The sequence below is a fragment of the Solirhodobacter sp. genome, assembly GCF_964715405.1.
Genome location: NZ_CBAICG010000019.1, coordinates 1 through 51,730 on the forward strand (window position 1 = coordinate 1; position 51,730 = coordinate 51,730).

Annotated in this window: 77 protein-coding genes; 17 read left to right on the forward strand and 60 right to left on the reverse strand. The window is 67.4% G+C overall.

The features are described from left to right. Positions 1-23: 23 nt before the first annotated feature. The 35 genes from AC11WY_RS10080 to AC11WY_RS10250 all read right to left on the reverse strand — a co-directional run bounded on the left by AC11WY_RS10080 (position 24) and on the right by AC11WY_RS10250 (position 17,027). Entirely contained in the window at positions 24-332 is a 309-nt protein-coding gene (locus tag AC11WY_RS10080) for a hypothetical protein (RefSeq protein WP_482924989.1), read from the reverse strand. Continuing rightward, complete coding sequence (locus tag AC11WY_RS10085) at positions 322-552, reverse strand: hypothetical protein (RefSeq protein ID WP_482924991.1); 231 nt, start codon at positions 550-552, stop codon at positions 322-324. The genes AC11WY_RS10080 and AC11WY_RS10085 overlap by 11 nt, the downstream gene beginning before the upstream one ends. Further along, a complete protein-coding gene (locus AC11WY_RS10090; RefSeq protein WP_482924993.1) occupies positions 549-1,805 on the reverse strand; it encodes a DNA-methyltransferase in 1,257 nt (418 codons plus the stop codon). Before AC11WY_RS10090 ends, AC11WY_RS10085 begins: the two co-directional genes overlap by 4 nt. After that, positions 1,802-2,005 carry a hypothetical protein gene (locus AC11WY_RS10095; RefSeq protein WP_482924995.1) on the reverse strand — a complete coding sequence of 68 codons (204 nt, stop codon included), beginning with the start codon at positions 2,003-2,005 and terminating at the stop codon, positions 1,802-1,804. The genes AC11WY_RS10090 and AC11WY_RS10095 overlap by 4 nt, the downstream gene beginning before the upstream one ends. Then, positions 2,002-2,301, reverse strand: coding sequence for a hypothetical protein (locus AC11WY_RS10100; RefSeq protein ID WP_482924997.1), 300 nt, complete (start codon positions 2,299-2,301; stop codon positions 2,002-2,004). Before AC11WY_RS10100 ends, AC11WY_RS10095 begins: the two co-directional genes overlap by 4 nt. Then, positions 2,298-2,573, reverse strand: coding sequence for a hypothetical protein (locus tag AC11WY_RS10105; RefSeq protein ID WP_482924999.1), 276 nt, complete (start codon positions 2,571-2,573; stop codon positions 2,298-2,300). The genes AC11WY_RS10100 and AC11WY_RS10105 overlap by 4 nt, the downstream gene beginning before the upstream one ends. Then, a complete protein-coding gene (gene dnaN / locus AC11WY_RS10110) occupies positions 2,573-3,946 on the reverse strand; it encodes a DNA polymerase III subunit beta (RefSeq protein ID WP_482925001.1) in 1,374 nt (457 codons plus the stop codon). Before dnaN ends, AC11WY_RS10105 begins: the two co-directional genes overlap by 1 nt. Then, a complete protein-coding gene (locus AC11WY_RS10115; protein ID WP_482925003.1) occupies positions 3,943-4,329 on the reverse strand; it encodes a hypothetical protein in 387 nt (128 codons plus the stop codon). The genes dnaN and AC11WY_RS10115 overlap by 4 nt, the downstream gene beginning before the upstream one ends. Next, on the reverse strand, positions 4,326-4,532 hold the full coding sequence (locus AC11WY_RS10120) for a hypothetical protein (protein WP_482925005.1): 207 nt from the start codon (positions 4,530-4,532) through the stop codon (positions 4,326-4,328). The genes AC11WY_RS10115 and AC11WY_RS10120 overlap by 4 nt, the downstream gene beginning before the upstream one ends. A 59-nt stretch (positions 4,533-4,591) precedes the next feature. Beyond that, positions 4,592-5,341, reverse strand: coding sequence for a hypothetical protein (locus AC11WY_RS10125; protein WP_482925007.1), 750 nt, complete (start codon positions 5,339-5,341; stop codon positions 4,592-4,594). Then, positions 5,341-5,970 (reverse strand): hypothetical protein, encoded by a 630-nt coding sequence (locus AC11WY_RS10130; protein WP_482925009.1) that lies wholly within the window; start codon positions 5,968-5,970, stop codon positions 5,341-5,343. The genes AC11WY_RS10125 and AC11WY_RS10130 overlap by 1 nt, the downstream gene beginning before the upstream one ends. 64 nt (positions 5,971-6,034) lie before the next feature. Next, positions 6,035-6,220 (reverse strand): hypothetical protein, encoded by a 186-nt coding sequence (locus tag AC11WY_RS10135; protein WP_482925011.1) that lies wholly within the window; start codon positions 6,218-6,220, stop codon positions 6,035-6,037. Positions 6,221-6,247: 27 nt separating this feature from the next. After that, positions 6,248-6,451 carry a hypothetical protein gene (locus AC11WY_RS10140; protein ID WP_482925013.1) on the reverse strand — a complete coding sequence of 68 codons (204 nt, stop codon included), beginning with the start codon at positions 6,449-6,451 and terminating at the stop codon, positions 6,248-6,250. Further along, positions 6,448-7,035, reverse strand: a complete 588-nt coding sequence (locus AC11WY_RS10145; protein ID WP_482925015.1) for a hypothetical protein — start codon at positions 7,033-7,035, stop codon at positions 6,448-6,450. Before AC11WY_RS10145 ends, AC11WY_RS10140 begins: the two co-directional genes overlap by 4 nt. Further along, positions 7,032-7,388 (reverse strand): hypothetical protein, encoded by a 357-nt coding sequence (locus AC11WY_RS10150; RefSeq protein ID WP_482925017.1) that lies wholly within the window; start codon positions 7,386-7,388, stop codon positions 7,032-7,034. Before AC11WY_RS10150 ends, AC11WY_RS10145 begins: the two co-directional genes overlap by 4 nt. Further along, complete coding sequence (locus tag AC11WY_RS10155) at positions 7,385-7,561, reverse strand: hypothetical protein (RefSeq protein WP_482925019.1); 177 nt, start codon at positions 7,559-7,561, stop codon at positions 7,385-7,387. Before AC11WY_RS10155 ends, AC11WY_RS10150 begins: the two co-directional genes overlap by 4 nt. Before the next feature lie 117 nt (positions 7,562-7,678). Continuing rightward, a complete protein-coding gene (locus AC11WY_RS10160; protein WP_482925021.1) occupies positions 7,679-7,945 on the reverse strand; it encodes a hypothetical protein in 267 nt (88 codons plus the stop codon). After that, positions 7,942-8,403: a hypothetical protein gene (locus AC11WY_RS10165; RefSeq protein ID WP_482925023.1), complete on the reverse strand. Its 462-nt coding sequence runs from the start codon at positions 8,401-8,403 to the stop codon at positions 7,942-7,944. The genes AC11WY_RS10160 and AC11WY_RS10165 overlap by 4 nt, the downstream gene beginning before the upstream one ends. 105 nt (positions 8,404-8,508) lie before the next feature. Beyond that, positions 8,509-9,606, reverse strand: coding sequence for a hypothetical protein (locus tag AC11WY_RS10170; protein ID WP_482925025.1), 1,098 nt, complete (start codon positions 9,604-9,606; stop codon positions 8,509-8,511). A 124-nt stretch (positions 9,607-9,730) separates the two neighbouring features. Then, on the reverse strand, positions 9,731-9,922 hold the full coding sequence (locus AC11WY_RS10175; RefSeq protein WP_482925027.1) for a hypothetical protein: 192 nt from the start codon (positions 9,920-9,922) through the stop codon (positions 9,731-9,733). Continuing rightward, on the reverse strand, positions 9,922-10,095 hold the full coding sequence (locus AC11WY_RS10180) for a hypothetical protein (RefSeq protein ID WP_482925029.1): 174 nt from the start codon (positions 10,093-10,095) through the stop codon (positions 9,922-9,924). The genes AC11WY_RS10175 and AC11WY_RS10180 overlap by 1 nt, the downstream gene beginning before the upstream one ends. Beyond that, positions 10,095-10,271 (reverse strand): hypothetical protein, encoded by a 177-nt coding sequence (locus AC11WY_RS10185; RefSeq protein WP_482925031.1) that lies wholly within the window; start codon positions 10,269-10,271, stop codon positions 10,095-10,097. The genes AC11WY_RS10180 and AC11WY_RS10185 overlap by 1 nt, the downstream gene beginning before the upstream one ends. A 101-nt stretch (positions 10,272-10,372) precedes the next feature. Then, on the reverse strand, positions 10,373-10,573 hold the full coding sequence (locus tag AC11WY_RS10190; RefSeq protein ID WP_482925033.1) for a hypothetical protein: 201 nt from the start codon (positions 10,571-10,573) through the stop codon (positions 10,373-10,375). 288 nt (positions 10,574-10,861) lie between these two features. Continuing rightward, positions 10,862-11,014, reverse strand: coding sequence for a hypothetical protein (locus AC11WY_RS10195; RefSeq protein WP_482925035.1), 153 nt, complete (start codon positions 11,012-11,014; stop codon positions 10,862-10,864). After that, positions 11,011-11,232, reverse strand: a complete 222-nt coding sequence (locus tag AC11WY_RS10200; protein WP_482925037.1) for a hypothetical protein — start codon at positions 11,230-11,232, stop codon at positions 11,011-11,013. The genes AC11WY_RS10195 and AC11WY_RS10200 overlap by 4 nt, the downstream gene beginning before the upstream one ends. 319 nt (positions 11,233-11,551) lie before the next feature. After that, positions 11,552-11,743, reverse strand: coding sequence for a hypothetical protein (locus AC11WY_RS10205; RefSeq protein ID WP_482925039.1), 192 nt, complete (start codon positions 11,741-11,743; stop codon positions 11,552-11,554). Then, the gene (locus tag AC11WY_RS10210) at positions 11,740-11,871 is read right to left on the reverse strand and encodes a hypothetical protein (RefSeq protein ID WP_482925041.1); all 132 of its coding nucleotides are present in this window, start codon (positions 11,869-11,871) and stop codon (positions 11,740-11,742) included. The genes AC11WY_RS10205 and AC11WY_RS10210 overlap by 4 nt, the downstream gene beginning before the upstream one ends. Before the next feature lie 4 nt (positions 11,872-11,875). Further along, on the reverse strand, positions 11,876-12,109 hold the full coding sequence (locus tag AC11WY_RS10215) for a hypothetical protein (protein ID WP_482925043.1): 234 nt from the start codon (positions 12,107-12,109) through the stop codon (positions 11,876-11,878). 3 nt (positions 12,110-12,112) lie between these two features. Continuing rightward, entirely contained in the window at positions 12,113-12,307 is a 195-nt protein-coding gene (locus tag AC11WY_RS10220; protein ID WP_482925045.1) for an Acb2/Tad1 domain-containing protein, read from the reverse strand. Then, positions 12,307-13,380 carry a DUF1376 domain-containing protein gene (locus tag AC11WY_RS10225; protein WP_482925047.1) on the reverse strand — a complete coding sequence of 358 codons (1,074 nt, stop codon included), beginning with the start codon at positions 13,378-13,380 and terminating at the stop codon, positions 12,307-12,309. The genes AC11WY_RS10220 and AC11WY_RS10225 overlap by 1 nt, the downstream gene beginning before the upstream one ends. Next, complete coding sequence (locus AC11WY_RS10230; RefSeq protein ID WP_482925049.1) at positions 13,377-13,589, reverse strand: hypothetical protein; 213 nt, start codon at positions 13,587-13,589, stop codon at positions 13,377-13,379. Before AC11WY_RS10230 ends, AC11WY_RS10225 begins: the two co-directional genes overlap by 4 nt. Then, positions 13,589-15,109: a DnaB-like helicase C-terminal domain-containing protein gene (locus AC11WY_RS10235; RefSeq protein ID WP_482925051.1), complete on the reverse strand. Its 1,521-nt coding sequence runs from the start codon at positions 15,107-15,109 to the stop codon at positions 13,589-13,591. The genes AC11WY_RS10230 and AC11WY_RS10235 overlap by 1 nt, the downstream gene beginning before the upstream one ends. A 408-nt stretch (positions 15,110-15,517) precedes the next feature. Next, on the reverse strand, positions 15,518-16,093 hold the full coding sequence (locus AC11WY_RS10240; RefSeq protein ID WP_482925053.1) for a RuvC family protein: 576 nt from the start codon (positions 16,091-16,093) through the stop codon (positions 15,518-15,520). Continuing rightward, a complete protein-coding gene (locus AC11WY_RS10245) occupies positions 16,094-16,819 on the reverse strand; it encodes a hypothetical protein (protein WP_482925055.1) in 726 nt (241 codons plus the stop codon). It abuts the gene before it with no gap. Beyond that, positions 16,809-17,027, reverse strand: coding sequence for a hypothetical protein (locus AC11WY_RS10250; protein WP_482925057.1), 219 nt, complete (start codon positions 17,025-17,027; stop codon positions 16,809-16,811). The genes AC11WY_RS10245 and AC11WY_RS10250 overlap by 11 nt, the downstream gene beginning before the upstream one ends. A 105-nt stretch (positions 17,028-17,132) precedes the next feature. Here AC11WY_RS10250 and AC11WY_RS10255 point away from each other — a divergent pair, with 105 nt between their 5' ends. From AC11WY_RS10255 to AC11WY_RS10335, 17 genes are all read left to right on the forward strand, one after another. Then, a complete protein-coding gene (locus AC11WY_RS10255) occupies positions 17,133-17,312 on the forward strand; it encodes a hypothetical protein (RefSeq protein WP_482925058.1) in 180 nt (59 codons plus the stop codon). Then, positions 17,303-18,511, forward strand: coding sequence for a hypothetical protein (locus AC11WY_RS10260; protein WP_482925059.1), 1,209 nt, complete (start codon positions 17,303-17,305; stop codon positions 18,509-18,511). The genes AC11WY_RS10255 and AC11WY_RS10260 overlap by 10 nt, the downstream gene beginning before the upstream one ends. Further along, complete coding sequence (locus AC11WY_RS10265) at positions 18,498-18,893, forward strand: hypothetical protein (RefSeq protein WP_482925060.1); 396 nt, start codon at positions 18,498-18,500, stop codon at positions 18,891-18,893. Before AC11WY_RS10260 ends, AC11WY_RS10265 begins: the two co-directional genes overlap by 14 nt. Then, on the forward strand, positions 18,890-19,276 hold the full coding sequence (locus AC11WY_RS10270; RefSeq protein WP_482925061.1) for a hypothetical protein: 387 nt from the start codon (positions 18,890-18,892) through the stop codon (positions 19,274-19,276). Before AC11WY_RS10265 ends, AC11WY_RS10270 begins: the two co-directional genes overlap by 4 nt. Further along, a complete protein-coding gene (locus AC11WY_RS10275; protein WP_482925062.1) occupies positions 19,273-20,181 on the forward strand; it encodes a hypothetical protein in 909 nt (302 codons plus the stop codon). The genes AC11WY_RS10270 and AC11WY_RS10275 overlap by 4 nt, the downstream gene beginning before the upstream one ends. A 10-nt stretch (positions 20,182-20,191) precedes the next feature. Next, positions 20,192-21,685, forward strand: coding sequence for a hypothetical protein (locus AC11WY_RS10280; RefSeq protein ID WP_482925063.1), 1,494 nt, complete (start codon positions 20,192-20,194; stop codon positions 21,683-21,685). Beyond that, the gene (locus AC11WY_RS10285) at positions 21,686-21,928 is read left to right on the forward strand and encodes a hypothetical protein (RefSeq protein WP_482925065.1); all 243 of its coding nucleotides are present in this window, start codon (positions 21,686-21,688) and stop codon (positions 21,926-21,928) included. Beyond that, positions 21,921-22,196 carry a hypothetical protein gene (locus tag AC11WY_RS10290; protein ID WP_482925067.1) on the forward strand — a complete coding sequence of 92 codons (276 nt, stop codon included), beginning with the start codon at positions 21,921-21,923 and terminating at the stop codon, positions 22,194-22,196. Before AC11WY_RS10285 ends, AC11WY_RS10290 begins: the two co-directional genes overlap by 8 nt. Next, positions 22,193-22,462 carry a hypothetical protein gene (locus AC11WY_RS10295; RefSeq protein WP_482925069.1) on the forward strand — a complete coding sequence of 90 codons (270 nt, stop codon included), beginning with the start codon at positions 22,193-22,195 and terminating at the stop codon, positions 22,460-22,462. The genes AC11WY_RS10290 and AC11WY_RS10295 overlap by 4 nt, the downstream gene beginning before the upstream one ends. Beyond that, the gene (locus AC11WY_RS10300; RefSeq protein ID WP_482925071.1) at positions 22,459-22,812 is read left to right on the forward strand and encodes a hypothetical protein; all 354 of its coding nucleotides are present in this window, start codon (positions 22,459-22,461) and stop codon (positions 22,810-22,812) included. Before AC11WY_RS10295 ends, AC11WY_RS10300 begins: the two co-directional genes overlap by 4 nt. Continuing rightward, positions 22,809-22,982 carry a hypothetical protein gene (locus tag AC11WY_RS10305; RefSeq protein ID WP_482925073.1) on the forward strand — a complete coding sequence of 58 codons (174 nt, stop codon included), beginning with the start codon at positions 22,809-22,811 and terminating at the stop codon, positions 22,980-22,982. The genes AC11WY_RS10300 and AC11WY_RS10305 overlap by 4 nt, the downstream gene beginning before the upstream one ends. Further along, positions 22,972-23,166, forward strand: a complete 195-nt coding sequence (locus tag AC11WY_RS10310; RefSeq protein WP_482925075.1) for a hypothetical protein — start codon at positions 22,972-22,974, stop codon at positions 23,164-23,166. The genes AC11WY_RS10305 and AC11WY_RS10310 overlap by 11 nt, the downstream gene beginning before the upstream one ends. Before the next feature lie 64 nt (positions 23,167-23,230). Then, positions 23,231-24,154 (forward strand): hypothetical protein, encoded by a 924-nt coding sequence (locus AC11WY_RS10315; RefSeq protein ID WP_482925077.1) that lies wholly within the window; start codon positions 23,231-23,233, stop codon positions 24,152-24,154. Positions 24,155-24,206: 52 nt separating this feature from the next. Then, positions 24,207-24,380, forward strand: a complete 174-nt coding sequence (locus tag AC11WY_RS10320; RefSeq protein WP_482925078.1) for a hypothetical protein — start codon at positions 24,207-24,209, stop codon at positions 24,378-24,380. Between the two features lies 1 nt (position 24,381). Further along, positions 24,382-24,930 (forward strand): hypothetical protein, encoded by a 549-nt coding sequence (locus tag AC11WY_RS10325; protein WP_482925080.1) that lies wholly within the window; start codon positions 24,382-24,384, stop codon positions 24,928-24,930. 10 nt (positions 24,931-24,940) lie between these two features. Beyond that, the gene (locus AC11WY_RS10330) at positions 24,941-25,099 is read left to right on the forward strand and encodes a hypothetical protein (protein ID WP_482925082.1); all 159 of its coding nucleotides are present in this window, start codon (positions 24,941-24,943) and stop codon (positions 25,097-25,099) included. A 349-nt stretch (positions 25,100-25,448) separates the two neighbouring features. After that, positions 25,449-26,138, forward strand: coding sequence for a J domain-containing protein (locus AC11WY_RS10335; protein WP_482925084.1), 690 nt, complete (start codon positions 25,449-25,451; stop codon positions 26,136-26,138). Here AC11WY_RS10335 and AC11WY_RS10340 read toward each other — a convergent pair. From AC11WY_RS10340 to AC11WY_RS10460, 25 genes are all read right to left on the reverse strand, one after another. Next, positions 26,132-27,064, reverse strand: coding sequence for a lysozyme (locus tag AC11WY_RS10340; RefSeq protein ID WP_482925086.1), 933 nt, complete (start codon positions 27,062-27,064; stop codon positions 26,132-26,134). The genes AC11WY_RS10335 and AC11WY_RS10340 overlap by 7 nt on opposite strands. A 50-nt stretch (positions 27,065-27,114) precedes the next feature. Beyond that, complete coding sequence (locus AC11WY_RS10345) at positions 27,115-27,498, reverse strand: hypothetical protein (protein ID WP_482925088.1); 384 nt, start codon at positions 27,496-27,498, stop codon at positions 27,115-27,117. Between the two features lie 54 nt (positions 27,499-27,552). Next, complete coding sequence (locus tag AC11WY_RS10350; protein WP_482925090.1) at positions 27,553-28,125, reverse strand: hypothetical protein; 573 nt, start codon at positions 28,123-28,125, stop codon at positions 27,553-27,555. Beyond that, positions 28,125-31,610, reverse strand: coding sequence for a phage tail protein (locus AC11WY_RS10355; RefSeq protein WP_482925092.1), 3,486 nt, complete (start codon positions 31,608-31,610; stop codon positions 28,125-28,127). The genes AC11WY_RS10350 and AC11WY_RS10355 overlap by 1 nt, the downstream gene beginning before the upstream one ends. Then, positions 31,597-32,061, reverse strand: coding sequence for an NlpC/P60 family protein (locus AC11WY_RS10360; RefSeq protein WP_482925094.1), 465 nt, complete (start codon positions 32,059-32,061; stop codon positions 31,597-31,599). The genes AC11WY_RS10355 and AC11WY_RS10360 overlap by 14 nt, the downstream gene beginning before the upstream one ends. Next, a complete protein-coding gene (locus tag AC11WY_RS10365; RefSeq protein WP_482925096.1) occupies positions 32,058-32,966 on the reverse strand; it encodes a DUF2163 domain-containing protein in 909 nt (302 codons plus the stop codon). The genes AC11WY_RS10360 and AC11WY_RS10365 overlap by 4 nt, the downstream gene beginning before the upstream one ends. Then, positions 32,966-34,168: a DUF2460 domain-containing protein gene (locus AC11WY_RS10370; RefSeq protein WP_482925098.1), complete on the reverse strand. Its 1,203-nt coding sequence runs from the start codon at positions 34,166-34,168 to the stop codon at positions 32,966-32,968. Before AC11WY_RS10370 ends, AC11WY_RS10365 begins: the two co-directional genes overlap by 1 nt. A 3-nt stretch (positions 34,169-34,171) precedes the next feature. Continuing rightward, positions 34,172-36,874 (reverse strand): hypothetical protein, encoded by a 2,703-nt coding sequence (locus tag AC11WY_RS10375; RefSeq protein WP_482925100.1) that lies wholly within the window; start codon positions 36,872-36,874, stop codon positions 34,172-34,174. Continuing rightward, positions 36,874-37,107 carry a hypothetical protein gene (locus AC11WY_RS10380; RefSeq protein ID WP_482925102.1) on the reverse strand — a complete coding sequence of 78 codons (234 nt, stop codon included), beginning with the start codon at positions 37,105-37,107 and terminating at the stop codon, positions 36,874-36,876. The genes AC11WY_RS10375 and AC11WY_RS10380 overlap by 1 nt, the downstream gene beginning before the upstream one ends. A gap of 50 nt (positions 37,108-37,157) precedes the next feature. Further along, entirely contained in the window at positions 37,158-37,520 is a 363-nt protein-coding gene (locus tag AC11WY_RS10385) for a hypothetical protein (protein ID WP_482925104.1), read from the reverse strand. Positions 37,521-37,525: 5 nt separating this feature from the next. Next, entirely contained in the window at positions 37,526-38,269 is a 744-nt protein-coding gene (locus AC11WY_RS10390) for a hypothetical protein (protein ID WP_482925106.1), read from the reverse strand. A 29-nt stretch (positions 38,270-38,298) separates the two neighbouring features. After that, the gene (locus tag AC11WY_RS10395) at positions 38,299-38,625 is read right to left on the reverse strand and encodes a hypothetical protein (protein WP_482925108.1); all 327 of its coding nucleotides are present in this window, start codon (positions 38,623-38,625) and stop codon (positions 38,299-38,301) included. Positions 38,626-38,634: 9 nt separating this feature from the next. After that, positions 38,635-39,087 (reverse strand): hypothetical protein, encoded by a 453-nt coding sequence (locus AC11WY_RS10400; protein ID WP_482925110.1) that lies wholly within the window; start codon positions 39,085-39,087, stop codon positions 38,635-38,637. After that, positions 39,084-39,584 (reverse strand): hypothetical protein, encoded by a 501-nt coding sequence (locus tag AC11WY_RS10405; protein ID WP_482925112.1) that lies wholly within the window; start codon positions 39,582-39,584, stop codon positions 39,084-39,086. The genes AC11WY_RS10400 and AC11WY_RS10405 overlap by 4 nt, the downstream gene beginning before the upstream one ends. Beyond that, positions 39,584-39,982, reverse strand: coding sequence for a hypothetical protein (locus tag AC11WY_RS10410; protein WP_482925114.1), 399 nt, complete (start codon positions 39,980-39,982; stop codon positions 39,584-39,586). Before AC11WY_RS10410 ends, AC11WY_RS10405 begins: the two co-directional genes overlap by 1 nt. Further along, positions 39,979-40,671, reverse strand: a complete 693-nt coding sequence (locus AC11WY_RS10415) for a hypothetical protein (protein WP_482925116.1) — start codon at positions 40,669-40,671, stop codon at positions 39,979-39,981. The genes AC11WY_RS10410 and AC11WY_RS10415 overlap by 4 nt, the downstream gene beginning before the upstream one ends. 124 nt (positions 40,672-40,795) lie before the next feature. Beyond that, complete coding sequence (locus AC11WY_RS10420; RefSeq protein ID WP_482925117.1) at positions 40,796-41,539, reverse strand: hypothetical protein; 744 nt, start codon at positions 41,537-41,539, stop codon at positions 40,796-40,798. A 121-nt stretch (positions 41,540-41,660) separates the two neighbouring features. Further along, positions 41,661-43,211, reverse strand: coding sequence for a hypothetical protein (locus tag AC11WY_RS10425; protein ID WP_482925119.1), 1,551 nt, complete (start codon positions 43,209-43,211; stop codon positions 41,661-41,663). Between the two features lie 147 nt (positions 43,212-43,358). Next, complete coding sequence (locus tag AC11WY_RS10430; protein ID WP_482925121.1) at positions 43,359-43,745, reverse strand: hypothetical protein; 387 nt, start codon at positions 43,743-43,745, stop codon at positions 43,359-43,361. Next, a complete protein-coding gene (locus tag AC11WY_RS10435; protein ID WP_482925123.1) occupies positions 43,742-44,209 on the reverse strand; it encodes a hypothetical protein in 468 nt (155 codons plus the stop codon). Before AC11WY_RS10435 ends, AC11WY_RS10430 begins: the two co-directional genes overlap by 4 nt. Continuing rightward, positions 44,191-44,457, reverse strand: coding sequence for a hypothetical protein (locus tag AC11WY_RS10440; protein WP_482925125.1), 267 nt, complete (start codon positions 44,455-44,457; stop codon positions 44,191-44,193). Before AC11WY_RS10440 ends, AC11WY_RS10435 begins: the two co-directional genes overlap by 19 nt. A gap of 154 nt (positions 44,458-44,611) precedes the next feature. Next, entirely contained in the window at positions 44,612-44,788 is a 177-nt protein-coding gene (locus AC11WY_RS10445) for a hypothetical protein (RefSeq protein WP_482925127.1), read from the reverse strand. A gap of 321 nt (positions 44,789-45,109) precedes the next feature. Next, on the reverse strand, positions 45,110-47,368 hold the full coding sequence (locus tag AC11WY_RS10450) for a DUF6582 domain-containing protein (RefSeq protein ID WP_482925129.1): 2,259 nt from the start codon (positions 47,366-47,368) through the stop codon (positions 45,110-45,112). A 45-nt stretch (positions 47,369-47,413) separates the two neighbouring features. Further along, positions 47,414-51,313 carry a beta strand repeat-containing protein gene (locus AC11WY_RS10455; protein ID WP_482925131.1) on the reverse strand — a complete coding sequence of 1,300 codons (3,900 nt, stop codon included), beginning with the start codon at positions 51,311-51,313 and terminating at the stop codon, positions 47,414-47,416. After that, positions 51,310-51,690 (reverse strand): hypothetical protein, encoded by a 381-nt coding sequence (locus AC11WY_RS10460; protein ID WP_482925133.1) that lies wholly within the window; start codon positions 51,688-51,690, stop codon positions 51,310-51,312. The genes AC11WY_RS10455 and AC11WY_RS10460 overlap by 4 nt, the downstream gene beginning before the upstream one ends. Positions 51,691-51,730: the final 40 nt, after the last annotated feature.

The window sequence follows — 51,730 nt, forward strand, 5'->3', positions numbered from 1 at the left end:
GGTCATTTCGTGCAGTTGCTTGGTCATGCGTCGACTCCTTCGCTAACCTTGCGGGTTTCGCCCTCGAAGGTCTCGTCGCCGTCCAGGGGGACGAAGCAGCTGGCGCAATGCCACCCGACGAGGCCATCCCACACCGGGTGGGCGACACGGTGCAACGAAAGGCCTACATCTGGGCATTTGCGGTTCATGCGATAGCAGGTGAAGCAGATCGCTCCCCCGCCGCTGTTCACCTCGCGCACCCAATAGACGCGCCCAACGATTGGGTCGACGCCGGGCTCGGCGCACTCTTCGATGCACCTGACCGCCATGTTCGGTCCGATCTCAGCGGCCATCGACGAACCCCTTTCCCAGCACCAGCTGCCGCTCCAGGCAGACGTCGATCCAGATGATCACCCCGAACGGCGCCTTGTAGGTCTCGCGGCGCACGACGAAATGCACGCCCGGCTCGACGCGGATCAGCATGAGCGGGTTGCGCGACCAGTCGTGATCGCCCACGTCAGCCTCATAGGCCGTCAGCAGGCTGTTGTCGGGGATGACGATCGTGCGGTTCATGGTCGGTCCTCGGCGAAAAGCGGCATGCCGCTGTGGTCGTCGGCCTCGCTCGCGCCGGCGACGGCGACCAGCGACGCCTTCAGTCGCTTCTGCGCCATCGCCGCATAGTCGGGATTGACCTCGATCAGGATCGCCGAGCGACCAAGGCCGGCCGCGGCGAGCGCGGTGGTTCCGGCGCCGCCGAAGGGATCCAGCACCACCCCGCCGGGCCGACAGCCGGCGAGGATGCACGGCTCGATCAGTTCGACCGGATAGGTGGCGAAGTGCGCCTCGGCGTAGGGACGGGTCGCGACGGTCCAGACCGAGCGCTTGTTGCGGGTCTCGCGGATCGCCTTGAATGAACCGCCGCGCAGGCCGTCCTCGGCCCGCTCCGACCATTTTCCGTCGTAGTATCCGCCAGGGCGCTCGACATGGCGAGTCTCGCCTGGGGCGTAGATGGACGGCTCCGCGATCGCATCCTGGTCGAAATAGTAGTCGAAGCCGCGCCAGCGGGCCACCATGCGGGCCGGATCGTCCGTCGTCGGCTTGGCGATCTTCTCGCTCAGATCGGGGCTGTAGGACCACTCCCGCGAGTCGACCGCGCGGTACAGCAGCGTCCGGCTCGACTTGGCCAGCAGGAAGATCGACTCATGCGCCTTGGTGCAGCGGTCGGCGACGCTCTCGGGCATGGGGTTGGATTTATGCCAGACGATCTCCTGGCGCAGCACCCAGCCGTCGTCCTGGAGGGCGAACGCCAGACGCCAGGGGATGCCCAACAATTGCTTGTCGCCACCGGCGCGCGTTCCGGGGCCGTCCCCCGGGCCCACGAAGCCATCCGACGAGCCGATCTTGGACACCGGGCTCAGGGTCTTCAACTTCGGGCCGCCCCCGACATGGCCGTTGCCCTTGAGGGTCGAGGACGCCGATGGCGGTCCGCCGCGCTGGCGCGCGACCTGGGCGTCGCGATATCCCCACGCGTCCTTGTTCTTGCCGTTCGGCCCAGAGCCGCCTTTGGCGGGGGCGCGTCCATAGGAATCGCCGATGTTGATCCAGACGACGCCGTCGTCCTTCAGCACGCGCCGGGCCTCGCGGAAGACCTCGACCAGGGCCTGGACGTAGGCCTGCGGCGACTGCTCCAGGCCGATCTGCTCGTCGTGGCCGTAGTCGCGCAGGCCATAGTAGGGCGGCGATGTCACCACGCAGTCGACGCTGGCGGCCGGCAGATCGGCCAGCACAGCACGACAATCGCCGACGATGATGCGGGTGGCGCTCAAGCGAACACCCCGTCGCGGCTGCTGGCGTCGTCGCAGCGCAGGCACAGGTGCAGATCGGCGAAGAAGACGCCCTCGGGGCCGCAGTCGACCTTGAAGGTGTGGTAGGCGTAGCGGTCGCCGAAATGGATGCACCCGCCGCAGGCGGCGCACTCGTAGCGCTGGCCCGCGTTGGGATGGTAGACCTTGTGCAGGTCGCTCACGGGCGCACCTTTTCGGAGCGGGTGAGGTTGGCGGCGTTGCAGCAAGCGGCGGCGATAGAGGTATGGTGACGGTTGCTAAACCACAGGGCGACGGCGATCAGCACCCTGTCCTTCGCCTTGATCAATTCCCGGCTTTCCAACGCCTCCAGCGCCAGCTTCAGCTTCAGCGGGATCGCCTTGTCGACCGCCGCGCGGTAGTTGCGGATCGCCCGCTCGCTGGAGCCGGTCTGCGCCGCCAGCTGTTCGAGCGTCATGCCGCGGTCCTCGGCCCAGGTGATCAGATCGGCGCCGGTCATTTCTTCAACTCCCTCGACTGGATCGCCTCGATGGCCTGGGCCTGATCAGTGCAGGTGTCGGCCCAGCGGCGGGCGTAGTCGCGCACGCCGGGGAGGGCCAGATCGCCGAGCGCCGCCACTTCGGCCGCCAGCACCGCCAGTTGGCGGGTCTTGATGATCAGCTCGTCGACGGCGTAGTTGGCCAGCACCCTCGCCTCGTCTCTGGCCAACTGGGCGCGGGCGGCGGGACTGGCCGTGGCGGGGAAGGTCCTCTTCAGCGGTTCGACGGTCATCAGGAGACCCTCATCGGCATGAGCACGCCGACCGCGCCCTCGGCCTCATTGGTGACCCGGATCGGGCTGTTGCCGGGGGTCGTAGGACCGACAAGGCTTTCCGCTGACGCCTTGGTGCGTTTGGCGAAACCGAAGGTGACGCTCTCGCCGCCGAAGGTCTTCAGCATCGAGGCCAGATAGTGGCCATTGATGGCGATTTCCTCCTTGTCCAGCTTCGGGTCGGCCTTGCAGCGGATCGAGCGCATGGTCATCAGGCCGTTGCTGCCGCTGAGGTTCAGGCGCAGCGTGTCGTGGCCGACGAAGGTCAGGCGCACGCCAGCGGTCTTTTCCCCGCTGAGGGCGACGAGGGCCTCGACGGCGGTCAGCAGCGCCTTGGTCGGCACGCTCGCCTTCCATGTCGACGCCTCGTCTGGGATGACGCGCTCGTAGTCGGGGAAGGACCCGTCGATCAGCTTGAAGGTCTCGACCACCGGCCCCGCGACCAGACGGCCATGAGTCGCGCCGAACAGGTCGATCTTGTTGTTGTCGTGCTCGCGGCCCTTGAGGATCGAGACGATGTCCTCGACCGCCGGCCGGGGGATGATGGCCCCGAACGGCGCATAGCCGCCGTCGGCGTCGGTCTTCAGCAGGCGGTGACCGTCGGTGGCGACGGCGGTCAGCCTGGACAGCTGACCTTCCGGCCCTGGGCGGGCGTGCAGGAAGACCCCGTTGAGGTAGTAGCGGGTTTCCTCGGTCGAGATCGCCGGGCGCACGAAGTCGAACAGCTCGCGCAGGGGTCCGCGAATTCGGATCGGCTTGTCGTCGAGCAAAAAGGGGCTTTTGGGGATGACCATGTGCGGGAAGTCGTCCGCCGGCAGCGTCGCGAAACCGGTCGTGTCGGCGCCGACGGTGACGTTCAGGCGCTCGCCATCGAGTTTGAAGTCGACCTGACCGGCCGACTTGCTCAGCAGCCCCAGGAGCGGTTTCAGCTCCGTGCAGGCCTCGAACGTCTCGATGCCGGGCGCCTCGACGGTGACGGCGATCTGGCGGTCCAGGTCGGTCCCGTAGAGGGTCAGCTTGTCGCCAAGGCCGACGAGGTGGATGTCGCTCAGGATCGGCATGGTCGCGCGGTGGTCGACCGCGCGGCCGACAATGCGCAGGGCTTTCGTCAGGGACTTGGCGTCCATGGTGAAGCCGCCGTGGGCGGTGGTGGTGGCTTTGGCCGTGGGGAGCGACGCGTCGCGCTCAAGGATGGCCGCCAGCGTTCCGACGGCGGTCGAGTCGCCGGCAAGAAGGTCTGCGAGGATCGAGCGCACGTCCGGCGTGGCCAGACGGCCGACGGCGGCTTTGATGTCGCTCCTGCTCGGAACGGCGACGGTGGCGGATTGGGTCATTGGGTTTCCTGGTGGGGCTCTGGGGTTGAAGACTCGGCCTGGGCGACTTTCGCCACATGGTAGGGCGGCATGGACCAGTTGGGGAACTGCTTGGCCATGGCGCGCCCGAACGCCGCCGCGCAGCTCTGGCTGTGGAAGGCGTCGTCCTGGTAGGAATCGCCGTCCCAGACGTGCATCACCCGGACGGAGCGGTCGACGTCGCTGAAGCGGTGCGAGACGATCTGGTGGTTGGAGTATTTCGCGGCCTCTTCCAGCGTGCGCGGCTTGGCCGCGAAGCTGGTCGAGGGGTCGCGCCGGCAGGCGATCGGCCCCTCGCCGAACCAGACGGTGGTGGTCTTCTTGGCGATGGGGGCGCCGCAGTTGCGGCAGAGCGGGGCGGTCAAGGGTTCACCTCGACCGCGCCGACCTCGAAGGCGCTCCCAGCGGAGCGGGCGGCCTCAAGCGCTTCATCCCACGTGTCGAAGGCGTGGGCGTTATCACCGTGAGCGGTGATCGCGCAGCCGAATTTCGCATCGTAGGACGAGACATAATGCTCTTCGTCCTCGGGAAGGCCGTGGACGCGGACGGCGATGAATTTGGTGGTCACGTTCGGATAGTCCTGGTGCTGCACCGGCTGAAGCCCGGCCCGACCTACATAGGCGGCAATTATGCCGCTTGCAAGCCCCTGGAGCGCAGCACCGCGCCGATCATGCCTGGGCCATGGACCTTCACGTCATAGCCGCAGGTTTCCAGCAGGGCGCAGGCGTCGCGCGCCTCGTTGACCCAGGTGCCGGTGGTGCGGAAGGTCTCGCCGCCGACGATCAAGCCCATGCTGAGGTCGGCCCCGACCGTGAAGCTGATCTCTTCGGCGACGTGACACTGGTCGACCGCGTGGTGCTCGCCGTCGAGCAGGCAGCCATCCCAGCCCCAGGTCTCGACCCAGTCGAAGCCCGCGCCGACCATCAGCTCCATCGCCGACAGGGTGACGCTGACCGCGGTGGGCACGCGCTCCTTGCCGACCAGCAGGTCCTGGGTCTCTTCGTCGGCGCTGTGCCACAACTGGATATTGAGCCCCATGTCCATAGCCATGTGGAACACGGCGGGGTGAAGCTTGGAGGCCATCAGGTAGGTGGTGCGCCTGGGGGCGTCCTTGAGGAAGTTGCAGACGAGGGCCTGGGGATCGCAGGCGGCCCAGTAGTCGGGCCCGTCTGGGAACAGCCGCAGCGCGCCGTTGATGGCTAAGGTTGGTAACCAGCCCTCATAGGCCCGCGCGGACGGTCCGTTGCCGACGATGGCGATCGGCCCCCCGGAGCCGAGCATGTCGACCTCGGGAAGCCCCAGGGTGAGCGCATGGGCCACGTGCGCTCGCAGGTCGGCCTTGACCGGCTCGGCGACCGAATCGATCGGCGACAGCACTAGGCGGACTTGGCCAGCGCCCAGGTCTTGGTGTTGACCCCGACCAGGGTGAAGGACTTGAAGCCCGCGACGACGACGGCGGTGTTGGTCGCGGTCGAGCCGATTCGCGTGCCGGTCGAGGGGTAGACCTTCGTCCCCTGGGTGCAGTTCGAGAACACCCGGCGGCGGCGGCCGGTGACCGGCGCCGGCAGGCGGATGCCCTTGGCCGAGGTGGTCGAGACGCTGATGATCGCGTCCGGGGCGGTGAACGGCGTCGCCGACGCCTGGACCGACCCGACGGCGGTCAGGAAGTCGGGGATGCCGTTGGCCTCTTCCTGCCAGATGGCCGCCCCGGTGCCCACGGCCACCGCGCGCCAGGGGCGCTGCTTGGTGGTGTTGATCCACAGCGAGCCCACCGTGTAGTCCTGGCTGACGTCGTTGGACGCGCCGGGATCAGTGGTGGCCGAGAGGTTGTTGCGGCCGACGCCGATGACGGTCCAGCCCGAGGCGATCAGCGGGCCGATGTCGGGGTAGGACACGCCGCTGATCTGCCCGTAGGCGTCCAGCGTGTAGGTCGCGCCTGATGCGCCGAACACCGAACCGGTGGTGATGGTCGACGGCGCCTGCATTTTGACGGTGGCAGCGGCCATGGATCGTTCCCCCTGAGTTGGCCCTACGGATCGAGCGCACGATAAGCACCATTTTTCAGGAAAGCTATACCGGCTCGCGGCGCAGGGCGCTGGCGTGGAATCGCTGCTCGAACGGACGGCGGCCGGTTCCTGGAACCCAGGCGCAGATCACCGTCAGCGTCTCGGGGTCCAACTCGACCACCAGCATCCGCCTCGACGAGCCGACGCGGTAGACGAGCGCCCCGACCGTGAGCCAGCCAACGTCCCCCATGCGGGGACGCTGACAACAGTGGGGAGGTTAGGGAAGGGTGCGCCGCTTCCACCAGGGCGCGGTGTGGGAACCCTCCTGCTCCAGCATCCTGTCGTGCTTGATCGCCGCCTGACCGCAGGTGTGACACAGCTTGGCGATGTGGTCGCCCGATTCGGCGCGCAGGATGCCCTTGGCGGCTCGCGTGCAGAGCGGGCCTTCGCAGGTCCCCAGCTGGTCGAACCAGACGGTCACCGCAGCATTTCGCGGCCGAATCGGTTGGCCCAGGTCTCCAGCGCGTCGGTATCCGGGTTCAGCCGTCCCTCGACGATGTCGGTGACGGCCGCCTCGATCTGGGCGCGGGCGTCTTCGTCGCTGTCGGCCGTCAGGTAGGCGCTGAAGTTGACCGGCGTGAGCAGGGCGGGAATAGCCTCGCCATCGATCGCCTTCTGCCGGTCGTCATCCGGCGGCAGGGCGTAGAGGAAAAACTGGTGGCGTGCGCCTTCGCGGGTGATCACCGGCAGCGGACGCCCTGCGATCGGCTCCAGGTGGATCAGGAACAGCACATAGCTATGCCACACCGGGTGAGCCCAGCGCGCCTCGATTATCCAGGCTTCGAGGGTCGCATCGTCCGGCGCGAAAGTCCGCTTCAGGCGCTCCATGTCGATCTTCCAGGCGCGGCCGTGGGGCCCGGCGATGTCGGGGATCGACAGCACCTCGTCCAGGACGCGGTCGTCCTTGATGGCGTCCGGCTGGCCCGCGAGCGCGGCCAGGACGGCTATCGCGGTCGAGCCCGTGCCCACCACGACGACGGTGGGGCCTTTGTTCTGGTCGGTCATAGCTTCCTCGCTGGGGTGCGCGCGGGCGGCTCGCCGGCGGGCTGGTGGTCGTTGCGTCGCCCGTCATCGCCGGGCTGGGGCGCGTGGTCGTTGAACCACGGGTCGTGGGTTATGGCCGGATTGCCGTATCGACCAGGGCTCATGGCCAACTCGAACAAATAATCCAGCTGTTCCTCGGTCTCGCGCACGCCGACCAGTTGGCCGTCGACCGTGGCGATCATCGTGCCGGCGTAGACCTTGGTCGCCTCGCCGGGCTTGGCGGCGGGGATATCGGCCGCGCGCCAGCCGAGGATGCCCCAGGGGGTCAGCCGACGCTTTTCCCCGGTGGGGGAAGTGACGATGATCGGTCTCATGCCGGGCCCGCCGCGCCGCAATAGCCCTCGGTATGCTCGAACCGGTCGCCCTCGGCCGCGAACACGGCCTGAAGGGCGGTGTTGAAGTTGGGTTTTGGCTGGGTATTCATGTGGGCCCGGACGGCCGCGAGGAAGGCGCCGGTGCGCTTGGCTTCCGACCAGCGCCACGCCATGCACAACGAGCCTATGCAATGCGGGTGCGTGTTCACTTCTCTGGATGCCAGAAAGCCTTGTGCCCTGAAGCAGACGGACGTCCGAGCCGCGGGCTCGGTCTTTGCGTTGTTGGCCATCTATCCTAATCCCTTGATCAGGGAGCCGGGCGTCAGCCCGCTGCCCTCGACGACCACATGGGGTGGCCCTCCCACCTGCTCCAGCAGCACGCCGATCATCGCCGTGGGCGGGGTTCCCTCCAGCCGCCACGCGCGGCCGACGCAGCGATACTGGCGTGGGCCCCAGATGATGCCTTCCCCGGCGGTTGGGGCGCTGTCCCAGTCGAGGGTGGCGAGGGGCGGCCGTTGCGGCGCGCCCCCGACGATCAGCAGCAGCTCGACCCTCACAGCACCGGCTCGCTGGCCGCGGCGACGATCGCGTCGGCCTCGAAGGCCGCGTCCATGAGATCGTCGTCGCCCAGGAGGCCGCGAACAAGCGCGTTGCCGACGGCGATCTGAACCTCTTGGGGCTGAGCCTGCATGTGCGCGCGGCCCTTGTTCTGGCAAATCTTGGCCGTCGTGATGCCCAGGTGTTCGAAGTCCCGCGCGACGGCCGTGACCTCGGCGTTGCGCGTGAATTTGTCGGGGCCGGCGTCGACGTGGTCGGCGAAGGCCTCGACCGCCATGTTGTGGATCACCGTGGTCAGGCAGCCGAAACAGACCGAGCGCTGGTCGTCGGCGCTCACGCCGGCGCGGCGGCGGATGATGGCCTCGGCGGCGGCCAGCACTTCTTTGGCGGTCTCGATGAAGGTGGCGTCGGGGAGGTGGACGAGGTCGGGGCGGTCGTCTAGCTGGGTGTAGGGCATGGGGATCAGGTCCTGGTGGGGTTGGGTTTCAGTCACGGCTAAGGGCGCCGGGCCGCTTTCGCGGTGGCGCCCTTCCCGGCCTCGAAGGCCTACCGTGGCGAGCGGTTATTGCGCCAGCTTCAGCACCTTTCCGCCGATCCGCTCGAAGTCAACCCGCTGGTCCTGATACTTCACGCCGCGAGCGTAGGCGGTGATCGCGGTGGAGGCGTCGTACAGGGTCTCGATCGGACGGCCTTCCTCGGCCACGTGCACCAGCTTGATCGCGCTGGCCGCCGAGCGGCTGAAGGTCTGACCTTTGAGGAAGTCGTCGATGTCGTCGATCCGCTTGGACTTGGCGTTCTCGATCGCCTGGGTGATCGACAGGCAGGACGACTTCGAATAGGCGTCCAGGGCCGGGGCGACTTCCTCCAGGAACTTCTCGGGCGCGCTCTTGGAGTGGCGGATCGAGACTTCCTTGATCTCTTCGGCGCCCCACACCGTGCGGTTCTTGCAGGCGTAGTCGAACAGGAAGCCGGTGATCGACAAGGTAGTGTCGCCGACCTCGCTGTTCTTGACGAAGAAGCCCCGCGCCAGGGTTCCCGACTCGCCATTGCGGCGGTTGGGAACCTCGATCCGGTTCTTCTCGTCGGCCAGGAACACGAACATATTCCGGTCGCTGGCATAGAGGGTGGTGTTGTCCTTGGTCACCTCGTCGAGGGCGACGCCAAACTCGCCAGGGACAGTCCAATCGCCCGTAACGCCATCGCCGAACCGGTCGATCAGCTGCTGGACGATGTCGAGGTCGCGGACCCGGCCGTAGTTGGGGCCGGTGGCCGCCGCCAGCTGGGCGTGGCCCAGCTTCAGGTGGTCGTGGGTGTAGATGCCGACGTCGGTGATCGATTCGCGCGCCAGCCCGTAGTTGATGCAGTCGGCCGCCAGATCGGGCCGCAGCTTGGGCAGGTAGGAGGCGGGCGCCCCGGCGCGCTGGGCCAGCTGGGAGAAGGCCCAGTTGGTCGGCAGGGTGGGCTGGTCGTCGACGAGCAGGGCGAGCGCCCTGCTGTCGCCGTCGACGGGGACGGCTTGCAGCTTGCGGGTCGAGACGACCTGGGCGCGGGCGTCGTTGGCGACCGATTGCTTGAAGTCGCGCAGCGACGGCAGGGACAGGAAACGCTCGTCCGCCGCGCGGGTGTACCACTGGTGGGATGCTTCGGAGAGGGTGGTCATGGAGTAGTCCTTTCGGTGGGCCTGGGCCCGGATGATCTGAAAAGCCGTGATGGTCTCGTCAGCAGCGGCCTGACCGCTGGACCGGGCGTCCGCGAAGAGCGCCCGGTTTCGACCTGTTTTTTGCCTATTCGAACCTCCTGACCTTGATGTCGCCGTGGTTGACTTCCTCGTAGCCCGCGCCGTCGAGCCGGACATGGCCCCAGGGGGTGGACTCGTTGATCAGCGTGCGGACCTCTTTCTTGACCTGGGTCCTGGTCAGCCACGCTGGGGCGGTGACGGTGACGGTGATGGTGTGCTGTTTCTTGGCCTTGGCCATCAGACGGCCTCCCCGTAGACGATGTCGGCCAGATCGGGCGCGTCGGAGCGCAGGATGCGTTCGAGCAGCGCACGGGCGCGGTTGAGGGTGTTGGGCTTAGTCAGGTCCCAGCCGGCTTCCTCGGCGGTGGCGACGGTGTCGACCAGACGGTAGGGGTCGCGGGCGCGGTCCATCAGAACCCCTCCCGCAGCCTCGGCGCGCCGAGCGTGTAGAACGGCTCGACATCGTCGAAGTCCTCGTCGAGGACGGGAAGGGAGCCGAACTGTTCATCGAAGGCGATCAGTTCGGCGGTCGACATGGGCTCGCGGCTGTGGACCGCGATGCCCGACGGCGAAGTGTAGACTTGCATTGGGTCGTCCTGGTGTTGAAGAGCGGGCTGAAGCCCCGCTCGGCTGAGTCACAAGGTAGGCGGCATTTTTGCCGGATGCAAGAGCGGTGGTGGAGATTTTTCTAGTCGACCTCGACTAGGTCGAATCGGTCGATCTCGTCGGTCGTCAGGTCGCGGTCGGTCTGGATGACGCCGTAGCGATAGCGCGAACGCGGGATGTCCTGATAGGTGCGGCCGTCCTGCGGCGCCTCGATGTAATGCCAAGCTACGCCGGACGGAAGGCCGCCAAACGGGGCCGGGCGGATAGTGGTGGCGATCTTCATGGTTCGCGTCCTCCTACCCAACGCAAGAGGCCCGCGACCTGGATTGATCGCGGGCCTCTCCCCGTGGGGTGTCTTGTCGGGGGGCTCTAAGCGACCCCATCGGGCGCCGCGCCGGCTGTACTCATGCGCCCCGCTTGGCGAGGTCATAACTAGACCTGCCATATCGTATGCGCAAGGGGCGATGGTGATTTTAGCCCATTAGAAGGCCGTGGGCGGGTTTTTGCGGTTTCGGGCGCATTGGCCCGCGAAAATCGCTCGCGCCAGAATTCCACCAGCGCAAGGGGTTGCTCAGACCTCGGCCAGCGCCTTCATTTTCGCCGAGTGATCAGCCGCGCGCTGGAAATACATATCCCGTTCGGCCTCCATGCGCCGGATCGTCGCGCGGATCGCCTCGACCACCAGCGGCCTGCGGCAGACGCCGACCATCAGTTGCTGTTTCACGTGGAACACTCCTGGGGCAGTCGCCACTTCACCGCCTTCTTGCCCGGCTTGGCCTTCGCGCCGCCGCTGCGGCCCTTCTGGAGCTGGCCACGGGCCGCCATCATGCTTAGGCAGCTGTAGGCCTCGCGCTGGTCGGCGGGGCCTTCCTGGGCGATCTCGCCGGTGGTCATCGACCGCCCGGCCTTCGTCAGGATTTCGATCACGCGCTCTGGCTTCACCGGAAGGCCCCCAGTCGCCGGCTGAGACCGTGGTCTCAATGGGAAATATGTCTCCCTACCGGCCGACGCGGAACATGCCGCGCATCGGCGCCCACGTCAAATCGGCCGGTGGAAGGGCGCGCTATGGGTCTGCTGGACGCTGAAGCTGAGGCAGGCGTCCGCGGTGGGTCCACGCCAGTTCATGTGCCGCCAGCAGTAGCGCAGCCCGCTGTCGATCGGCCGCTTGTCGAGGTTGCCGCAGCCCCCGCATGTCAGCCCCGCCAGACCGCTCGGGGACGGCGACGCCGGCGGCTTGCCCTCGGCGCCGTACAGGAACCGCTCAAGCGGCGACGGCAAAGTCGTCCCGATCCTTGAGCGTGAACCCTGGCGCTTCGTCGCCCAGGTCGATCTGCTCGATCAGCCACGCCGCGGTGGCGGTGAAGTCGAGCCCGGCGGGCGGGTAGTAGGCGCGGCCGTCGACCACCACCGGCGCGGGCTGCTCGCGCCACCACCGCCCGTCGCCGGGGATCACCGGCCCTTCCCCTTCGCCGCACCCTTGTCGGGTTTCAGCATCGAGCCGAACGGCGGCTTGGTCGGGCCGACCTGGACCTTGTAGCCGCCGGACGGGGTCTGGGGTTTGGGTTTGGGCTTGGCGGCCATGGCGCTAGGTTCCAGTCAGCCCTTGCGGGTCTCTCCAGCCGTCGAACCAGTCGCCGCCGGCAAAGCCCACGGCGCGGTCGAGGGCGTGCGGGCCGCTGAAGATGGCCACCTCGAAGTTTTGGTCGTCGGTGCTCCAGCAAGCGACGAGGTACTGGCCGCCGTCCTCGGGGTTTTTCCTCAGCGTGGCGATGCGCTTGGGCGCGCCGGCCTGCTCAGTGGTTTCGTCGAAGCCTGCCATGGATCACCCGGTGACGGCCTTCACGGCCCACATGACGGCTTCTTCCAGTTTGGTCAGCGCCAGCGCCTTCTCGCGGCCGTCGGGGGCGCCTCCGTCGATCATGTCGGCGAGGCCATCAGCGAAAACCTTGATATTGTGCACGTTCGCCTTCTCGTCGTCGGAGAGCGCCCGATATTCCGGCCTGAACCTGCTGCCCATCACGCCACCTTCGCCATTTCGATCTCGAACGCCTCGGCCACGCTAGGCCAGAGCCGACACCCAGGTTGCCCCGGTTTGGGACCCCTGTCACGCGCTTTCCAGCCGTCCGGCTTGGCCAGCCATTCCTGCGCCCAGGTGACCATCGCCTGGACCTCGGCGGTCGGCCGTCCCCTCGGCACGGCGTACTGGCGTCCGGCCCACAGCACCGTCTCTTCCGGCGCCGACGGGTCGCGCAACTCGTCCACCGCCGCCTGGACCGGCAGCGGCGCGTCGGCCCCGACCCAGTCGCGCCAGCGTTCCTCGCCGGGCTCGCCGTTGACCAGGAACCGGTCGGGGTTGACGGCGTAGCGGCAGCCCTCGGCCAGCGTGGCGGGGTGGGCGTAGTAGGCCGCCGCCGCCCCGGTGATCGCCTCCAGCCGTTCGCCCCGCTCGACGATGGTGCGCAGACATCGGCCGATCACCGCCGGTCCGCCGCGAAACCGACCCCTCACCTCTTTCGGCAAACTGGCGAAGATCAGGTTCGCCGCCTTCAGCACCACGTCGACGCCGTCTGCATCGACCGTTGGGGGGGGACTAGGGAGGGGATTCTCTTTCTCTTCCCTTCTCTTCTCTTTGATAAGAGGCAAATGCTTGACCCAAACCGAGGAATCATCAGGGATTTCGGGGCCTGTTTTCGGACCAAACTCGACTTTAGTGGCACTTAAGTCGAGTTTAGTCGACTTAAGTCGAGTTTGGTGGGACTTCGCGGCCCTCGCCAGACCCCCTCCAGAGCCCGCCAGCGCGCGGGTCACGCTGAGCCTATCCTGCACCGCAAGTTGCTTTTCGGCCTCGTCGTCGGTCAGATAGCCGTCGACCGAGCGAATTCGCCCCTTATCAAGCAATTGCTTGCGCAATCTCTTCCACAGGCTGGCGCGGACGTTCAGTTGCGCGCCGATCTTGTCGTCGTCGTCGGGAAACGCCGATCCGCGCTCGTAGATCAGGTCGAGCAGCCCGAAGTAGGCGCCGCGCTCTTCCATGGTCAGGTGCAGCGTGCCGCTGATGGCCTTGCGGGGGTCGCGCTTGTAGTCGGTCATGCTGGGCTCTCAAGAAAGTGTGCGCGAGCGGTCTCCCAGGCTTCATCTTTGGACGCGACGCTACGGAGCGAACCGCCGTCGAAGAAGTTGCTGCCCGGCGGGACCGCCTCGAAGCATGGCGCCGCTTTTCCGTTCTCGACGCGCGGGATGGGCATTATCCAATAGCCCAGGCGCGACAGCGCGTAGATTTCAGCCGACGTAATGGCCATCAGAACAGCACCTCCATCTTCTCGGGCGCCGCGCCGCGGAAGGCGTTGTGGCCCATGTCGGCCCACACGCTGGCCGAATCGCCGCTGGCGCCCTCGCGCAGCTTGCCGATGATCAGCTCGACCTCGGGCGACTTGCGGCGCTGATCCCAGTCGTTCCACTTCAGCGGCTGGTCGGTGGAGTTGGGCTCCTTCTCGCGGCTGGCGTAGTAGGCGTCGCGGTAGGGCAGGATCACCACGTCGGCGTCTTCTTCCCAGGCGCCCGACTCCTTCAGGTCGGATATCTGCGGGCGTTTGTCGTTGCGGTCCTCGACCTTGCGGCTGAGTTGGATCAGCGCGCAGATCACGCAGCCCAGTTCGTCCGCCAACTCCTTCAGGCCATGGCTGATCTCGGTCTGGGCCTCGCGCAGGTCCTTGCGGCCGTCCTCGACCTTCATCAGCCCCACATGGTCGACGGTGATCAGGCCCAGTTCAACTTCCTGGCGCCGCCACAGGGCCGCCTGACGGCGCGCCATGGACCGGAGCGACGACAGGGTCAGGCCGGTGCGCTTGACGCCCACGATCGGCAGGCGCCGCAGATAGTCGGCCGCCTCGATCACCATCACCCGCTGTTCGGCCGAGACCTTCTTGTCGCGGATGTCGCGGTATGTGGGGAAGGCCGCGCCATAGAGGCTGAAGCCGATGTCGCTGAGGTGGCGACGCACGGCCTGTCCTCCGGTGGCCGCATCGCCGAAGGTCATTTCGGCATGGATGGCGATCACGCCGCGAGCGCCCGGCAGATCGCGCGGGCTGACGCCGTTCATATGCGCCGCCAGCTGCGGCGAGGCGACATTGGTCCCCAGCGCGGTCGCCAGGGCGGACTTGCCCATGTTGGGTCGCGCGCCGATAGCGATCAGATCGCCCGGCAGCAGCGGCCCGATATGGTTGTCCAGCGGCCGCAGCCCGGTGATGATGCCCACCGGCTGGGAGCGGTCGTCGATGTAGGCGACCATGTGATCGAGCGCGTCGCCGATGGTCACCAGGGACGCCCGGCGGGTCGTCGCGTTCATGGCCAGCAGTTCGGCCTCGGCCGCCTCGATCTGGGCGCGGGCGCCGGCCCCGGCGGCGGCCTCGATCATGTCCGCGCCCAGGCGCATCAGATCGCGGCGGATCGCCAGATCGACGATGGTCGCGGCGAATTCGCCTGCGCCAGCGGACGGCGGGGCCCGGTCGACCAGATCAGCCAGATAGCGCAGCCCACCCAGCTCCTGGAAGGCCGAATCGCCCAGGAACCCCTGTCCGATCGCGAACGGCTCGGCGGCGACCCCGCGCGAGATCGCGCCGGCCACGGCGGCGTACAGGCGCGCGTGAAACGGCTCATAGAAGTGGCGCGGCTCCAGCGGCGCCTCGATCTTGTGGAAGGTCTCGTTGTCGAACAGCAGGACGCCCAGCAGCGCCTGCTCCAGTTCGATGTTGTGCGGGATCGTCCTGGCGTCTTCCGCGTTGTCGTTTTGGCTCGGATCGAGCGCCGGAACTAGCGCCATGGCGCTTGGCTCGCGGCGATGGATTGTCTATATGGGCCACAAGGCACGGGCATGCCCCCCTTTTCTCCTGGTGGAGGGAGCGAGGCGGCCCGCCGCCGAAGTCTCCCCCAGGCGCGACTGAAGACCGCGCCTGGGGTGAGCACTACTCCCGTGAAATCTAGCGTGTCAATTGGCCACGACGCCCTGGAAAGAAGTCTGCCGGCGCGTGCGCGAAGCAGAACCAGCGCGAGGATTCAATCCCTTGCGCCATGTAGCCGAACGAGCCCCACTGGTAGCAGTCTTGCGCCGAACACAGATGGTTTCGGAGCGTGGGTTGGGTCCTTCGGGGCGCCTCAACTTGTTGTGGCTTGACGGTCGGCGGGGCTGGGTCTGGGGTCGAGTCGACGCCCATGTTGAACGGGTCGACCTTCACGTCAGCGCCCCGCGCGCCTGGGTGTAGACGATCCGATCCCACTTCTCGCGGATCGCCCGGTCGGGGTGGTCCAGCGACAGGCAGTAATACCAGCCCGCGAAGCCGTCGGCGGCGTCCTTTCGGCCGGCGGCGTCGGTGGCCGGCAGCGTCACACCGCAGCGCAGAGCCGCGGCGACCATCGCCGGCTTCTTGGCGTGCGAATCACCCGTCAGCGCCTTCTTGATCTTCACCGGCGCCGCCTCGCGCCGCCGGATGCCGCGCTTCAGCGCCCAGGTCTCGGCGACCATGCCGAAGCCCATCAGCATGCGCAGCTTGTCGAGTGTGTCGGTTGGGCGACCGGCGCCGGGCGCATTGGGGTTGCGCACAATCAGCAGCGGCGACTCATAGCCGAGATAGGTGAAATTCGTGCGCCGCTGGATGTCCCGCAGGCGGTTGCTCAGCGCCAGCCCAAGGCGTCCCAGGTCGCCGCCGCAGTCGGAAAAATCCCACGCCCCGCACTCGGGCGCCACGCGCCCATCCCCCACCGCGTAACCGGTGAGGGTGGACGACGTGTCGAGAAACAGCATCATCATCTAGCTGACGGTCTCGCCCTCGGGCAGCGCCGTGGCGTGCGCCTTCTCTTCGTCGGCGCTATCCCAGGCCAGACCGCAGTCCGGGCACACGTCGGCGTCGTCCGGCGGACCTTCGCCCTCGGGACCGCCGCAGGTCGGGCACGGCACGTCGTCACCGTCCTCAGCCGTGTGCTCGACCGGCGAGACCGCGATATCGGTCCTCGACCCCTCGGGGTTGACGCCTCGGTCGCTCAGCGCCCAGGCCAACTGCTCCTGGCCGATGCCCCAGCCCTTGAGCAGGCGCTGGTGAAATTCCGGCGGGCAGCCGGCGGGCACTTCGCCCGGCTTGCCAGCGAGCCCCAGCTGCTTACCGTAGTCCTCCCAGTAGTCGCCGTCGTAGAGCACCACGTCTTCCTTGAACGGGTTCTTCGTGCCGCCGACGGGAAGACCAGCGGCGCGCAGCATCCAGGCCTCGATCTCGGCCTCGTTGGCCAGATCGCCGCGCGAGCGGTTGCGCATGGCCAGGATTTTGTCGACCGTCGCCAAGGGAAAGCCGTCCAGTTCGATCTTGCCGCGAAGCGCCTTGATCCTCTTCTTGACCGCCTGCACCGGCCGCTCGGCCTCTTCCTTGGCCTCGCCCAGCTTTTGCAGATCGTCCAGTGCGCGCCGCAGCGCGCCCTCCCGCTCTTCCTCGGTGCGATTGGGGGCCGGCTGGTCGCCCGCCCGTGATCCTGCTTTAGCCGCCATGTGCTCGTTCCTCGCGTTCGATGATGGTTGTGATCGCGGCCTCCAGGCGCAGGTAGGTGCTGGCCCGGAAGTCGCCGCCGGCCCGCATCCTCGCCCAGGTGTTGTGCGCCACGCCGGCCTCGGCCAGGACCTCGGTGATCAGGATTCCCGCACGGTAGGCGCGGTCATGCAGATCGGCGGCGAGCGGGTGGGGAATGATGCGAGCCATGCCCGAACCTGCGCTGATGCGGTTCGGTTAGTCAAGGTGGGCTTGCATCTGCAATAGCGCAGGTCTACTTAGCGAGGGTCTTCACCCGATTCACACCAGGACCGCATGACCCTCGCCGCCCTTCTGTTTCACATCGTCGTCAAGTGCGCCGCCACGGTCCTCGTTGTGGGCACGGCCATCAGCGTCTCCAACGCCGCGGTCGCCCGCGAGGTCTCGGCGAGCCGTCTCGCCTGGGCGATCACCTGGGTTGGCTTCGCCGACGTGCTGGCCGCGATATGGCTCTGAAACTCTCCTGGGCCACGCCCCTGCCCGACGGGGTCTATCTGAACCTGCCCGAGCGCGACTATTTCGCGCAGGAGGCGTTGGGCTCGACCGACCTGATCAGGCTGTACTTCAAGAAGTGGGGCTGGTGGTGGGCGAGCGCCTACAACACCGAGTTTGTCGACAAGGACACCCCGGCGCGCACGGCGGGCTCGGCGCTGCACGCCATCCTGCTCGAAGGGATCGCCGCCTACGAGGCCCGCTACGTCCCCGAGCCGGACCCCCGCACCTTCCCCGGCCTGATCGACACGAAGGAAGACCTGGAGCGCCGGTTGCGCGACGAAGGCTTCTCGATCCCGCCGCACTTCAAGGTCAAGCAGCACTTCCTCGACGCCATGCGCGCCAGCCTGCCTGACGTGCCGGTCTGGTCGAACATCCTCGAAGACTTCAACGACAACGTCCAGGCCGGCCGCAAGGTGGTCACGGCGCTGGAGGACCGCCAACTGCGGTTCATGCGCGAGGTGGCGATCGTCGAGCGCGACGACAACGCCGACGTGCGCCAGTTGTTCGACGACAGCCACCCCACCCTGACCGAGGTGTCGGTGTTCTGGACCGACGAGCGCGGGATCAGGCGCCGGGCGCGGTTCGACAGCCTGCTTCCCGCCTTCACCCTCGATCTGAAGAGTCTCGACAACTACAACGGCCAGAGCCTGCGCTTCTTCACCGGCGAGCTGATCGCCAAGCGCGGCTATGACATCCAGCGCGCCGACCATTTCGAGGCCCGCCAGCAGGCGATGCGGCTGATCGGCGACGGAAGGCTGTTCGGCGGCTCGCCCGAGCAGCGGCGCTGGATCGCCACCTTCCCCGACCAGTCGCCCGACGGCGACTACGTCTGGCTGTTCTACCAGAAGCCCGACCCGGTCGTTGGCCACGCCCCGATCCTGTTCCCGGTCTACGACCATTCCTGGCAATGGAACGAGGACACGCGGCAGAACGAGCCGACCGAGCTGCGCGCCGCCGGCGAGGCCAAGCGGATCAAGGCGCTGGAATTCTATCTCGGCGCGGTGCGCAAATACGGTCTCGATCAGCCATGGGCGCGGGTCGAGGACGTCCACTACACCAACGAGGGCTACGAGCCCCGCGTGTTTCTGCCGCCCTGGTCCGCCGACGTCGACGAACACCACGGGGCGGCTTTCGAGGAAGACGAGCGTGAACCAGTCTAACCTGATCTATTTCAGCTTCGCCGTCGCGGCCGAGCACCAGCCGGACGCGCTCACCGCGCTCGCCCCGCACCTCAGCAACGTGCGCAATCTCCACATCGGCAGCGTGGCGCTCCCTTTGCCCGAGATCAACGGGACCGCCGATCGGAAAACGCGCAGGTCCAGGAGCGGCAAGCCGAGCGTGCGGTCGATCATCCTTGAGGCGCTGCGAAAGGCCGGCCGGCCGATGTCGAACGAGGACATCGCCCTGGCCGTCGCCTCGGCCGGGTGGGGGATCACCAGCGGCGGCGCGGCCAGATCGGGCATGGTCAAAGATGGCCTGATCGTCATCCACCGCGACGGCGCCTGGGCGCTGGCGCCAGGACAAACGGAGAAGCTGATATGACCCCGGATAAGATTTTCATCAGCGTCAACGGTCGGACCATTTCGCTAGAGACATTCGCGAAGATGGATGTGGCCATAGTTAAGACCGTCAACGTCAGCGGCTGCACGGGCCTGACCAGCCTGCCGGACCTTCCGGCGGCTGAGTACGTCGACGCCAGAGGAGCCTCATTCTGCATCGACGTAGGAAAGAACGCGCGCGGATACCCGATGTGGGCCGTCCCGATCCGTGGCCAATGGCGCGTGATGGCCGGTTGTCGCAATTTCAGCGTTGAAGAGGCGCGGCGGCATTGGGGGCCCGGCTCTGCGCGCGCCCACAAGTCCATTGCGGCGCAGGTTGAGGAAATCGCAGCCGAGATCGAGCGGCGCTCGGCGGTGGCGCAATGACCGGCGAAGCCCCCCCCATCGGCCACAACAATCCTCCTGACGAGGTCGAGGCCTTCGTCAGCCGCGTGCGGCTGGAAAACGCTGATCTGCTGGCCGAGCGGGTCGATCTGGAATTCGACGTCGCCGGCGCGCCCAAGGCCCCGGCCTCCGACGAGGACGTGGCCGCGATCAATGAAATGGTCGTCAAGCTGCGCGGATATGCCCGCCGCCTGGAGGGCGCGCGGGAGGACGCCAAGCGCCCGCTGCTGGGCATGGGGCGCGGCTCCGACGCCCTGTTCACCACTGTCCGCGACGCGATGAAGGCCACCGCCGACCAGCTGGAGCGCCGCAACGGGCCCTTCCTCCAGGCGAAGGCCGTCAAGCTGGAGCAGGAGCGGCAGGCGAAGCTGGCCGAGCAGCGGCGGCTCGAACAGGAGGCCGAGCAGCGGCGCCAGGACGAAGCGGCCGAGCGTCAGCGCCTGGAGGACGAGGCGGCGGCGGCGCGGCAGAAGATCATCGACGCCAACACGGCCGAAGAGCGCGAGGCGGCGGCGGCGCTGGCGGTCAACACCGAGCGCGACGCCCAGTTGGCCCGCGACGCCGAGGAACAGGCCGAGAAGGACCGCCAGAAGCTGTCCAAGGCTGCCGATCGCACCGAGCGAAAGGCCGACACGGCCCTTGAGCGCACCGCCGGTGGCGGCGGCGCCTCGAAGCTGACCGAAGAGCGCAAGTGGCGCTGGGGCCGCGAGGACAGCCGCGAGGCCTTGCGCGCCAGCCTTGGCCCCCTTGCGCCCTACCTCAGCGAAAGCGCAGTAATCGACGCCATCGCGCGCGCCGCGAAGGCCGACCCAGCCCCCATCATCCCTGGCGTCGAATTCTATGTCGACGTCGTCGCCTCAACCACGGCCAGTCGGCCGAAACCTTAAGGAGCAGACCGTGGCGAAAGCCCCCCAGAATACCACCAAAAACGCCCCACCCCCGGCCGACGACGCCAAACTCGAAGAGGGCCTTGGTCGGGCGCTGGCGACCATCGACGCCGATGGCAGCATCCTCGAAGGGGGGCTCGACTCTGCCCTCGCCGTTGCGCTGAATGACTCGCTGTTCAACCGTCAGGCCGACCTCGCCGCAAGGCGCCCGCGCAAGGTGGGCGAAGCCATCAGGAACATGGTCGAGTTGGCTACCTACGACACGCCGTCCGCCCAAATGAGCATCTACAGCCTTCCGCGCGACGGCAAAGCCATCATCGGCCCGTCGGTCCGCTTCGCCGAGTTGGCGCTGCAAATGTGGAAAAACGCCAACAGCGACTCGCGAGTGGTCGCGGTGGACTACAAGGCGGGCTACGTCGAGGCCGAGGGTATCTTTCACGACATCGAAAGCAACGTCATCGGGCGCACTCACATTCGGCGCCGGATCACCAACAAGGCCGGCAAGGTGTTCAACGCCGACATGATCCAAACCACCAGCAACGCCGCCTGCGCCATCGCTCGGCGCAACGCCATCCTGCAAGGGATTCCGCGCCAATTCTGGAACGTCGCCTACGAGAAGGCGCTGGCCGTCTGCCGTGGCGACGAGAAGACGCTGGGCGCGCGCCGCGTGGCGCTGATCCAGGCCTTCAAGGACAAGGGCGTCACGCCCGCCCAGGTTTTCTCGCTGATCGGCGGCACGGCCGAGCAGGACATTGGCCTGGACCAGATGGTGGTGCTGGCGGGCATGTTCACCGCCATCGTCAACGGTGAAGCGACCGTCGAGGACATCCTGGCCCAGCAGAAGCCGACCATCGCCGGGCCCGGCCTCGGTGGCGCGTTCGCCCAGGCGGGCGTGGCGGCCAACGAGACGGTCGACCCCAAGACCGGGGAGGTGACCGAGACGAAGCGGGCCGACCCTATCGTGCTGGCCGACGCGGCTGGGCCTGCCCAACCTGCGGAGTCGGCCAGGACTACGTCGGCGTCTGCCACGCCTGCGCAGGCCGCTTCGCTGGCCCAGCCGGACTCTACCCAGACGCAATCGTCGCAGCCGTCCGACGCTGGTTCGACGGCGGTGGACGCTGAGGTTCAGGAGGACGAGATCGAGATCACGCCGGAAGAGCAGGAAGCCCTCGACGTGTTCGACGCCGCGCTGGAGGCGGCCGACAGCTGGCTGGTGATCAAGAAGGCCACATCGACCGTCATCGACGCGCTGGGCGAGAACGCGGAGCTGGTCGTCGCCGCCAAACAGAAGGCCTACGACGTCACGACGGCCCTGAAGAACGACCCGGTGCGGCCGGACAACGACTGGCAGTTCTTCCTGCTGTGGCTGACCAGGGCGCACCCGGCCTCGGTGAAGGATATGTTCAAGCGGCTGGCGCTGAGCGCCGGCTACGACGGCCAGCCGCAGAACATCAAGGACATCGTCGCCGAGGCGGCGAACGTCGCGTCGAGGGTGGAGGGGTAGATGGTCGCTTCCCGCAGCCTCATCAGGAAGGCGGGTTATCGGGTCGAGTTGACCATGCCCGTCGGCGGCGCAGAGCACAATTTCACGCGGCATTGCGAAGCGTCTGGCGCTTACGTGACCTCCGACGGAGCGCTGGTGCTCAACCGCACGATCGACGGTAAGGAGTCGGGCCCCTGGAATATCTTCGCGCGGGGAGTCTGGCGGTCCGCCAAGTTTGGGATTTGGATTATTGACGATGCCTGACCGCGCCATCACCGCCAAGCAGATCGCCGAGGCCCAGGCGGCCGACGAGGCCGTGACCACGGTGATCAACATCTTCATGTCCGAGCACGGGGCCGATCCGGCCTTCATCGCCGGCGGGATCGCCATGGCGTTCACCCGCTTCGTGATCAACCACGGCATGGGGCCCGACCAGCCGCGCACCGTCGGCCACGTGCGCACCATCTGCCTGAAGCAGATCAACCATTGCGCCCAGCAACTGCTGGCGAAACCTGCCGAGAACGACGCATGAGCGTCCTGATGATCTGCGCCGGAACCGCCGACGGGCCCGTCCATGACGTCAGCCACGCTCCGTGGTTTCTGATGACCTTCGACCCAGACGACCCGCAGGAGCAGGTGATCTGGACGACCCACCGGCCATCAGCGCGTCGGTTCGCCGATCTCACCGAGGCCATGACCCTATGGAAGACCGCCTCGACGGTGCGTCCGCTGCGCGACGACGGTCTGCCCAACCGGCCGCTGACGGCCTTCCACGTCACCTTCGAGACGGTCGAATGAGCGAGGCCCAGGACCCCAAATTCCAGTCCCGCGCGGCGCTGTGCGACGCGGCCGTCCGGCTGGCCCTGGTCGGGGCCATGAAAGAGGCGGTCGACCAGGATGTCGCGGACGGCGGCGATTTCGACGTGCGGCCGATCGTGCGGGCAGCGCTCTGCGGCGCGCTACGATCGCTGACCACCTTGGCCTGGGACACCGGCGCCGTCGGCAAGACCAGGGAAGTGATCAGGCAGGGCTTCATCGACACCATCGACGGCTGCCTGGACCAGCTGGAGCAGGCAGCCCCCATCGGCAAGGGATATTCCGACTCGACCCGCGCGGTCGAGCGGGGAGGGAAGGGGTTCGACGGATGAACACCTACGATATCGAGCGCGTGGTCAGGCTGGTGGTTATACAGGAATTGAACGTGCTGGCGGCGGCCCTTGGCGGCCCAGCGGCGGCGAACGCCTACGCCATCGCGTCGTTGCGGGCCGAGCAGGAGCGCGAGAAGGCCCGGCTGGAGGCGGCTCGCCATGGCTGCTGACCTTCGCCCCGCCGACGTCCCGCTGACCGATATGATCGCCTGTGCGAAGCGGGAGTTGCTGATGCGCAAGCGGGTCTATCCTCGCCGGGTCGAAGCTGGCAGAATGACGCAGGCCGAAGCCGACAAGGAACTCGCCGTGATGGCGGCGATCCTGGCGAGGTTGGAGGGCCCATCCCTTCTCTGAGACCCCTTTCACGGGCGACGACGTGGCGTCCCGCCGCCCTCACTCAGCCACCAGGAACGAGACCATGGAAGAGATCAAGATCGCGCTGGCGAAGATCGGTGTGGCGCTGAACCACCTGCGCACCGCGATGGCCAACAACCTGCACACCGACCAGCACGCCCAGATCGACGATGCGGTGAAAACCGCCCTGGCGGTCGGCGGCGCCGACGACCTGCAAGCGGCCGTCGAAGCCAAGCTGGCCGACTACGTCACCCAGGAGCAGTTGCAAGCGGCGCTGGCGGCGCTGGCCACCGACGCCTCGGCCCTCGGCGACCAGATCGACACCGACGTCAACACCGACGCGCCGGACACCGACCCTACCGCGACCGAGCCCGCGACACCGTCCGTCGATGGCTCGACGCCGGCGGCAGCGGCGTCCGACGGGGACGCCTCGGTCCCTACTACGGGCCAGACTGCCGACTCGCCCCCGGCTTCATCGGAACCGACGACGGATGGACCGACTCCGAGCGATACGCCTTCGACCACTGGTGGCGCCGAGCCGGAAGGGGCGCCCCCCAGCGAGGCGTCTTCGTCCCCGAGCCCGGCCGATGGTTCCGGCGAAGCGCCCTCGACCGACTCGTCGGGGGAGTCGTCACCGCCATCCGATGGCTCGACGACCACGTCTGAGGCCCCTACCGAGCCGGCGTCGCCATCGACGTCGGCTGGGGAACCCACCGTCACCCCGCCAGAGGGGTCGGGTGGGGAAACTGATGGGGAGCCTGCTGGCGAGCCGTCTACCGATGGGACGGCCCCGGTGACAGAGGCGCAGACCCCGTCGGAGCCGGCTTCGACCGAAACGGCCCCGCAGAGCGTCGCTGAGGCCCCTGCGGGCGATCCGGCTACTGACCCAGCCGCCGACTCGTCCGAGGCGGTTCCTGCAAGCCCCGCTGCGGCGGATGGGGCCGAACCGGCGACGACCAGTTCGGTCGCGCCCGAGCCGTTGACCTGAGACTAAGGGGCGGCCGTCGGGTCGCCCCACCCTCTTTCACCAGGAGCCCATCATGGCCGAAGACAAACACGCCGAGCAGGCCGAGCGCATCCTTGCGCTGGCGCTAGACTTCGTTGAGGCCTTCTTGCAGGGCCAAGCGCACATCAAGGTCGTGACCACGGGCGAGGCAGCGCCCACGCACTACCTCTGTCTTGAGTGGGAACCCAGCGACCGGGGAGCCGACTGACATGGCCGGTCTCGTCGCCTCGGCGATCCCATGGAACCTGATCGCCAAGCTGGCGGGACTGGCTGCGCTGGTCGCGATCGGTTTCGGCGCCGGGGTCAGCTACGAGCACAAGGCCCCGTGGGCGCTCGGCGGACAGTTGAGCCGCCTGGAGGCCTCGATCCCGCAGTTGACGGCGAAGGCCGCCCAGCAGGGCGCGGCCGCCCAGGCGGGCCTCGACAAGGGCGCCTTCAGCCAATGGTCGACTCAGCTTCAGCAATGCCGCGCCGCCGCCACGGCCACCCGCGACACCGCCGCCAAGCAGATCGCCACGACCGACGCCTATTCCCGCGCCCAGGTGTCGAGCGCCTACCAGATGGGGCGTGCGATCTGTGGAGCGACCAATGCGAAAACCCCTCCTGGTCCTGCCGCTGCTGGCGCTGCTGTCAGCGTGCGGGACGACGGCGACGATTTCGCCGCCATCTTTGATCCAGCCGCCTTTACCGCCAGCGGCCAAGCCCCTTTGCCCGCCGCAGGTGACAGCGGCGGTCCCCCCGGAACCGCTTCCCCCTAAAGGCGTCAGCGTGTCGAAACTGGATACCGCCCTCGATGCCGCGCTGGGCCACGATCTGGCCGCGGCGTTCGAACAGTGGCTGGCGGTCGACGAGCCGGCCTGGGGACGTCAGAGCGCGCGACGGCTGACCGAGGCCCAGGCGGCATGCTCGAAGCAGGAGGCGCCTTAAGGTGGCCTACGACGGCGATCCTGACGACTGGAGACCAAAGCGTCCGCGCTGCCGGGCGTGCGCCGGGACCGGGATTGTGCCGCTCTTTACGTGCGCGCCGGGAATTTATGTGTTCGCCGACCGAGGCGAGGACGTCCCCTGCCATTGGTGCGGCGGGTCCGGTTATGACGACGGGACCGACCCGTGGCGGCGGTGATCACCTGTCGCCGCTGCGGCGAGCCGATGATCGAGGGCCACCTGTATTTTCCAGATGGCCCCATGGCCGTCGCCCACGCCCGCTGCATCCCGACCTATATCAACCGCTGGCCCCCACAGCGGCGCAAACCCACCCCTCGATGCTGGATCACGCATGCCCAAGATTGACCCCTACGACGTGCTCGGCGTCGACCAGAACGCCACCGACGACGAGATCAGGGACGCCTACCGCCGCGAGGTGAAGCGCACCCACCCCGACGCCGGCGGCGACACCAACGCCTTCGTCGATGTCCAGACGGCCATGGCCATCCTCGGCAACCGCGAGCGCCGCTCGCGCCACGACGCCGGCGAGGACGACGTCTTCGCGGCCACCAACGAGGAAGAGCGGATCGTCGCCAGTTCGATCATGCGGATCATCCGACTGACGATCGGGAATGACAGCCTCGACTTCGACCACGAGGACATCGCCAAGCGGATCAGGCTGGTGCTGGCCGAGGCGCTTCAGAAGATCGACGCCGAAAAGGCCAAGTGCGAGCGGGAACTGGCCCGGCTGGACCAGCTGGCCGCGCGGATGAAGAAAACCCGCGAGCTGTCCGGCGAAAATCCCCAGGACGAGCCGATGTGGGAGCGTGGGCTGGCCGACATCCGCACCAAGATAAAGCGCGCGCTGGACGTCGAAATCCCCCGCAACGAGCGCGCCCACGTCCGCGTGGCGGCGATCTTCGAGGCGATGGACTACCGGTTCGACCGGGTGCTGTCTTTGACCACCGGTCAGCAGATCATGCGCGATTGGACCACTGTGCGGCCCAGTGGGATCAGCTTCCCCTTCCGCGACACCTACTGATTCGTCATCGCGATCTGCTTGCGGATCGTCAGGATCACGCTGAGCGCCGCCGTCCCGGCCAGCCCGATCACGAACATCGACTCGATCTGCGCCACGTGGGCGTTGCCGTCGGTATAGGGTTTGATCGCATCGTCGATGGAATTCAGGCCTCGGTGCAGCTGATCAATGAACGGCGCCGCAGCGGCCGCCATCCCGCCGATCGCCGTCGCGCACTGGGCCAGGAAGCTCTTCGACTGGGCCAGTGGCTTCATCGCCGCCGGCGTGGGCGGCGTTGACCCGTTTCGGGTGACGCTGGACGGCGGGGGCGCCGTGGGAGAGGCCTGGAGCACGGCGATCGCATCGCCCACGGTGTCGCGCCCTGGCGTGACGACGGTCTGGGCGCCAGCCGCGATGGCCTCGGCCGACGGGACCACCGTAGACGTGATCGCCGCCGCGTCGGCCGTTTTCCAAAGCGCGATCTCGGCCATGCGGCGATGGTCCAGGCCCGCGACCACCTCAGCCTTCCCGTCGACGACCTGCTTGTCGAACCGCAGCATCTGCGTGGGGACCTGATCGAGCCTGTTCGCATTGAGCACCTTCCAGATGGTCCAGCTTGCCCCGGCCCCCAGGTTGAACACGAACGACAGCAGGGCGCTGTACTGGTGCTCGCTGAGCGCGGCGATGATCGGCCCGTGCACCACGCCGTAGAGCCGCTGAGCGGCGGTCTCCAGGTCAGCGGCGCGCCAGTAGGCCGCCAGTTCGCGCGTGACGGTCATGCCGATGGTCAGGCCGCCGGTGTGGCCGGTCCCGGCCGTCAGCGTCCCCAGGACCACGTCGCCGGGCCTTAGCACCTTGTCCGGCTGCTTGTCGTCGTAGACCCGAAGCACCTCGGTCTCGGCGCGGGTGATGAAGTCGACCGCGATCTGTGGGACGGCGCGGATGTCCATGGAAGCCCCCAGGCTGTTTGCCCGAGGATAGACCGGCCAACGCCGCTCGGCTAGTCGCGCTTGCGCGGGACCGCCATCGCCGTCAGTAGCTGGTCGACCTTGCCCTCGACGCGGCCGACGTCGTCACGGCGCGCCATGCTGCGCTCGATGCGCCCGACCCTGGTCTCGATCTTGTTGACCGCTGTGGTCGACGCCGTCGCGGCCGCCTCCAGCTTGCCGTCGAATTCAGTCCGCAGCATCAGCATGGCCGCCTCCCGCGCCTTGACCTCGACCTCCAGCTTGGCGTCGAACGAGGCGAACCGAGAGCGCCAGCGGTCGGCGCGTTCCTTGATCCGGCGCCTGACCCACTCGATCGCCGTGCCCGCGACCGCCAGAACCGCCGCCACGCTCCCGGCGACACCGGCCCAGAAGCCGATCGGTGTATGCGTGGACATGCAGAGCCCCCCGGCCGGTTACCGTCGGGACTTTGATCAACCTGGGCTGGCTTATCAAGGGGCGGCCTCTTCGAAGTCGGGTGCGGCAAAAAGATCAACGTCCAGATCGGCCGGAAGTTTCGACTGCACAGCTGGCTTGGAAAGGAACCTGCGCGGATTGGGGTGGTGAGCGTTGATATAGCTCAAAACGATGTAGAGCGCGGCGGGGCTATAGAAGCGCGTCTTGGGGTTGAACATCATGTTCTGAAGCGGCTGGCGCACGCTCTCGAACGGGTGCTGAATCAGCGATATCGCCGCGTCGTGCTGGACCGCCGCGCAGATTTCGACGCCGTAGCGGTGGCTGTGCGCATTGTTGTTGTCGGGCGTGTTCTGGATGATCTCGCAGAGCACCCACGGTCCCCATTCCGGGTGATCGTAGACATAGGCCTCGACGGCGATCGGGTCCTCGTCCTGGTGGGCTTCCAGATAGTCGCAGGCCGGGCATTTGATCCGGCCGATCGCCGCATTGCCGGCGCGCCACTCGCCAAGGGTCTCGGAGATCGTCGCGTACTTCAGCCGCACGTGGCGATTCTTGTGGCCGGGCGTCGACCAGCTGGCCTCGTCGTAGTTGTCGGTGTGCCGAACCATCACGCCCTCGCTGTCACGATAATCTGGCCCCCGGCGCCTGGGCCGACGACGTAGACGCCATGGGTCGCATCATACGCCGCCCCGGCGCCGCCGCCACCCGGCGTGGTGCCCCCTTCGCCATTGACCGTCTGGTCGCCGCCGCCGAGGCCCGCGCCGCCGCCGTCCCAGCTGTTGGTCAGGCCGCCGGCGCGGCCGTTGGTTCCAGAGCCCCCCGAGCCGCCAGTGCCGCCCGCGCCCTGCGAGAGCCCCGCGCCGGACGTGCCGCTGTGCGCCGACATGGCCGAGAACGGGCCGGTCGCCGACACCGTGCTGGCGGTGCCGATGGTGTTGCTGACGTTGTAGGTGAGGGTGGTCACCCCCGGCGTCACCGCGACGGACGTGACCGTCCGGTTCTCCCCGCCGCCGCCGCCGACGTAGGTGACCGATCCGCCCTTGCCGCCGCTGCTGGTGACCGCCCCGTGGCCGCCTGGGCCGGTCAGCGAGATATCGACGTGGCCGTAGGTCCCTGCCGGCAAGGTCACGGTCTTGGAGCCGGGCGAGGAGTCGGCGACGACGATGTCCCCAGGCCCCGGCGCGGTGGCGTTGAGCACGCCCACGGTCACCGGCGAGCCGACGCACAGGGTGATCGAGCCCGCCACGCCGTTGACGACGTCGCGATAGGCCACGTCATAGGTGGTGTTGGTGGTGACGCTGGTGATCTCCTTGCGGACCACCGTGGTCGGCGAGTTGCCCGCGCTCGACCAGTTGGCGGTCCCGGTCACCCGGTAGAGGAATTCCACCGCCGAGGCGTTGGGGTTGTCGTTGACGCCGGTGATGACGATCGCCGGGATGGACTGACCGGCGGCGTTGAACTGGGTGCCCACGGCCGTCCAGGTCGAGGTTCCGGTCGAGCCGACAGGGAAGGGGATCACGGGGTAGGCGGCGCACTGGCTGATGTCCTGCACGCCGTTGGCCCAGTGGTTGAACGACTGGAATTTCACCATCACCACCTGCCCGATCTGGGCCGGGATGTAGGGGAACTGAAACAGCGATCCGTCGCAGCGCACGGCCAGCGCGCCGGCGGTGTGCGCCTCGATCGGAGTGTTGAGCGCCCCGCGGCGCAGATAGGTCTCCAGTTCGTACTGGTAGGGCAGGCTGAGCAGGGTGGCGACCTCGAAGCCGATCAGTTCGTCATCGAGCATGATCAGGGTCGAGAAGGCGTCGGCCGCAGCCTGCGAGGTCGTGGTGAGGTCGGCGCTCGACTGGGTCAGGTCGAGGTAGGCGTCATTGACCGTGTCGGGGTCGGAACCGGACGCCAGATCGGCGGTGAGGAAGCCGAACCTGGACGGCGCGGTGATGGTGCCGATTTGGCTGTAGTTGCTGCCGTCGACGCTGACCCAGACGTTGCAGCCGCCCCAGGCCGTCAGGTCCGCGCCGGCGACGGCCGCCGCCACCTGGACGTTGCCCTGGTAGAGCGCGCTGGGCGGGTTGAACAGGAAGGGGACCGCCGGGTTGGTGATGGTCGCGCAATACTGCGTCGCCACTGGCCCAGGCTGAAGCTGAGCGCCGAAGACGTAGACCGACTCGGTGCCGGCCGCGCTGTAGTTCTGGTTGCCGCTGCTGTTGCAAACGAAGGTGAAGCCGCCGCAGTTGGTGTGGCCGGTGGGCAGCACCCCGCTGATCGAGCAGCGATACCAGCCCGTGGGCAGTCCCTCGGAGTCGATCTCGCCGACCGGGTCGCTCGCCCCGCCAGACGCCGTTGCCGTGGCCGCCGTCCCGGCGTTGAGGTCGAACTGACAGGTAACGCCGGTCCCGCCGGAGACGCCGAAGGCCAGATTGACGAGGTGGGACGTGCCCGCCTTCAGATAGCGGCTGAAGGTGTAGGGCGTGCCCGTGGCGCCGTCGAGGCAGGTGGCGTTGATCTGGTCGTTGTGAGAGGCCCCAGAGCCGCCAGTGGCCGCTGCCGTCAGGGTCTGGGCCGTGGACCCGCCGAACGGGTCTGACGTGCCGCTGGCGGTCACCCCTGCGTGGGTCTTAGTCCAGGTGGCGGTCGTTGCGTCGTTCGACTGGATGATCAGGTTCGACTCGACCCAGCCTGAGTCGAGCCCGCGGTTGGTCGCGAAGCCGCCGTTGTCCTGGCTGTTGTACTCGGGCGCATGGCTGATGCCCGGCAGCACGTCCTCGGCCGTGATCTGGCGGCCACCGTCCTCGTCGTCGTCGATCTGGTTGATCCGCACCAGATAGCCGTTCAGGCCAAGGCCGGGATCGGTCAGCGAGACGATGTCGCCGCACTCCAGCAGCATGTAATTCCACGGCAGCGTGAAGGTGAAGGTGTTGCGCACGTAGAGCTGGCGCTGGAGCCACAGCTGCGCGGCGTTCTGGGCGCATGTCGGGTCGCACATCACGTGGACCGTGTCGGGGTCCTTCTTTCGGCGTCCGAACTGGTCGATATTCGCCATGTCCTGGGCCGTGGCGATGTTCGAATTGTAGCTGTTGGTCCGGTCGTAATACTCCATCTGAACGATGTTGAAGGCCTGCGACTGGTCGTTCCGGTCGATCTTCACCGGGTCGGCGTCGTGGCCCTCCTGCCACGACCCGTCGTCGAGCGCGTAGACCGGGGTCAGGTTCGGCGTGTAGGTGGCGCCGTTGGCGGTGACCGTGGTGTCGCCGTAGGGGCAGAACTTCAGCAGCCCCTCGGACCAGTAGACCATGGTGTTCGTCGCCATAAACAGCTCGGTCAGGAAGTCGTTGGCCGTGCGGGCTTGGTCGAGCACAGGGCTGACGAGCAGGTTGGCCGCCAGACAGTAGGACGAGTAGGTGGCCAGCGTGCCGGTGTCGATCGCGCCGCTGGGCCACGACGGCAGCCCATATTTGGTGTTGGTGAAGAAGTCCGTGACCACGGCGGACGGATTGGCGTCCGGCAGATGCAGGCTGGCCTGGAGGGTGAAGCTGGACTGGATTTCGAAGCTGTGATTCGGCGTGCCCGCCGTCGAGTCGAGCACGTAGTGGGTCGCGTAGCAGTAGGCGATGCCGCTGTAGCCGATGGCCTGATCGGGATACTTCGAGGTGACCACCGACCAGACGGCCTGCCCCAGGTTGCCGTCCATGAAGCTCAGCCCGGCCTGGGCCGTCGCGCTCTTGTTGGACTTCGAGGCGAACTTCTGCCCGATCAGGTAGCTGCCGGCGTAGCCCGGCGCCGCGAGCGCGGGCGGGCTGGCGTAGACCTTGGCGTCGACCCAGATGGTGGGGATATCGACGATGGGGCCTTCGCAGATGCCGAGGATCACGTCGGCCTTGTAGTTGTAGCCGATGGTCGGGCCGTTTCCGCCCTTGCCGCCGCCCTTGCCCGCCGTCTGGGCGATGGCCACGAAGTCGTTGTACCAGAGCAGGTTGGCCTTGGTCCGAAACGTGCCCCAGCCGATCGGGATCACCAGCCCCGAGGCGCTGGTCTGAACCTGGATGCCGGCGTAGCGGGTCGGCGCCTTGCCGGCGCTAGAGCCGCCCATAGCTCGCCGCCCAGCAGCTGAAGTAGCGGCGCTCACGGCCCTTCAGATCGCTGTGGCGATCCATGTCCCCCTCCACCACCCCGCCCTCGGGCCGATAGGCGTGCACGATGCGTGATCCGCCGACCATGATGCCGCAATGGCTGTAGGCGCGTCCATAGCGGAACAGGACGATGTCGCCGAGGGTTGCGTCTGCGCCGTCGATCTCGGCCGCCAGCTTCATGTCGTTCATGAAGGACGCGAACCGCTCGCCGGTCTGGTGCAGGTGCCAGTCGATCGGATAGTGGCCGGTGTCGACCTTCTCGATCAGGCCGATGTTGTGGAAGACGCCGATCAGCAGGTGGGCGCAGTCGACGCCGACGCCCTTGACGCAGGCGCGGTGGTGGTAGGGCGTGCCGATCCAGGCGTGGGCCTCCTGGACGGCGCGCTCGCGGTCGACGCTGAAGGCGGTCACAGCGGGCTCCCGACGATCGACGGCGGGATGAACGGCTGACCCCGGAAGTTGATCAGGTTGCTGAAGCGATTGGCGCAGGTGGTCTTGGTCTGATCGCAGCCGGCGAAGGCGTAGAAGGTGTCGCCCGCGACGGGAACCTCGGCCATCGGCAGGGCGATCTGGAAGGCGCCGCTGGTGTGCGAGAACTTCTTGACCGCCCGGCTCGTCCCGGCGTTAGCCCCGGTCAGCCAGACGATCTTGCCCTGGGTGTAGTAGTCGTCGGCGGCGGTCAGGTTGGAGTTGAAGCCGTTGACCGACAGGCCGCCTGATCCGACCGTGCCGGTGGCGCGAAACGCGTTGAGGTTGACCGTGCAGTTGGCGTCGCCGACCGTGTTCAGGCAGGGCGACTGGTAGAAGTCGGGGCCCATGTTGACGTCGCACAGCACAGTCCAGGACGAACCGCGCACCGTCGCCTCGGAGCGGCCCATTTCCCTGATCTCGGTGATCCGGCCCGCGAAGTCGATCACCAGCCCGGTCGGCTCGTCTCCCCAGGCCGCGATCACCGCCCGATACATGACGATGCTGGCCGCATCGAACCCGCCGCCGGCGATGAAGGGCAGCAGCGGTACGCCGTTGATCAGGTCCGCCGGCGTGGCCATGATGTCGAGATCGAGGGTGGTGGCCTCCAGGCCGGTCTTGTGGCTGATCTTGCCGCGGTCGATGGCCGGGCCCATGCCCCAGGTCAGCGGTGAGCCCCAGCTGACGCCCTGAAAGGTGATGGGCACGTCCGCGCCGCTCCAGCGCACCACGCCGCCACCGTTGAGGGTGATGGTGTAGAGGTCCGCCATCTCGAAGTCGACGCCGCTGTCGAGCAGGGCCTTTGTCGCGCCCGCGCCGGCCGCCAGACTGTCGATGGGGGTGCGCATCAGTTGGGCTTGAAGCTGGCGAAGGGGATCGACCCGGACCATAGCCCAGGCTGAATCTGTTTGATAGGCAGCCGGTCAGCGGTGAAGGCGCACAGCATGAAGTAGCTGCCCGACCACGTCAGCGCCGCGCCCATGGTCGGCGCGCTCATGAAGGTCACCACGCCGAGGTCCCCCACCGTGTAGAGCGACGGCGAGATCAGCGTCCCGTCGCCGTACAGGCTGACCCCGAAAGGCGCGTAGATGGGCTCGGTCCAGGTGTTGATCGACCGGCTCAGCTGGTAGCTCGTCTCGACGCCGTCGGCGGTGGCGATGAATTCAGCCTGCACCGCGTTGAAGTTGGAGTCGTAGTACAGGAACGCGCCCTGCTGGCCCTGACAGGTGTTGAAGCACTCGAACAGGCCCGCGACCTCGTCGTTGTTCAGCCGGTGGCGTAGAACCTCAAGGTCGATCTTATAGTCCCAGATCGGGATGCTGTAATACTGGGTCGCCCGGCGGCGCCCTGACGCCGAGGTCTTGACCTTGGTGTTCCATACCGGGGTCATTTCGACGCCATCGACCTTCTGGCCAGGGAAGATCGGCAGCACCGGATAGGCCTGCACCTGATTGGCGGCCGCGATCTCGGCCGGCGTCGCCAGCCTCACGTCCGCCCGGTGGAAGTTGATGGTGTCGCTGTTGACCGGTCCCGAGGTGCGCAGCCCGAACTGAAGCTGGCCCAAGGCGCTGAGCGGGTTCTGGACCTGAACCACCGTGCGGTAGGCGTAGGTGTCGCCCACGGTTCCGGCGCCCTGGATCACCCCGCCCGCGTCTGGATCGGTGGCGAACAGCACGCTGAGCGACTCGGTGCTGGTCGAGCCGTCCGCCTCGTAGCAGTTCATGGTGATGAAGGCGTCGTCGATCGCGCCAGCGACCAGGGTGAAATGCGCCTCCAGCACGTACCAGCCGGGAAGGGGGGAGATCGGGAAGTCGACCAAGCAGCGCTGGTAGATCGCATGGGCCGATCCCGAGCCCACCGTGGGGCCTGCCAGCTGGACCGCGCAGGGGCCGTCCAGCCCAGGCACGCGAACGGCCGTGCCGCCCTTGCTGAACCATCCGACGGGCTCGCCTGGGCTGGCCGGGTAGATGTCGAAGGTCGGGTTGGCGTTAAGCGCCGAGACCGCGCTGAGGTTGGACCAGTAGAAGGGCAGGTAGGGGTTCAGCGTCATGGATCACCCCGTCGCGCCGTTGAGCATGCCCGCGCCCGCGCCGTTGCGGTGGCGGTCGATGAACTCGTCGACCATGACCTGACCGGCGGGCCCGCGCAAGAAGCGCTGGAAGCTGCGCGCGTCCATGGCATGGACGTTCCAGGTGTGATGGCTGCCGGCGTTGTCGGTGGGTCCGTTGCCGCCCTGGACCATGTTGCGCCAGGAGTCGGCCGCCCAGGCGGGCAGCACCGTCTCGTCCTTGTGCAGGATGGCGCCGGTGGTCTGCGGGACGCGCCACATGCCGCCCTCGGACGAAGGGATCGAGATCGCCATCACCTCGGCCATCATCGCCGCCCCAAAGGCGGGCGCCGCCATGAAGGTCAGCGGGTTGGCGGCCGCGGACGCGGTGGCGTTGGCGTCGGCGACGGCCGCAGCGCCGGCCACCTGGGCGCGGCTGTTCATGAAGGCGGCGATCTTCGCCTCGGCGAAGGCCATGATCTGGGTGGTGACCCACTTCTCGACCGCCTGGATCAGCATCTGCCGGATCGTGCCCACTACCCCCATCAGCGCCTGCTGGAAGGTCTTGGCGTGGGTGATCATGCCGTCGACGCCTGTCCCGAACGCATTGACGATCTGCGCGGTCGCGCTGCGCCACTCGCCCACGACCCGGTCGATGTTGGCGCGGGTTTCGTCGGCCTTGGCGTTCTCGAAGGTCGTCTGCGCCGCCGCTGCGGCGATCTGGTAGGCCTGCTGCAACGCCAGCAGCTGGGCGTAGACCGCCTTGCGCTCCTTGGTTTCGCTCTGGCCGGCGGCGTCCATCGCCGCCAGTTCCTTGCGCAGCCCGGCCTCTTTCAGGGCCTCTTCCTGGGCCGCGAACTGCCGTTCGGTATCGAAGTCCATTTGCAGCTGTTGCAGCTTCATCTGGTGAATCCGCGCGCCGCTCGCGCCGACCATGGCGATCCTGTCGTCGAGGATGCGCTTCTGCTCTTCCTCGCCAAGTTTGGCGATCTGCTGCTGGCCCTTCAGGGCCTCGACCGCGCGGCTGGTGGCCTCTTCGATACCCTTGACGGTCTCGGCGACCATCTGGGTGTTGTGCTCTTGCAGCGCCTTCGCCTGCTCGGCCAGGGCGGCGCGATATTGCTTCGTGTCCTTGCCGTACCACGTGGCCACGTCGTCGACGTAGCGCTGCCACCCGGCCAGCGACTGCGCCCAGTTGTTCTTCGAGGCGGCGATGTCCGCCTTGTCGCCCGCCAGCTGTTCGGCCGCGGCGTCGGCCTCCATGCGCTTGCGATCTTCCATGATCTTGCGCTGGATTTCCAGGTACTGGGCCGAGCCGGCTTTCGCCGACGCCAGCTTGGTCTGCCAGAAATCGGCCTCGTAGGACGACATATCGGCGAGCCAGCCGACCGTCTTGCCCCGCATGGCATCCTCGGCGTCCGACAGCTGCTCCTGCCACTCCTGCATCTTCGAGGCTTGACCCTTGGCGCCAGCCCCCGCGCCAGTGTCGGCCTTGGGGCCGCCCAGGGAGTCGACGCCGCCAGCGGCCGCCTTGGCGCTCTTCTCCGCGTCGGCGAACTTGTTGAGTGAGTCGCTGGCGTCCTGGATGTGTCGGGCGACGCTGATCCAGCCGTAGGAAATCTCGACCTGATCGGCCAGCATCTGGACCTTGTCGCCGTCCAGCTTGGCGCGCAGCCACTCGCCCGCCTCGTAGGCGGTCTTCATCGACTGGACGATGACGAGCCCCGCGTCGTAGAAGCCGACGCCAAGCATCGCGGCCAGGGTGATCAGCACCTGGGAGACCACCGCCAGATCGTCCATCCCCTTCTTCGCCTGACCACCGGCGTTGTAGGATTTGACGAAGTTGGCCGCCAACTCGTTGAGGCCCCTGACGAGGGTCGTCAGCGGCGGCGCGAAGACCTCGGCCATGATGTTGCCGACGCCGATCATGGCAACCTTGTTTTCGTTCATCTGCCGGGCGAGCGCGGTGGTCGCGTCAAGCGCGTGCTGATTCTCCACGCCGTAGCGCACGATCGCGCCGTTGACGTTGTCCAACTCTTCCTTGGTCATGTGGAAGACGCCGGCGCTGGTCAGCATGCCGCGGCCCAGCAGGGCCATCGAGACGGCGGTATCGTTGCTGTGGGTGGCGACCCCATGGATCGTCGCCATCAGCAGGTTCATCGGGTCGCGGACTTCGGTAGTGCTGACCCCTATGGCGTGGAAGTCCTGCGCCAGCATCTTGTTGCCGCGCTGGGCCTGATCGTAGGCCCGATCCAGCCGCATGACGCTGTGGCCAAGCGCCTCGACGGACGTGCCCCCCATGGTCGCCATGACCTGAAGGTGCTGCATCTGCGTGCCGGTGAGGCCCAGCGCCTGCCCCAGGTGGACGAGTCGCTCGCCGGACTCGCCCATCTTCTGGGCCCAGTCCATCACCTCCCTGACCGCGAACGCCGCCAGCAGGGCGTTGCCGAAGCCGATCACCGCCTCGCGCGCCTCGCGCATGGCCACGGCCGTCTTTTGGACCTGGAGGACGGTGTCCTTCGCGGCGCTCACGGCCTTGGCCATCGAGGCCTCGGCCGCCGTGGCCATCATCTTGAATTCGTCGCTGAGGGTCTTGGTGTGGACGACGACCTGATCGAGCGCGGCGTTGGTGTCGGTCGCCGCGGCCTGGACGCCGGTCGCGTCGCCGCTGATCTCGACGCCGATGCCGCCGATCACTGAGTCAACCATCACCGCGCCCCGTTAATCGCCGCCACCAGCGCCGCCATGTCGTCAGGCGTCGAGCCCACCTGCTCGGGTTCCGGCTTCGTCATCCCCAGGTAGAGCGCGACGGACATATAGACCGGCGGCCCATGCCTGATCCAATGATCACGCAAAGCGCGGTAACGGTCCAGCCCGTACTCGCGCTCGACCTGATCCCACGACCCGCCGCTCATGCCGGCGGCGACCAGTTCGGTGACCATTTCCTTGAAGGTGTCGACGTAGCTCTTTCGCGACGCCGGGGCCTTGCGCTTTAGGAGGGAATAGAGCCCGCCGGTTCTGGCGCCGGTTCCTCCGTCGTCGCCGTCGCCGGGGGGAACATTCCGGCCTCCCGCTGGATTTCTGAGATCAGCGGCAGGATGGCGTTCATTTCGGCCTGGGTGGCGTTGGCCGCGAGGTCGTCCAGGCTGATCGGCGGATCGCGATCACACAGCCCGGCCCAGATGATGCCCAGCTGGTTGCGCTGGGATTCGAGGACCTGGGTGAACACCGCCCCTTCGCCGTCGATGGTGGTCTTGGCGATGGCGTCCATGAACGGCGCCGCAAGCCGCAGGTGCTTGAATCGGTAGGGGGGGAGATCGTACTCGATCCCCCCCAGCGTCACTTTCAGCGTCATGGCGACTAGCTCGGGGAGGCCCCGGTCCCGTACAGCGCGACCACATTGCCCGCGCCGTCATCCTGGGCCTCGAAGTCGAACGAGGTCAAGAGCCAGTCGTCCTGTTTGAACGGCATGCCCAGCTTGCTCGTCTGGCAGGCGAACAGGGTGATCCCCGAGGGGATGCCGTCGTAGCTGTTGAACAGATCGGCGCGGAAGATTTGCCGCTTGGACCCGATCACCGGGTTGCCGCTCTTCATCGTGAAGCCGCCGCTGGTGGTGTAGGTGTAGCTGATCTGCACCGCGTCGCTGGCGTTGGCGGAATTGAAGCTGTAGACGCCGCTGGAGTAGGAATAGACGCCGCTGGCTGGCGATCCGGCCGAGCCGAGGAAGCCGCTCTGGGTCACGTCGTAGACGCCAAGGTCGTTGACCTCGGTGGCGCTATGGGTCGCGGTGACCGTGTAGGCGGACGAGGCGGGGACCGTGTGGGCCTCCATCGTGCCGGCCGCCGTCGAGCCGCCGCTCATCGTGCCGCCGAAGTAGAGGTCGTTGACCACGTGCGGATCGAACCGGCCGATGTCGGCCTTCGCCGTAATCTTGGCTTTGCCGGAACCCTGCTCGATCGCGTACTGCTGATTTCCCCACAGACCCTTGAGGTCCTGGCTGAAATCGACGGTGACGTTCTGGAGACAGGCGAACAGCCGAGGGCTGCCGCCGACGGTCGTGCCCCAGAGGTAGCCCGCCCCAAAGACGGATTGTTGGCCGCTCATGCGTGTCCCCCGACTGAGCTAGAGGGTTTTCAGCCCTCGGATTGGAGCATCGCCGCCAGCGACGGCAGGGCGTACTGAAGCGCGTTCCAGGCCTCAGTGTGACGCGAGATCGGGCCGCCTGCAATATCGCTGTGGAGCCAGCGGTGCAGGATCGCCTCGACCTTCGAATTGTCGGGGTTGATCATCGCCGGGGGGCCGGGCCAATTCGCCGCCGGCGCGGGCGCCGCAGCGGTCTCAGGGGCGCTCGGAGCGGTCGGCTGGACGGTTGAAGCCGCTGAGGGCGAATCGCCGCCCACGGGCTTGTCTGGGGCTGGCGCGGGCTTGGTCGGCGGGTTGGGGCCTTCGGGATTTTCCATGGTGCTCTCCTACGGCCGCAGGACCGTGATCGGGATCGAGACTAACCCCTCCCCGGTGTCGTCGCCAGAGTCCTTGAAGATCGAGCCGTTGATGAAGGCGTGGGCCACCGCGCCGCCCAGGTCCTGGGTCTGGCGCATGCCCACCGGCTTGAACGCCGCCTCGATGGCGTCGATCATGTCGTTGAGGTCCGCCGCGCCGATCACGTCGACGTCCTGGGTGTCGGTCTTGGTCCAGATGATCCAGCGGTATTGCAGCCGCACGATCGACTCCAGGTTGGTGCGCTGCTCGACCGATTCCTCGGGCTCGATCTGGATCAGCACCGGCCGGTCGGCCAGGGCGAACTGGCCGACGCCCTTGAACTTGCGGGTGGGCGGCGTAGCCCAGGTCGAGCCCGAGCCCCACGTGATGCCCGATCCGAACGCCAGCAGCGCGTCGGCAACCTGATTGCGGGTGATGGTCATGCGGCCTTCCCCTGCGCGCCGCGCAGCGCCGCGGCCTTCAGCGCCCTGATGATCCGATCTTCCTGGTCGTGCAAGCCGGTGCGCATGAAGGACCGCATCGGCATGCGCATGTGCCGGTCGTGGGCCGACACCGTCACCTCGAACGGCTCGACCTCCTTGCCGAACACCATGGTCTGCATCCGCTGGAAGGTGCGCACGTGCTCGATGCCGTCGAAGCCGAACTCATGGATCGCGGCGTACTTCACATCGCCGGCGCTGAAGACCCGGCCGGTCGAGGTCATCCCGTCGACGCGGAAGGCCGACTGGATCGAGCGGCGCAGGTTGCCGGTGCGCACGTTCAGCACCTGCCCGGTCAGCTTGTCGGCGACGATGTGCTTTTGCAGGTCCAGCGTCTGGCGCCAGACCTCCGTGGCGACCTCTTCGAACACCCGGTTCGGCATGGCCGCGATGGCCGCCCGCAGCACCGCGTCGCCGATCAGGGTGACGTTCAGACGCATCAGGCCACGCTCCGATCGCCGATGTGCGACGGAAACCAGCCCCAGCTGCTGTCGTCGGTCTCGCCGGGCCGGTATTTGATCGCCGGTGATTCGGCCAGCCGCAGCAGCGCCTCGCTCTCGATGCTCATGACCTTGGCGATGGTGGGCGGGTCTGCCACGGCCACCGGCGCACGCAGCATTTCGTCGGCTAGATGGATCACCCAGGCGTAGGCCATGCGCCCGCGTGGATAGCCCGGACGCTCTTCCTGCTGTCCCCAGCCGTCGCAGATCACCAGCATCCCGTTCATGCGGTCGGCCCACCAGACGCTGTGACGGCCGCAGGCGCAGAACCTCGGCCGACGCGCCTCGGCCACCGGGGCGCGCAGGTCGCCGCACTGTTGGCAAAACAGCAGCCTCACGCCGGGGTGGTCCTTCTGTAGGCCGCCAGCATCATCTTAATGGTGTCGTTCATGTCCTTCTGGCTGAACGAGACGGTGGTGCCGCTCTGCATCTGGTGGCTGACCTCGCCGATCCGGGTGGTGGCCTTGTAGCGCTCGCCGACCAGTTCGATGCAGGCCTGGGCGACGTCCTCGGGGCAGTAGCTGTAGTTGCCGAGCAGCTGCGCGTTCGCGTCGGCCGCGGCGAAGGTGTAGACGCCGTCGACCACGGCGTACTCACCGACGGTCGGCGTCCCGGTGACCTTCGTCAGCGCCGCGCCGCCCTTGTAGGAGACGCCCTGGTCGTCCAGCCAGCTGAAGATGGTCGCCACCGTGTAGGGGCCGCTGCCGGGCACGACCCAGGCCTCGCCGCTGATCAGATAGCCGGTGTGGTAGCTGATCTTGATGTTCGAGCGCCCGCGCGGGAAGCAGTATTGCGACAGCACCAGTCGGTCCTGGGCGGACGTGTCGTCGGGGACGATGTAGCCCTGGCTGGGCGGCGAGCCGGTCGACTCGTTGGCGGACGTCCAGATGGTGCCGTTGCCGAAGTCGATGCTGACGATGTCGATCACCGGCGATTCGCGCAGGACCACGAAGTTCAGCCCGTTGCCGTCGACGATGGTCTCGACGAGGCTGTAGGCGAACGGGACGCTGCGGGCGCAGTAGCGCATGACGGCGGCCGACGCGGCGCGAATCAGCCGCTGGAGCAGCGGATAGGCGTTAGCGCTGGGCGTGGCGCCGAGCCACCCCACCACCGCGTCGAGCGTGACAAGGTCCCCCGGCGCCATCATGGCCCTAAGCCGCCCGCTGGCGCTGCTCGACCTCGTCCAGGGCGATCTTGCGCAGGGTGTGCGGCAGGGCCTTCTCGTTGAACACCACGTCCGACGCCTTCAGCAGCGCCTTGAGCGAGGCCATGTCCATCGACGGGATCAGCGTCGCGTCGACGGTATCGAGGGTGGCGACCTCGGCCGTGCGCGGGCCGTCACCGACGCGCGGATCGTCGATGATGATCTGGGGGGCGGTCTGTCCGGGATAGGCCTTCTCAAGGTCGATCACCGGCTGCTGGCTCTGCGGTGCTTGGCTGTGTTCGGCCAAGGCCGCCCTCACCGCCTCCATGACGGCCGCCTGAAACTCGGGGCTGTCGGTGTTGACCACCGGCCGCATGGCCGGCGCCGACTGCTCGGAGCGCACACGGCCCTTGCGGGCCTCGTTCCAGGCCAGCGCCGCGGCCTCCATGCCCGCCCGGCCGTCGGAACGGTCCCAGGTGACGCCGCGCTCGACCAGGGCCTGCTCCAGGCCGCTGCGGCCCAGTTCCTCGACGTCGATCGGGCCAAAGGCGGTCGGCGGTGGCAGCTGCTCGATCTCGCCGATCACCTGGAAGTGGTGCTGATTGACCAGCACTTCCATGTGGTGCTGGTTGGTCACCTCGATGGTGTAGATGCCGTTCTCGCCCATCTCGGGCCAGTAGTAGGACCCCTCGATCACGGCCTCGCCGGTTCCGTTATCCGGGGCCTGAAGGTACCATTTCTTGCGCGACATCGTCGTCTCCTGGTTGGCGGGCTGACGTGGTTCGGGGGCCGCGCCCTGCCATAGCTACGCGACCCCCAGCCCCGCCCCCGAAAGAGTGGCGCGGCTTGCGCCAGCGCCACCCCCTCAACCTTTACCCGTTGCCGATGCCCGTCAAGACGGCAATCGCCGGCGGGAAATACAGCTGGAGCACTTCGTCGGCGTAGACGCCGTACTCGTACTTCCGGCTGCGCCACGGCCACTCGATCGAGTAGTAGTCCTGCCGGGTCTTGATCTGGTAGATGTTCGGCGTGTCCGGCATGGGATACGGCAGGGTCTTCTGGGTGAACAGCACCGTCCCCGGACTGATGTAGGGGTGCTGGCGAATCTGAACTTCGGTCGCGCCGTTGAGGCCGTACTCGTTCAGATAGGTCGCCACCGCCAGACCACCGGCGATCATGCCCTGCTTGGCGTCGATGTTGAACCGGATCGCGCCGTTGGCGTTGCCGGCCATCACCTTCGTTCGGATGTTCTTCGCTTCCTGGCTGCTGATCCAGCACACTTCCGGGTTCAGCCGGTAGGTGTCCCACTGGCTCTTCAGCAGGGTGTCGAACTGGGTGATGCCGCCCACGCCGTCGCCGGTGAGGGTCGCGCCGCCCAGGTCGCTCCAGTAGGAGCCGCTGCCCGACTTCAGGGCCAGGGTGATCAGCCCGTCGTAGGCCAGACCGTCGGTCGAATAGTCGGTCGACGCCAGGGTCGAGGCCAGCTGGGTGCCGGTCGCCGTGGTGGTCAAGGTCGCGGTCGGGGTGTAGGTGATCGCCCCGAGCAGTTCGGCGCCCGCCGTTCCCCAGAACCACGCATAGCCGGCCGCGCCGCGCACCGCCGTCACCGAGGCGGTGATCGACTGGGTGGCCGTGCCGCCGGTCAGGGTGATGGTCTGGTTGGTCGACTTCTGCGCCACGCCACCGCTGATGGTGTCGGTCGAGCCGTCGGCGTTGGTGCGCACGTAGACCTGTTGCAGGCCGGCGGCGACGGTGTTGCGGAAGACGCCATCGGCGGTCAGGGCGACGCAGATCACCGAGACGGTGCTGTTGGAGTAGGCGCCGCCGGTGCCCGACTGGGTCATCGACGGCGTGGGCGTGGTGCCCAGCGCCAGCGAGGTGTTGCCCGCCAGCATCATCCGCTCTTCGGCCAGCATCAGCGAGTGCAGACCCGCTTGCTGCGCCCGCATGCGGACGTCGTCGAAGCCTTCGCCGGCGTACTGGGCTTCGAACGAGGCCGAGGACTCGAAGCCGATGCCCTTGTAGCTGGCGTTGTAGTTGGTGACGGTCGTCTGGATCGTCCCGCCGCGGTTACCCTCGGAGACCCCGGCGTTGAGGTTCTGAGTGTTGATCGCGGTGATCGCGCGCCAGTTGGCCTGGATGCCGCCCTTGCCAGACACGCGCGGCGTCTCGTTGCGCAGCGGCGTCAGCACCGGATAGAACAGCTTGGAGGGCGCCTCCAGGTCGTAGGCCGTCAGCCCGGTCGTGGCAGAGCCCGACTGGGTGTAGGTCGTCTTCATCATGTTAGGAATCTCGTCCATCGACTTCACGGCCGACAGGGATTCGTACAGCGAGACGAGGGTCGCGTTGGGATCGGCGCCGAGGTTGGCGCGGTCGATCCGGCCGCCCAGCACCTGAAGCGCCTTGGACAGGGTGTCGTTCATCGAGATTGCCCCCAGCGAGGCCGATCGAACGACCCCGCGACTGATGTGCGGTGGTGGGTTCGATCCGCCGTCCCCGGCTGACCTGGGGGTGTGCGCCGCGTCCCCGCTGGCGCTCCCGATGCGCCGCAGGATCAGCAAAGTGAGGGGTTATGTCAACGGTCGGTAGTCGCTGCCCGTGAACACCAGCTTGCGCATGTCTTCCAGGTGAAGCTCGACGCGCCTTATCTCGCCGCGGGCGTCCTGGTGTCCTGACGCGACGATCCCCAGCTTGGCGGCCTCGTCGACGATCGCCTGCATCAGGTCGCGCAGCTGGTCATCGCCCACGTTCGACACCAGCGTCGGCGGCGCCGGACCCCAATCGCCCTCGTTCTCCAGCTTGTGGAAGACCAGTTCGACCTCATAGGCGACCGATCCGACCCTGCCGCCCTCGACCCGCGCTGGCTCCGTGCGCACGAGGTGGAAGACCTGCCGACGCGACGTCAGCGGCTCGACGAAGGCCGTCCAGCGGCCAGAGGTGCTTCCTAGCGGTGTCATGTAGCTTCCTTTTCTTCGCCCCTGATCCTGGCGCACACGGCCATCAGCCAGATCAGCTCGCAGCCGGTCGGCGCGCGGTGGCCCTTGGCCGAGTTGCAGCGCCGGTGCATCGCCACCTTATCCCAGCGGCCCATCGGATCGCCGCCGGCCAGCGTCCGGTAGACCGACGTCGGCGGGACGTAGAACCGCTTGCGCAGCTTGCGGATGCGCGGCGAGCGGCGAAAGTCGCGGGTGGTCTCGGCGCACTTCGGAAAGACGTGGTCGATCGAGGGGCCGAAGCCGTTGTTGCGGCCACACCTCGGCGTCATGATCTTGCCGCAGCCCGCGCAGCGGCCGCGCTGGAGGTGGAACAGGCGGGCGGTCAGCTCGGCCTTCGCGGTGCCCCAGGTCTCGGGGTCGTCGACGTCGAGGATGGTCCAGGCGGCGGTGACCGGGCCGCCCTTCCTCAGCTTTTGGTAGGCCATCGGTACGCCTCGGGGACATCCATCGGCGGACCCATCAGGCCAGCCGCCATCGCGCGCCAGTAGCCGGCCTCCTGGTCGAACGCTCGCGCCCAATCCACAAGCCCAGGGCACATGCCGCCTGACATGGCCGCGATCTCGAATAGATCGTCGCGGGTGCGCGCGGCTTCGTCGGCCATCTCGCGAAAGAGCGCGATCCGGGCGAACGTCCGCTGATCTTCCAGCAGCGCCAGCGCCAATTCCTTGTTCATGATTCGGTCCTGGTGAGGGAACTATGTCCTGGTGATCTGAAGACTGGGAAGCCGGCGCGACCCCTGCTCATGCTGGCAGCCGCGCCGACCCCCACAATCCACTTTCGAAGAAGCCCGTTGCCGAGCCAACCGTGACGCTATGCCTAAAAACGGCTCAGGTGAAGTGGCCGATCAGACCGCCGGCGACGAAGCCCATCAGCACCGACAGGCGCGGGTGGGCGACGATGAACTTGGCCGAGAAGCCGGCGAATTGCACGACGGTCCCGTCGACCTTCGTCACGACGACGGCGAGCGGATTGGAGACCTTGGGGCTGGGTGTGGTGGTGGACATGGGTGACGCTCCCTGGTTGAGAGCGCGACCTTGGCCCCGCGCGGGCGTCCTGGCAAGAGGCAGGACCTCGGTACGTTTGGCTCGGCCAGACCAGTTCGCGCGGACCCGATCTATAGCTCTGCCAACGGCGGGAAAACCACGGCCCACGAAATGTATCCCGCTTTGTCCGCATACCCAGACCGACCGCAGCGCTACGGATTCGGTCCCTCTTTGCGGAGTGGGCGCGTCCTACCAGATCGTGCCCAAAAGAAAACCCCCCGCTGCTTGGCCAGCGGGGGTCCTATCGCCAGTGCCAGGGGTCGGCAAACCCCAGCGCCGATCTTAGCTCTGGCCGCTCAATCGTCCAACCGCGCTCTGCGGATCGGAGAAGGATGCGGCGAACGCCAGCTTTTGAAGCCCCTCAAGGCCAATGCGTTTCATGGCCCCGACGACCAGCTCATCGTCGCTCTGAGACCGGCCGCCCAAGCCGGCGTTCGGCGCCTCGTCGGCCTTGCCGATGATGTGCAGCGTCGGCATGGGCGCGGGCTCGGCGAGCAGCTTGGCGATCTGCGCGTCCTGGTCGGCGAAGCGCTTCTCGAAGCTGGCGGTGATCTCGGCGATCCCCTCCAGCGCCGCCTTCTGGATCGCGTCGCGCTCTTCGGTCAGCTTGGCCAGCGCCGCCGGCGCTGACTTGTCGGCCTCGTCGCAGTTGTCCGAATCGCAGGTCGCGCCCAGGTCCTGGGCATGGTCATGGATCGCCTGGATCGTCGCCTTGTCGGTCGAGTTGTTGCGCGCCCCGACCTTCGCCAGCAGCGCGGTGTCGGCCTTCGTCAGGTCGGTGGCCTTCGCCGCGAGCGCCATCAGATCGGGCGGGGCGCCCTCCATCAGGGTGATCGCCGCGGTGGCGCCGCTGGCCGATAGCGCCGCCATCAGCTCGCCCGACTCCTCGCTGATCATTTCGACCAGCAGGGTGCGCGCGGCGTTGAAGGCGTCGTTGGCCATCTGGGGAAGCTTCGAGCCGTCGTCGTGCTCGGCGTTCTCTTCCCAGCAGACCTCGGTCATGATGTCGGCCAGGGACGACAGCGCGTAGGCGACCGAGCTGACGGTCCAGAAGCCCTTGGCCAGCCTGACGTCGAGCAGCGCCTTCAGGAAGGCTGGGCCGTCAGGCCCACCGAACGCCGCCATCTTCTCGGCCGACGGCGGGCCGCCCGAGTCGATCTTGTCCTTCCACGCCGAGACGATCGCCGCCTTCACCTTGTCGAGGTCGCCGTCGCTGTACTGCGAGGCGTTCTTCGACTGGTTGATGTAGCTCCAGGCGGCGCGGATATGCGCCGGCGTGTCGACCGGATAGCGCGGCTTTTTGTCGCTCTGGAGGCCTGGGTCGGCGTACTTCACGTCGCCATAGTCGCCGCTCGGCTTGTCGTCCGACTTCTTGGCCTTGGCCAGGGCCGCCGCGACCGCCTCGGCGATGGCCGAGGTCGGGCTGGTGACCTTCTTCAGCGCGTCGATGTGCGCCAGGGCGTCGGCCTTCTTGGCGTGCACCGAATTGTCGGCGCGCACCTGGAACACCTGATCGACGCCCCAGTCCTGGTCGGCCGGGTCGGGCTTCCAGGCCTTCGCCACGCCCTCGATGGCCTTCGCCGAGGTCAGCGCCCGCACCTGGGGCAGCAGGGCCGCCACGGCGCTTCCCACGCCCGTCTCGGTCAGGTTGGGGAAGGCGCCCTTGACGAAGTCGGCGATGACGCTCTTGCGCCCGCGCTTGCGCTTCTTCGGGGCCGCCTCGCTGGTGTCGCCGCTGGACTGGTCGTCGCCCGCCGCGTCGTCATCATCGTCGTCGACCTCGTCCTCGGCCTCGTCGATGGCGTCCTGGGTGTCGGCGCTCTGCGCTTCCGGCTCGGCGCCGGCGGCCGAATCATCCTCGTCGCCGCCGTTCTCGTCCTCGTCTTCCTCGTCGGTCTCGCCGGACCGCTTGGCGAGCAGCGAGTCGCGGGCCTTCTCCAGCAGGTCGGGCAGGCTGGCGTCGGGAAACTTGGCCTTGATGGCCAAGGTTTCCGCCTCGATCTCGGCGTTGGAGGGGACGTAAAGCTTGAACAGCACCTGCTCGGTCATGCCGCCCGCCTTGACCATCTGAAAATGGGCGGTCGGGATGCAGGGGTTGTCGACAAGGCTGATCTCGCTGGGTTCGGCGGTGTAGCGCTTCACGCCGGGCTCGTTGGGATCATCCCACTTCTTGACGTAGCGGCCGCCGATCGAGACCCCGGTGTAGACCCCCTCAAGCACCTTGTTCCAGGCGTCGTCGTCGACCACCTTGATCACGGTCGAGACGGTCTTGCCGCTGTCGCTGAAGTCGATCGGCTGGTCGAGCCGGCCAGCCGCGCTCTTGCCGTGCATTTCGCGCACGTTGCCGTAGCTGATCTGGGTGCCGGCGGCTTTCGTCGCGGCCGACTGCTGGTTGGACCAGTTCTCGAACAGCGGCTTGCTGGTGGCGTAGTCGAACTTCTCGTTGGTCTTGTCGGTCGCTTCCGAAGCGGCCTCGGCGTAGACCAGCCGCTGGACCTCGTCGACCTTCGTCAGCGGCAGGAAGATGCGAGCCGTTTTCATCGTTGGCGCCCCCGTTCAACGGCCAATGTATGACACCAGCTAAGGCTAGGCCGCAAGTTGCCGCTTCAGCTTGGCTTCCGCCAGCACGCCGGTCGTGCTGAAGGTGATGTTCGAGGCGGTCACGTTGTTGACCACCATGTCCAGCTGCCCGGCCACCGAAGCATCGACGTTGCCATAGGCCATTAGGCCCGGCGCGAGCGTTCCGCGCACCTCGACGTCGACCCAGTCGGGGACCTGGAAGCCGCCGTCAGGGGCGAGCGTCCCGGCGACGGTCAGACACTGGGCGCCGACGATGCCGCCGATGTTGGTGGTCTGGCTGGCCCCGGCGTTGATGGTCCCCGCGGCGATCAGGAAGCTGGGGCTGTAGTAGGGCCCAAACTCGATGACCGGGTTCGGGAGATAGGACGGGCTGGTCATGTTGACCGTCCCCTCCAGGTTTTCCCAGACCGTGAAGGCCCCATGGGTGTCGGCGGTCGGCGAGACGTCCGCGCCAGGGTTGCGGAAGGTGATGGTGGTGTTTCCGCCGGAGTCGACGCGCGACAGGATCGGCACGCCGCTGACGCTGAAGCTCCCGTTGGCCGAGCTGTAATAGCGCATGTACTGGTAGGGCGTGACACTGGACGGCAGCAGCCCAGTGAAAACAATCGTCGCGATGCCGGTGGCGCTGACCCGAGCGACGGTGTTCACCACCTGGAGGCACGGGACGATGACGAAGCCGGTCAGGCCGGTGTTTTGCAGCCCATAGTTGGCGAAGGTGGTCGCGCCCGAAAGCGTGATCGCGGTCGACGACTTGGTCATGGTGACGGTCGAGCCGGCGGCCGAGACGACGATCGACACGACGCCGGAAATGTTCTGCGCCCCGATGATGCCGAAGGTGGCCAAGTGCGCGTTCAGGTAGGTCGCAAGGTTGGCGCCGGTGGCCGTGGCAGACCCGCCGATGTTGATCTGGCTGCCGCTGGCGCCGCTGGCGACCAGGGTGATCGTGACCCCGTTGATGGTGACGGTGTCGTTCGGGGTGCCCACGCCGCCGAAGGTGATGGTGCCGCTGGAGTTGGCGGTCGGGCAGCCGATGCCACCGTTGACGTTGATGTAGTTGATGGCGAAGCTGAACGACTTGGGGCCGAGCACGTTGCGGACGACCGGCGTCTGGGTGCCCAGCGCTCCGGTCCCGGCGGTGAATTCGGCCGGGTAGGTGCCCGACAGACGGATCGTCTGGCCCTGGGTCAGGAAGTGCGGGAACTGGGTGTGGCAGACCACCACGCAGGTCGTGCCGCCGACGTAGACCACCTCGTAGGCGATGACGGTGATGTCCCGGCTGGGCGATCCGCAGTTGCTCTGGCTGAGGATTTCCTTGATCGCCACCTGCCCGTTCCAGGCGGACGACGCGGCGACGACGCGGTGACCGCCGGACCTGACCGAGCCGGTCGAGCCGATGATGCGGTTGCAGATGCGCTGGACCCGGCGGATCGTCAGCTGGTCGCCCTGGCCCGCGTTGCGGATCGTCGCGAATGCGCCGGTCAGGTTGGACCGGTAGAGGTGCATGTAGTCGGCGGTCGAGGCGGTCACCGCCGGGCTGGCGCCGGGGATGGTCGAGGGCATGGCGGTGTTGCCGGTCGCGCCGCCCGTCAGGCCGCTGAGGGTGATGGCGGTCGACGACTTGGCGACGGCGATCTGGCCGTTGGAGCCGCCGACCGAGGCGGTGATGGTCAGCACCGCGCCAACCAGGGTGGCGGCGGCGTTGAAGGTCGCCGGGTTGGCGTTGATCACCGCCTGGACGTTGGCGGCCGTCAGCGCGGCGGTGCCGGCGATGTTGGCTTGGAAGCCGGTCGCGCCCGAGTTGACCAGGGTGATCGCCTGACCGTTGATCGTCAGGGTGTCGTTGGCCGTGCCCACGCCCCCGAAGGTCGCGACGCCGGCCGAGTAGAAGGTCGTCGACAGGGTCGGGGCGCCGCTCATGATCGCTGACCAGCCCGAGGTGTTGGAGCCCTGGCCGATATACCCGCCGGTGCAGCCGACACCGGTGCAGACAAAGCTGGCGTTGGTGTTGGCGTCGGTCGCGCCCGCCAGGGTGTAGGTCTCGGTGGGCAGGATACCCAGGCCGCCGGCGGCCGCCGCCAGCCCGTAGGTGGTCTCACCGACGTCAGGCGTCACCAGCAGCACGCCGGTCGCGGCGGTGTAGGTGATCGAGCCGCCGCCGGCGGTGTTGGTCCCACCGTTGCTGAAGACGTTGCTGCCCGCGCCTGGGCAGATCGGAAAGCCGCCGGTGGTGTAGTAGTCGCGCGTCTGGTTGCCGATGGTCGGCGAGCCGAGCGACCAGACCACATCGCCGAGGTAGGTGGTCTCGTCGATGCAGCGAATCCCCTCCTGGTTCCAGCCGATCAGGTCGAACGCCGGGCTGTCGGTGAGGTCGAGAGGGCTTTCGAGGACGTTGGTGTGTTCGGTGTTCAGCTGGAGCCCGACGCCCTGGTCGGCGCCCTTGATGGTGATCAGGTTGTGGGCGCGCTGAAGCCCGGTGGCGGATGCGTAGACGTTCGCCGTGACGTTGCCGGTGCCCAGGCCGAAGGACAGCACGTTGCGGTCCCAGTTGTTGATCAGGTCGAGCCGCGCCATGTCGCAGGAGAAGGCGCCCTGGCTGAGGGTGTCGATCCCGCGCGCCCAGCCCTCGCAGCGGATCGCCCGCATGCTGGCAAACGACGCGTTGGCCGACACCAGGATGCCGGTGGCGGCGGTGGAGGTGGTGACCCCGTTGGTGTCCAGTTCGGGGTAGTAGGCGGCCGGGCGGATGGTGAAGCCGCCCCAATCCTTCCACTGGCCCTGGACCTGATAGGCGCCCTGGTTGAGGGTCAGCGTCGCGCCAGAGAGCGTGGTGGCTGACGAAGACTCGGCGAGCGTCACCGACTGGCCCGCGTTCCCCGGCGCCGTGGCCGTCAGGGTCACCACGTTGGTCGTGGCGAAGGCGGTGCAGCCGACGCCGGCGCCATAGGCGTTGACGATGGCGACGAGGTTGGCGGCGCTGGCCTGGGCATTGGCGCCGATGGTGATCTGGCTCGCCGAGCCCGAGGCGGCTTTCCAGGTGAACACCACCCCGTTGATGGTGATGGTGTCGTTGACCGAGGGGTTGACGGTGGTCGAGAAGGTCACCTGTCCGTTGGCGACGCCGAAGTAGTAGACGCCGCCCGAAATGGTCATCGGCATGGCGCCCATGATCACCGTGTGGAACGGGCCCATGCCCACGAGGCCGCAGCCTAGCTGCGAGGCGGCGGTGATGTCGCCGCCGAACCACGTCTGGCTGGTCATGTAGATGCCGAAGCGCAGCTGGATCAGCGCCCGGAAGTGCTCGGCCATCTGCTGGGCGGCGACATAGGCCGGATAGTTGTCGGTGCCGAACGCGCCGTAGCAGAGCGCGCCGCTCATGGCGTTCGACGACGCCGCGGCCATCTCGACGTCGAAGGCGTCGGTGATGGTGGCGAGGGTCGTGACCAGGGGCACGCCGGCGGGACCGGCGCCGTTGACCATCACCACCATGCCGGCCTTGGCGTTGGCGAAGGGACCGCCGCTGTTGTTCACGCGCAGGGTGTTGGGCGTGTGCGGCGCCGGGCTCGATCCGCTGGTGATGTAGGTCGAGCCGAAGTTGAAGGCGACGCCGTCGTTCTTGCCGCCGAACCACTCCAGATAGACGTGGCCGGTGGCGTCGGGCTGGAATTCGAAGTAGGCCCCGCTGGCGTCCTGGAAATAGCCGGGATGCACCGGTTGGGTGGCGCTGCGGATGGCCAGAATCATCGGGCCGTCGCCAGCCTTGTTGAGGCCTGCGATCAGGATCGACTGGATCGGCGCGGCGACGATCTGGGTTTTCAGCGCGGCGACGCTGGACGCCATCGCCGAGCCGGTGTCGCGGGCCAAGGCCATCACGGCCAAGCCCAGCGCTTCAGGGTCCTTCAGGATCACTGGCTGATCCTCGTGTTGATCGTGCCCGCCGAGGCGGTGCAGTTCAGCCGGTAGGTCACGCCGGTCTCAAACTCGACCCATTGCTCGGCGAAGGCGTTGGTCCAGACCTTGATCTGGATGCCCACGCCGGCGGTGATCGGCTGCCAGCCGATGGCGGCGTTGACGTACTTCTCAAGCTGGATCGAGCCGAACACGCCAGCACCGGCGATGTTGAACGGGATGCCGGGGATCGGCGTGAAGGTGTTGGTGCTGGCGCGGACGCCCACGAAGCTCTCTTCGAGCGGCGCAAGGCCGCTGGCGGCCAATCCCACGTCGAAGACCGGGTCGGCGGGCTGTTGAGCACCGCTCGGACCCTGGAAGTATGGCCGCGCCACCATGTTCGAGAGCCCCCGCCTGAAACCGGGCGAAGATCACACT

Coding starts and splice junctions, on each gene's coding strand:
- AC11WY_RS10080 (WP_482924989.1), bottom strand. CDS start 332: ATGGCCGCTGAGATCGGACCGAACATGGCGGTCAGGTGCATCGAAGAG.
- AC11WY_RS10085 (WP_482924991.1), bottom strand. CDS start 552: ATGAACCGCACGATCGTCATCCCCGACAACAGCCTGCTGACGGCCTAT.
- AC11WY_RS10100 (WP_482924997.1), bottom strand. CDS start 2,301: ATGACCGGCGCCGATCTGATCACCTGGGCCGAGGACCGCGGCATGACG.
- AC11WY_RS10105 (WP_482924999.1), bottom strand. CDS start 2,573: ATGACCGTCGAACCGCTGAAGAGGACCTTCCCCGCCACGGCCAGTCCC.
- dnaN (WP_482925001.1), bottom strand. CDS start 3,946: ATGACCCAATCCGCCACCGTCGCCGTTCCGAGCAGGAGCGACATCAAA.
- AC11WY_RS10130 (WP_482925009.1), bottom strand. CDS start 5,970: ATGGCCGCTGCCACCGTCAAAATGCAGGCGCCGTCGACCATCACCACC.
- AC11WY_RS10135 (WP_482925011.1), bottom strand. CDS start 6,220: ATGGGGGACGTTGGCTGGCTCACGGTCGGGGCGCTCGTCTACCGCGTC.
- AC11WY_RS10145 (WP_482925015.1), bottom strand. CDS start 7,035: ATGACCGACCAGAACAAAGGCCCCACCGTCGTCGTGGTGGGCACGGGC.
- AC11WY_RS10150 (WP_482925017.1), bottom strand. CDS start 7,388: ATGAGACCGATCATCGTCACTTCCCCCACCGGGGAAAAGCGTCGGCTG.
- AC11WY_RS10155 (WP_482925019.1), bottom strand. CDS start 7,561: ATGGCGTGGCGCTGGTCGGAAGCCAAGCGCACCGGCGCCTTCCTCGCG.
- AC11WY_RS10165 (WP_482925023.1), bottom strand. CDS start 8,403: ATGCCCTACACCCAGCTAGACGACCGCCCCGACCTCGTCCACCTCCCC.
- AC11WY_RS10170 (WP_482925025.1), bottom strand. CDS start 9,606: ATGACCACCCTCTCCGAAGCATCCCACCAGTGGTACACCCGCGCGGCG.
- AC11WY_RS10175 (WP_482925027.1), bottom strand. CDS start 9,922: ATGGCCAAGGCCAAGAAACAGCACACCATCACCGTCACCGTCACCGCC.
- AC11WY_RS10180 (WP_482925029.1), bottom strand. CDS start 10,095: ATGGACCGCGCCCGCGACCCCTACCGTCTGGTCGACACCGTCGCCACC.
- AC11WY_RS10185 (WP_482925031.1), bottom strand. CDS start 10,271: ATGCAAGTCTACACTTCGCCGTCGGGCATCGCGGTCCACAGCCGCGAG.
- AC11WY_RS10190 (WP_482925033.1), bottom strand. CDS start 10,573: ATGAAGATCGCCACCACTATCCGCCCGGCCCCGTTTGGCGGCCTTCCG.
- AC11WY_RS10210 (WP_482925041.1), bottom strand. CDS start 11,871: ATGGCCGCCAAGCCCAAACCCAAACCCCAGACCCCGTCCGGCGGCTAC.
- AC11WY_RS10215 (WP_482925043.1), bottom strand. CDS start 12,109: ATGGCAGGCTTCGACGAAACCACTGAGCAGGCCGGCGCGCCCAAGCGC.
- AC11WY_RS10220 (WP_482925045.1), bottom strand. CDS start 12,307: ATGGGCAGCAGGTTCAGGCCGGAATATCGGGCGCTCTCCGACGACGAG.
- AC11WY_RS10225 (WP_482925047.1), bottom strand. CDS start 13,380: ATGACCGACTACAAGCGCGACCCCCGCAAGGCCATCAGCGGCACGCTG.
- AC11WY_RS10230 (WP_482925049.1), bottom strand. CDS start 13,589: ATGGCCATTACGTCGGCTGAAATCTACGCGCTGTCGCGCCTGGGCTAT.
- AC11WY_RS10235 (WP_482925051.1), bottom strand. CDS start 15,109: ATGGCGCTAGTTCCGGCGCTCGATCCGAGCCAAAACGACAACGCGGAA.
- AC11WY_RS10240 (WP_482925053.1), bottom strand. CDS start 16,093: ATGATGATGCTGTTTCTCGACACGTCGTCCACCCTCACCGGTTACGCG.
- AC11WY_RS10245 (WP_482925055.1), bottom strand. CDS start 16,819: ATGGCGGCTAAAGCAGGATCACGGGCGGGCGACCAGCCGGCCCCCAAT.
- AC11WY_RS10250 (WP_482925057.1), bottom strand. CDS start 17,027: ATGGCTCGCATCATTCCCCACCCGCTCGCCGCCGATCTGCATGACCGC.
- AC11WY_RS10255 (WP_482925058.1), top strand. CDS start 17,133: ATGACCCTCGCCGCCCTTCTGTTTCACATCGTCGTCAAGTGCGCCGCC.
- AC11WY_RS10260 (WP_482925059.1), top strand. CDS start 17,303: ATGGCTCTGAAACTCTCCTGGGCCACGCCCCTGCCCGACGGGGTCTAT.
- AC11WY_RS10270 (WP_482925061.1), top strand. CDS start 18,890: ATGACCCCGGATAAGATTTTCATCAGCGTCAACGGTCGGACCATTTCG.
- AC11WY_RS10275 (WP_482925062.1), top strand. CDS start 19,273: ATGACCGGCGAAGCCCCCCCCATCGGCCACAACAATCCTCCTGACGAG.
- AC11WY_RS10285 (WP_482925065.1), top strand. CDS start 21,686: ATGGTCGCTTCCCGCAGCCTCATCAGGAAGGCGGGTTATCGGGTCGAG.
- AC11WY_RS10290 (WP_482925067.1), top strand. CDS start 21,921: ATGCCTGACCGCGCCATCACCGCCAAGCAGATCGCCGAGGCCCAGGCG.
- AC11WY_RS10295 (WP_482925069.1), top strand. CDS start 22,193: ATGAGCGTCCTGATGATCTGCGCCGGAACCGCCGACGGGCCCGTCCAT.
- AC11WY_RS10300 (WP_482925071.1), top strand. CDS start 22,459: ATGAGCGAGGCCCAGGACCCCAAATTCCAGTCCCGCGCGGCGCTGTGC.
- AC11WY_RS10305 (WP_482925073.1), top strand. CDS start 22,809: ATGAACACCTACGATATCGAGCGCGTGGTCAGGCTGGTGGTTATACAG.
- AC11WY_RS10310 (WP_482925075.1), top strand. CDS start 22,972: ATGGCTGCTGACCTTCGCCCCGCCGACGTCCCGCTGACCGATATGATC.
- AC11WY_RS10315 (WP_482925077.1), top strand. CDS start 23,231: ATGGAAGAGATCAAGATCGCGCTGGCGAAGATCGGTGTGGCGCTGAAC.
- AC11WY_RS10320 (WP_482925078.1), top strand. CDS start 24,207: ATGGCCGAAGACAAACACGCCGAGCAGGCCGAGCGCATCCTTGCGCTG.
- AC11WY_RS10325 (WP_482925080.1), top strand. CDS start 24,382: ATGGCCGGTCTCGTCGCCTCGGCGATCCCATGGAACCTGATCGCCAAG.
- AC11WY_RS10335 (WP_482925084.1), top strand. CDS start 25,449: ATGCCCAAGATTGACCCCTACGACGTGCTCGGCGTCGACCAGAACGCC.
- AC11WY_RS10340 (WP_482925086.1), bottom strand. CDS start 27,064: ATGGACATCCGCGCCGTCCCACAGATCGCGGTCGACTTCATCACCCGC.
- AC11WY_RS10345 (WP_482925088.1), bottom strand. CDS start 27,498: ATGTCCACGCATACACCGATCGGCTTCTGGGCCGGTGTCGCCGGGAGC.
- AC11WY_RS10350 (WP_482925090.1), bottom strand. CDS start 28,125: ATGGTTCGGCACACCGACAACTACGACGAGGCCAGCTGGTCGACGCCC.
- AC11WY_RS10355 (WP_482925092.1), bottom strand. CDS start 31,610: ATGGGCGGCTCTAGCGCCGGCAAGGCGCCGACCCGCTACGCCGGCATC.
- AC11WY_RS10365 (WP_482925096.1), bottom strand. CDS start 32,966: ATGCGCACCCCCATCGACAGTCTGGCGGCCGGCGCGGGCGCGACAAAG.
- AC11WY_RS10370 (WP_482925098.1), bottom strand. CDS start 34,168: ATGACGCTGAACCCCTACCTGCCCTTCTACTGGTCCAACCTCAGCGCG.
- AC11WY_RS10375 (WP_482925100.1), bottom strand. CDS start 36,874: ATGGTTGACTCAGTGATCGGCGGCATCGGCGTCGAGATCAGCGGCGAC.
- AC11WY_RS10380 (WP_482925102.1), bottom strand. CDS start 37,107: ATGGTCACCGAACTGGTCGCCGCCGGCATGAGCGGCGGGTCGTGGGAT.
- AC11WY_RS10385 (WP_482925104.1), bottom strand. CDS start 37,520: ATGACGCTGAAAGTGACGCTGGGGGGGATCGAGTACGATCTCCCCCCC.
- AC11WY_RS10390 (WP_482925106.1), bottom strand. CDS start 38,269: ATGAGCGGCCAACAATCCGTCTTTGGGGCGGGCTACCTCTGGGGCACG.
- AC11WY_RS10395 (WP_482925108.1), bottom strand. CDS start 38,625: ATGGAAAATCCCGAAGGCCCCAACCCGCCGACCAAGCCCGCGCCAGCC.
- AC11WY_RS10400 (WP_482925110.1), bottom strand. CDS start 39,087: ATGACCATCACCCGCAATCAGGTTGCCGACGCGCTGCTGGCGTTCGGA.
- AC11WY_RS10405 (WP_482925112.1), bottom strand. CDS start 39,584: ATGCGTCTGAACGTCACCCTGATCGGCGACGCGGTGCTGCGGGCGGCC.
- AC11WY_RS10415 (WP_482925116.1), bottom strand. CDS start 40,671: ATGCGCTACTGCGCCCGCAGCGTCCCGTTCGCCTACAGCCTCGTCGAG.
- AC11WY_RS10420 (WP_482925117.1), bottom strand. CDS start 41,539: ATGTCGCGCAAGAAATGGTACCTTCAGGCCCCGGATAACGGAACCGGC.
- AC11WY_RS10425 (WP_482925119.1), bottom strand. CDS start 43,211: ATGAACGACACCCTGTCCAAGGCGCTTCAGGTGCTGGGCGGCCGGATC.
- AC11WY_RS10430 (WP_482925121.1), bottom strand. CDS start 43,745: ATGACACCGCTAGGAAGCACCTCTGGCCGCTGGACGGCCTTCGTCGAG.
- AC11WY_RS10435 (WP_482925123.1), bottom strand. CDS start 44,209: ATGGCCTACCAAAAGCTGAGGAAGGGCGGCCCGGTCACCGCCGCCTGG.
- AC11WY_RS10440 (WP_482925125.1), bottom strand. CDS start 44,457: ATGAACAAGGAATTGGCGCTGGCGCTGCTGGAAGATCAGCGGACGTTC.
- AC11WY_RS10445 (WP_482925127.1), bottom strand. CDS start 44,788: ATGTCCACCACCACACCCAGCCCCAAGGTCTCCAATCCGCTCGCCGTC.
- AC11WY_RS10450 (WP_482925129.1), bottom strand. CDS start 47,368: ATGAAAACGGCTCGCATCTTCCTGCCGCTGACGAAGGTCGACGAGGTC.
- AC11WY_RS10460 (WP_482925133.1), bottom strand. CDS start 51,690: ATGGTGGCGCGGCCATACTTCCAGGGTCCGAGCGGTGCTCAACAGCCC.